This window comes from Nostoc sp. 'Peltigera membranacea cyanobiont' 213, assembly GCF_002245975.1.
In the GTDB taxonomy this organism is placed as follows: Bacteria; Cyanobacteriota; Cyanobacteriia; order Cyanobacteriales; family Nostocaceae; genus Nostoc.
The window spans coordinates 1-51148 of sequence record NZ_NOLI01000043.1; the positions used below are offsets into that span (position 1 = coordinate 1).

The 51148-nt window shown below is 41.5% G+C and carries 46 protein-coding genes and 2 pseudogenes; 29 read left to right on the forward strand and 19 right to left on the reverse strand.

Annotated features, from left to right (window positions below; all coding sequences use genetic code 11):
- Window positions 1-42: 42 nt before the first annotated feature.
- Window positions 43-1812 (reverse strand): pyruvate kinase, encoded by a 1770-nt coding sequence (pyk, locus tag CDG77_RS14130; RefSeq protein WP_094329992.1) that lies wholly within the window; start codon window positions 1810-1812, stop codon window positions 43-45.
- 370 nt (window positions 1813-2182) lie between these two features.
- Between pyk and crtR the strand changes: the two genes are divergently transcribed.
- Complete coding sequence (gene crtR / locus CDG77_RS14135; protein ID WP_094329993.1) at window positions 2183-3082, forward strand: beta-carotene hydroxylase; 900 nt, start codon at window positions 2183-2185, stop codon at window positions 3080-3082.
- A gap of 76 nt (window positions 3083-3158) precedes the next feature.
- Here the strand turns inward: crtR and CDG77_RS14140 are convergent, their stop codons facing one another.
- The gene (locus tag CDG77_RS14140; protein WP_094329994.1) at window positions 3159-4136 is read right to left on the reverse strand and encodes a carbohydrate kinase family protein; all 978 of its coding nucleotides are present in this window, start codon (window positions 4134-4136) and stop codon (window positions 3159-3161) included.
- A gap of 362 nt (window positions 4137-4498) precedes the next feature.
- On the opposite strand from CDG77_RS14140, the gene CDG77_RS14145 reads away from it, so the two are divergent.
- The 7 genes from CDG77_RS14145 (at window position 4499) to CDG77_RS14175 (ending at window position 10724) form a co-directional block, all read left to right on the forward strand.
- Window positions 4499-4762 carry a helix-turn-helix domain-containing protein gene (locus CDG77_RS14145; RefSeq protein ID WP_012410583.1) on the forward strand — a complete coding sequence of 88 codons (264 nt, stop codon included), beginning with the start codon at window positions 4499-4501 and terminating at the stop codon, window positions 4760-4762.
- 419 nt (window positions 4763-5181) lie between these two features.
- Entirely contained in the window at window positions 5182-5883 is a 702-nt protein-coding gene (locus CDG77_RS14150; protein ID WP_094329995.1) for a DUF6391 domain-containing protein, read from the forward strand.
- A gap of 77 nt (window positions 5884-5960) precedes the next feature.
- Entirely contained in the window at window positions 5961-6956 is a 996-nt protein-coding gene (locus CDG77_RS14155) for a glycosyltransferase (RefSeq protein ID WP_094329996.1), read from the forward strand.
- Between the two features lie 97 nt (window positions 6957-7053).
- Window positions 7054-8115: a dTDP-glucose 4,6-dehydratase gene (gene rfbB, locus CDG77_RS14160; RefSeq protein ID WP_094329997.1), complete on the forward strand. Its 1062-nt coding sequence runs from the start codon at window positions 7054-7056 to the stop codon at window positions 8113-8115.
- A gap of 171 nt (window positions 8116-8286) precedes the next feature.
- Window positions 8287-9480 carry a serine/threonine protein kinase gene (locus CDG77_RS14165; RefSeq protein ID WP_094329998.1) on the forward strand — a complete coding sequence of 398 codons (1194 nt, stop codon included), beginning with the start codon at window positions 8287-8289 and terminating at the stop codon, window positions 9478-9480.
- A gap of 64 nt (window positions 9481-9544) precedes the next feature.
- The gene (locus CDG77_RS14170; RefSeq protein ID WP_094329999.1) at window positions 9545-10171 is read left to right on the forward strand and encodes a type I restriction enzyme HsdR N-terminal domain-containing protein; all 627 of its coding nucleotides are present in this window, start codon (window positions 9545-9547) and stop codon (window positions 10169-10171) included.
- 205 nt (window positions 10172-10376) lie between these two features.
- Window positions 10377-10724: a hypothetical protein gene (locus tag CDG77_RS14175; protein WP_094330000.1), complete on the forward strand. Its 348-nt coding sequence runs from the start codon at window positions 10377-10379 to the stop codon at window positions 10722-10724.
- Between the two features lie 264 nt (window positions 10725-10988).
- On the opposite strand, the gene msrA is transcribed toward CDG77_RS14175, so the two are convergent.
- Window positions 10989-11657 carry a peptide-methionine (S)-S-oxide reductase MsrA gene (msrA, locus tag CDG77_RS14180; RefSeq protein ID WP_094330001.1) on the reverse strand — a complete coding sequence of 223 codons (669 nt, stop codon included), beginning with the start codon at window positions 11655-11657 and terminating at the stop codon, window positions 10989-10991.
- Between the two features lie 159 nt (window positions 11658-11816).
- Here msrA and CDG77_RS14185 point away from each other — a divergent pair.
- Window positions 11817-12251, forward strand: a pseudogene (locus CDG77_RS14185) (YidH family protein); the annotation flags it as partial.
- 105 nt (window positions 12252-12356) lie between these two features.
- On the opposite strand, the gene CDG77_RS14190 reads toward CDG77_RS14185, so the two are convergent.
- On the reverse strand, window positions 12357-14561 hold the full coding sequence (locus CDG77_RS14190; RefSeq protein ID WP_094330003.1) for a hypothetical protein: 2205 nt from the start codon (window positions 14559-14561) through the stop codon (window positions 12357-12359).
- A gap of 87 nt (window positions 14562-14648) precedes the next feature.
- Here CDG77_RS14190 and CDG77_RS14195 point away from each other — a divergent pair, with 87 nt between their 5' ends.
- From CDG77_RS14195 to mltA, 3 genes are all read left to right on the forward strand, one after another.
- Complete coding sequence (locus CDG77_RS14195) at window positions 14649-15992, forward strand: proton extrusion protein PcxA (protein ID WP_094330004.1); 1344 nt, start codon at window positions 14649-14651, stop codon at window positions 15990-15992.
- A gap of 288 nt (window positions 15993-16280) precedes the next feature.
- Window positions 16281-16946: a DUF4082 domain-containing protein gene (locus CDG77_RS14200; protein ID WP_190233978.1), complete on the forward strand. Its 666-nt coding sequence runs from the start codon at window positions 16281-16283 to the stop codon at window positions 16944-16946.
- Window positions 16947-17229: 283 nt separating this feature from the next.
- Window positions 17230-18498: a murein transglycosylase A gene (gene mltA, locus CDG77_RS14205; RefSeq protein WP_094330006.1), complete on the forward strand. Its 1269-nt coding sequence runs from the start codon at window positions 17230-17232 to the stop codon at window positions 18496-18498.
- A gap of 109 nt (window positions 18499-18607) precedes the next feature.
- Here mltA and CDG77_RS14210 read toward each other — a convergent pair whose 3' ends face one another.
- Together CDG77_RS14210 and CDG77_RS14215 are read right to left on the reverse strand one after the other, a co-directional pair.
- Window positions 18608-18841, reverse strand: a complete 234-nt coding sequence (locus CDG77_RS14210) for a DUF3134 domain-containing protein (RefSeq protein ID WP_094330007.1) — start codon at window positions 18839-18841, stop codon at window positions 18608-18610.
- Window positions 18842-19039: 198 nt separating this feature from the next.
- Window positions 19040-19468: a hypothetical protein gene (locus tag CDG77_RS14215; RefSeq protein WP_094330008.1), complete on the reverse strand. Its 429-nt coding sequence runs from the start codon at window positions 19466-19468 to the stop codon at window positions 19040-19042.
- Between the two features lie 515 nt (window positions 19469-19983).
- Here CDG77_RS14215 and CDG77_RS38525 point away from each other — a divergent pair.
- Entirely contained in the window at window positions 19984-20115 is a 132-nt protein-coding gene (locus CDG77_RS38525) for a hypothetical protein (protein ID WP_258169648.1), read from the forward strand.
- A 230-nt stretch (window positions 20116-20345) separates the two neighbouring features.
- Here the strand turns inward: CDG77_RS38525 and CDG77_RS14220 are convergent, their stop codons facing one another.
- Window positions 20346-21746, reverse strand: a complete 1401-nt coding sequence (locus CDG77_RS14220; protein ID WP_094330009.1) for a substrate-binding domain-containing protein — start codon at window positions 21744-21746, stop codon at window positions 20346-20348.
- Between the two features lie 1312 nt (window positions 21747-23058).
- Here CDG77_RS14220 and CDG77_RS14225 point away from each other — a divergent pair.
- The 11 genes from CDG77_RS14225 to CDG77_RS14275 all read left to right on the forward strand — a co-directional run bounded on the left by CDG77_RS14225 (window position 23059) and on the right by CDG77_RS14275 (window position 33742).
- Window positions 23059-23679: a hypothetical protein gene (locus CDG77_RS14225; RefSeq protein WP_094330010.1), complete on the forward strand. Its 621-nt coding sequence runs from the start codon at window positions 23059-23061 to the stop codon at window positions 23677-23679.
- A gap of 14 nt (window positions 23680-23693) precedes the next feature.
- Window positions 23694-24065, forward strand: coding sequence for a hypothetical protein (locus tag CDG77_RS14230; protein WP_094330011.1), 372 nt, complete (start codon window positions 23694-23696; stop codon window positions 24063-24065).
- Window positions 24019-26766, forward strand: coding sequence for a hypothetical protein (locus tag CDG77_RS14235; RefSeq protein WP_094330012.1), 2748 nt, complete (start codon window positions 24019-24021; stop codon window positions 26764-26766). The genes CDG77_RS14230 and CDG77_RS14235 overlap by 47 nt, the downstream gene beginning before the upstream one ends.
- Before the next feature lie 105 nt (window positions 26767-26871).
- The gene (locus CDG77_RS14240) at window positions 26872-27693 is read left to right on the forward strand and encodes a hypothetical protein (RefSeq protein WP_094330013.1); all 822 of its coding nucleotides are present in this window, start codon (window positions 26872-26874) and stop codon (window positions 27691-27693) included.
- 232 nt (window positions 27694-27925) lie between these two features.
- Window positions 27926-28975 (forward strand): hypothetical protein, encoded by a 1050-nt coding sequence (locus tag CDG77_RS14245; RefSeq protein WP_094330014.1) that lies wholly within the window; start codon window positions 27926-27928, stop codon window positions 28973-28975.
- Between the two features lie 113 nt (window positions 28976-29088).
- Complete coding sequence (locus CDG77_RS14250; protein WP_094330015.1) at window positions 29089-29907, forward strand: hypothetical protein; 819 nt, start codon at window positions 29089-29091, stop codon at window positions 29905-29907.
- Window positions 29908-29964: 57 nt separating this feature from the next.
- Window positions 29965-30669, forward strand: coding sequence for a hypothetical protein (locus tag CDG77_RS14255; protein ID WP_094330016.1), 705 nt, complete (start codon window positions 29965-29967; stop codon window positions 30667-30669).
- Window positions 30666-32303, forward strand: coding sequence for a TrbI/VirB10 family protein (locus CDG77_RS14260; RefSeq protein ID WP_094330017.1), 1638 nt, complete (start codon window positions 30666-30668; stop codon window positions 32301-32303). Before CDG77_RS14255 ends, CDG77_RS14260 begins: the two co-directional genes overlap by 4 nt.
- Before the next feature lie 118 nt (window positions 32304-32421).
- Window positions 32422-32994, forward strand: a complete 573-nt coding sequence (locus CDG77_RS14265; RefSeq protein ID WP_094330018.1) for a hypothetical protein — start codon at window positions 32422-32424, stop codon at window positions 32992-32994.
- Between the two features lie 191 nt (window positions 32995-33185).
- Window positions 33186-33425, forward strand: a complete 240-nt coding sequence (locus tag CDG77_RS14270) for a hypothetical protein (protein WP_094330019.1) — start codon at window positions 33186-33188, stop codon at window positions 33423-33425.
- A 59-nt stretch (window positions 33426-33484) separates the two neighbouring features.
- On the forward strand, window positions 33485-33742 hold the full coding sequence (locus CDG77_RS14275) for a hypothetical protein (protein ID WP_094330020.1): 258 nt from the start codon (window positions 33485-33487) through the stop codon (window positions 33740-33742).
- A gap of 43 nt (window positions 33743-33785) precedes the next feature.
- Here CDG77_RS14275 and plsY read toward each other — a convergent pair whose 3' ends face one another.
- From plsY to CDG77_RS14295, 4 genes are all read right to left on the reverse strand, one after another.
- Window positions 33786-34466 (reverse strand): glycerol-3-phosphate 1-O-acyltransferase PlsY, encoded by a 681-nt coding sequence (gene plsY, locus CDG77_RS14280; protein ID WP_094330021.1) that lies wholly within the window; start codon window positions 34464-34466, stop codon window positions 33786-33788.
- 141 nt (window positions 34467-34607) lie between these two features.
- On the reverse strand, window positions 34608-35873 hold the full coding sequence (locus CDG77_RS14285; protein WP_094330022.1) for a DUF3086 domain-containing protein: 1266 nt from the start codon (window positions 35871-35873) through the stop codon (window positions 34608-34610).
- A 232-nt stretch (window positions 35874-36105) separates the two neighbouring features.
- Window positions 36106-36492 carry a DUF3119 family protein gene (locus CDG77_RS14290; protein WP_181154312.1) on the reverse strand — a complete coding sequence of 129 codons (387 nt, stop codon included), beginning with the start codon at window positions 36490-36492 and terminating at the stop codon, window positions 36106-36108.
- Window positions 36493-36620: 128 nt separating this feature from the next.
- Window positions 36621-37418 carry an MlaE family lipid ABC transporter permease subunit gene (locus tag CDG77_RS14295; RefSeq protein WP_094330024.1) on the reverse strand — a complete coding sequence of 266 codons (798 nt, stop codon included), beginning with the start codon at window positions 37416-37418 and terminating at the stop codon, window positions 36621-36623.
- Between the two features lie 409 nt (window positions 37419-37827).
- Here CDG77_RS14295 and CDG77_RS14300 point away from each other — a divergent pair, with 409 nt between their 5' ends.
- The 4 genes from CDG77_RS14300 (at window position 37828) to CDG77_RS14315 (ending at window position 40736) form a co-directional block, all read left to right on the forward strand.
- Window positions 37828-38124 carry a hypothetical protein gene (locus CDG77_RS14300; RefSeq protein ID WP_094330025.1) on the forward strand — a complete coding sequence of 99 codons (297 nt, stop codon included), beginning with the start codon at window positions 37828-37830 and terminating at the stop codon, window positions 38122-38124.
- Window positions 38125-38667: 543 nt separating this feature from the next.
- Window positions 38668-39489 (forward strand): signal peptide peptidase SppA, encoded by an 822-nt coding sequence (gene sppA / locus CDG77_RS14305; RefSeq protein WP_094330026.1) that lies wholly within the window; start codon window positions 38668-38670, stop codon window positions 39487-39489.
- A gap of 102 nt (window positions 39490-39591) precedes the next feature.
- Window positions 39592-40005, forward strand: a complete 414-nt coding sequence (gene aroH, locus CDG77_RS14310) for a chorismate mutase (protein ID WP_094330027.1) — start codon at window positions 39592-39594, stop codon at window positions 40003-40005.
- Between the two features lie 188 nt (window positions 40006-40193).
- Window positions 40194-40736 carry an opioid growth factor receptor-related protein gene (locus CDG77_RS14315; protein ID WP_190233979.1) on the forward strand — a complete coding sequence of 181 codons (543 nt, stop codon included), beginning with the start codon at window positions 40194-40196 and terminating at the stop codon, window positions 40734-40736.
- A gap of 241 nt (window positions 40737-40977) precedes the next feature.
- On the opposite strand, the gene CDG77_RS14320 is transcribed toward CDG77_RS14315, so the two are convergent.
- Both CDG77_RS14320 and CDG77_RS14325 read right to left on the reverse strand, forming a co-directional pair.
- Complete coding sequence (locus CDG77_RS14320; protein WP_094330028.1) at window positions 40978-41655, reverse strand: polysaccharide deacetylase family protein; 678 nt, start codon at window positions 41653-41655, stop codon at window positions 40978-40980.
- A gap of 88 nt (window positions 41656-41743) precedes the next feature.
- The gene (locus CDG77_RS14325) at window positions 41744-42382 is read right to left on the reverse strand and encodes a Uma2 family endonuclease (RefSeq protein WP_094330029.1); all 639 of its coding nucleotides are present in this window, start codon (window positions 42380-42382) and stop codon (window positions 41744-41746) included.
- Window positions 42383-42486: 104 nt separating this feature from the next.
- Between CDG77_RS14325 and CDG77_RS36510 the strand changes: the two genes are divergently transcribed.
- Window positions 42487-42732, forward strand: a complete 246-nt coding sequence (locus CDG77_RS36510; RefSeq protein ID WP_181154310.1) for a hypothetical protein — start codon at window positions 42487-42489, stop codon at window positions 42730-42732.
- 86 nt (window positions 42733-42818) lie between these two features.
- Here the strand turns inward: CDG77_RS36510 and CDG77_RS14335 are convergent, their stop codons facing one another.
- The 6 genes and pseudogenes from CDG77_RS14335 to CDG77_RS14360 all read right to left on the reverse strand — a co-directional run bounded on the left by CDG77_RS14335 (window position 42819) and on the right by CDG77_RS14360 (window position 51065).
- Window positions 42819-43292: a hypothetical protein gene (locus tag CDG77_RS14335; RefSeq protein WP_094330036.1), complete on the reverse strand. Its 474-nt coding sequence runs from the start codon at window positions 43290-43292 to the stop codon at window positions 42819-42821.
- An 81-nt stretch (window positions 43293-43373) separates the two neighbouring features.
- A complete protein-coding gene (locus tag CDG77_RS14340; RefSeq protein ID WP_094330031.1) occupies window positions 43374-45659 on the reverse strand; it encodes a PhoD-like phosphatase in 2286 nt (761 codons plus the stop codon).
- Window positions 45660-46126: 467 nt separating this feature from the next.
- Window positions 46127-47518, reverse strand: a complete 1392-nt coding sequence (locus CDG77_RS14345; RefSeq protein WP_094330032.1) for a malic enzyme-like NAD(P)-binding protein — start codon at window positions 47516-47518, stop codon at window positions 46127-46129.
- Window positions 47519-47737: 219 nt separating this feature from the next.
- Window positions 47738-47941 (reverse strand): annotated as a pseudogene (locus tag CDG77_RS14350) (Uma2 family endonuclease); the annotation flags it as partial.
- 172 nt (window positions 47942-48113) lie between these two features.
- Entirely contained in the window at window positions 48114-49196 is a 1083-nt protein-coding gene (psbA, locus tag CDG77_RS14355; RefSeq protein ID WP_094330033.1) for a photosystem II q(b) protein, read from the reverse strand.
- A gap of 369 nt (window positions 49197-49565) precedes the next feature.
- Window positions 49566-51065 (reverse strand): MBOAT family O-acyltransferase, encoded by a 1500-nt coding sequence (locus tag CDG77_RS14360; RefSeq protein WP_094330034.1) that lies wholly within the window; start codon window positions 51063-51065, stop codon window positions 49566-49568.
- Between the last annotated feature and the right edge of the window lie 83 nt (window positions 51066-51148).

The window sequence follows — 51148 nt, forward strand, 5'->3', positions numbered from 1 at the left end:
GCCAATTCCCAATCGCCAATCGCCAATTCCCAGTCCCCATCCTCAAGGCGTTCTCACTGCCCCAGAATAAATTAAACCCCGTTGCAGATCCAGCGTTATAATCGCTCCATCTCGAATCACCTGCGTTGCCTGTTTCACGCCAACAATCACTGGCACACCAAGACGTAAGCCAATTACTGCCGCGTGACTTGTGAGACTTTCCTCTTCCGTAATAATCCCGGCAGCTTTCCGAATAGCCTCAACAAAATCAGCACTAGTGCGCGGTGCAACTAATATGTCTCCAGGATTAAAGTTACTAACATCCATGCCAGTATTAGCCACCCGTGCGCGACCACTCACTAAACCTTGTCCTAGTCCAATTCCGTGACCTAGTACCGCCGTCACCACCTCAACCTTAATCAAATCTGTGGAGCCGGAAATTCCCTGGAGTGTTCCAGCAGTCATCACTACTAAATCTCCCTCAGACAATAATTTCAACTCCTGAGCCACGTTGATTGCAGCTTGAAATGTCTGACCAGTGGAAGGCAATCCTAGCACCAATAGCGGTTTTACTCCCCAGACCATTTGTAGCTGCCGCGCTACGTTCACATGGGGAGTCACGGCCAAAATCGGTGTATTGGGACGGAATTTAGAGACATTGCGAGCAGTTGCCCCTGTTTGGGTTAGAGTCATGATTGCAGCTGCACCTAGTTGTTCAGCAATTTGACCTACCGCTTGACTAATCGCATTGGGAATGGAGCGCCGAGCATCTCTCACAGAACGCAAGTTTAAGTGCTGGGCTTCTTCCTGCTCCATCCGCTCGGCAATCCGCGCCATTGTCGCTACTGCTTCTACAGGGAAGCTACCCACAGCAGTTTCATTGGAGAGCATCACCGCATCTGTGCCATCCAAAATCGCATTTGCCACATCCGACACTTCGGCGCGAGTGGGGCGAGGATTGCTCACCATGCTGTCTAACATCTGGGTGGCGGTGATGATGGGAATCCCCAAACGATTTGCCGTAGCAATTAGCCGCTTTTGAAGTACCGGAACATCTTCTGCTGGCAGTTCCACACCTAAGTCGCCTCTGGCAACCATCACGCCATCACATAAAGCCAAAACTGCTTCCATTTGTTCAATGGCTTCATGTTTTTCAATTTTGGCAATCACCGGCACTTGCTTGCCTGTACTGGAAATTAGTTCTTTAATTTCGATCATGTCCTGCGGATTGCGGACAAAGGAAAGTGCCACCCAATCTACACCTTGATCTAGACCAAACATCAGATCCTCTCGGTCTTTGTCGGTCATTGCCTTAATTGACAAGTAAACGCCGGGAAAGTTTACACCTTTGTTGTTAGAAAGTTTACCAGGTACGGTGATGCGACAATGCAAATCACCTTTGTCTCGGTTAATCTCCTCTACAACCATTTCTACTCGTCCATCATCAAGGAGGATTTTTGCACCAACCGGGACTTCTTCGGCTAAATAATCATAAGTGACGCAGCTAATTTCCTGTGTCCCTACTACTGGGCGATTTGTCAAGGTAAAGCGATCGCCTTTTGCCAAAACTATTGACCCGTTGTCAAACTTCCCCAAGCGAATTTTTGGGCCCTGCAAGTCTTGGAGAATAGCCACTGGCTGATTTAGTTCAAAGGCGGTTTGCCGAATTAAGCGAATACTACGCTGATGGTCGGCATGAGTTCCGTGGGAGAAGTTTAGCCGCAGCGTCGTGGCTCCCGCTTCAATAATCGCCTTAAGCATTTCAGGACTGCTAGTAGCGGGGCCAATAGTAGCGACAATTTTTGTCCGGCGCAGAGAATCTCTTAATTGCATAGGGGCTGAAGTTAGGGAGCTATCTGGGAAGTCATCGTAACTTAAGTGGCATCTCCTTTTCCGTTACTGCTATATCAATAGATATAAGCAGTTAGAGAGGTTTTATGGGAGAGTGAGGGCTGTGGGATAGACTAGATATAGTACATCAATCTTGTATCTATCCTCCCAACGAAAGAGTTTATCCCATCAACTTTTTGCCAATTGTCATACCCCACTTATCAGTAAAGATTAGTTCTTGTCTGGAATCATAGCGTTATTCATCTACTGATATGCAAAGCTGTGGATAAATATTGCTATACAGAACTTTACAAAAATTTATTCTTCCCTAATATTTATCGTATATTCGTAATGTTTGATTAAGAAGAAGTCAATGTTAGAAACGATCGCATCGGAGGCACAAAAGCCACTGACAATCCCGCCCAAGGAATTTTTAGCGCCTCCTGGTGATTTTAATCCCACGCTACTGCTGTTTTTGGTTGCTGTAGCAATGCTGGTGTTATCTCACTTTGGTTACTGGCTTTGGGAATGGCCGCATTGGCTGTGCTTTAGCGTTAATACTCTTGCCTTGCATTGTGCTGGGACGGTAATTCACGACGCTTGTCACCAATCAGCCCATCGCAACCGGGTAGTGAATGCGATGTTAGGGCATGGCAGTGCATTGATGCTAGCTTTTGCTTTTCCAGTATTTACAAGGGTACATTTACAGCATCATGGCCATGTCAACCATCCCAAAGACGATCCAGATCATTATGTCTCCACGGGTGGCCCGCTATGGCTGATTGCAGTGCGATTTTTGTACCATGAGGTGTTTTTCTTTCAACGGCGACTGTGGCGAAAATATGAGCTACTAGAATGGTTCATTAGCCGCTTGATTGTTGGTGTAATTGTTTATATCTCAGTGCAGTACAACTTTTTAGGGTACATTCTGAATTTTTGGTTTATACCCGCTTTTGTGGTGGGGATAGCACTAGGGTTATTTTTTGACTATTTGCCCCATCGTCCTTTTGCGGAGCGCGATCGCTGGAAAAACGCTCGTGTCTACCCGAACCCAGTCCTCAATATCCTGATTATGGGACAAAATTACCACTTAATTCACCATTTGTGGCCTTCTATTCCTTGGTATAATTACCAACCTGCATACTATGTGATGAAGCCACTCTTAGATGAAAAAGGATGTTATCAAACTTCAGGATTGTTGCAGAAAAAGGACTTTTTTGAGTTTGTTTATGACATCTTTTTAGGAATTCGGTTGCATCATCAAAAAGAATAGATCGGCAATTATTCCATTTTCTAGCCAAAAATATCAGCTTTTGCTGGCTTATATTCTTGGCTTGTTGTGCTAGTTTTTAAAGTTGGTGTGTGGTTAAAAAAGCTTCAACTTCAGCATTTGTTGGTTGAGAAGCGATCGCACCTGGTTTAATGGTCGTTAGTGCCCCAACAGCACTGGCATAAGTGACGATGCGCTTTGCGGTTTCTGCATCCCGCAAGCTGTGGATGCCATTCTGACTCAGTTGATGGATGAATCCTGCCAAAAAGCTATCCCCTGCACCAGTGGTATCAACTACAGGGATTGAAAAGGAAGGTAATTTGCCTTCGTTCTCACCCAGACAGTAGGTGCAACCGTTTTCCCCATCTGTTACTAATACTCCTTCAATTGAAGCCAAGCGGTAAGTTATGGCTCCGGGATCTGCCGTTTCAAATAGCCATTCGGCTTCTTCTTTGGAGAGTTTGAGGAAATCGACTCGCTTAAATAATTCTGGAATTTTTTGATGAGCAATGTTTGGCTCGTCCCAAAATACAGGTCGCCAGTTGACATCTAGCACAATCTTCAAATCGTAATGTTCTGCTAACTCTAGGGCGCGGTAAATTGCCTGTTCGCTTTCAGGATAGGCTAATTCCAAAGTACCCAAAACCAGAAAATCTGCCTCTTTAAATAGCGAATCTGGCAATCGTTTGGCTTCGAGGCGAGTATCGGCAAATTCTGCGGTGTCATACTGACCAAATCCGGCGAAGGTGCGATCGCCAGTCAGATCCCGTGTAACATAAACTTGCCGTGTTGGTGCTGTGGGGTGGCGTTGTATCCCTGTTGTATCTACACCTACATCTTGTAATAGCTTGACTAGTGCATTTCCTGGTTCATCTTCACCAACAGCTCCGATAAATCCTGCCGATATCCCCAACTTAACTAAAGCACAGGCTACATTAGCTGGTGCCCCTCCTGGGTAGGGAGTCCAAGATTTAACTTCTTCTAGCTTTAACCCTAATTGATCGGCTAAACAATCAAACAAAATTTCACCGAGGCACAAAACACGGGAATTGCTCATTTCATTTTAAATTTTAGATTTCGATTTTGGATTAGGAATTTACAGTATAAAACCTACAACAATTTTTGCTAATCTGTCGCCAGTCCTTCATAGAATTAAATAGCAATTTTTACTACTCCATAACATCTATATGCTTTCAATATCGCCTAAAATATCTAAATGTTTATACTAATTTCTAGCCAAGAATAAGTGTTATATAATACTTGTATATTATTGTGATTTATATTCTTGCCAACTTGAAATCCAAAGAAAATATTGACAATAGTATTACTACTAACACTTGAAACCCCTACCAACAAAAGAATCTTCTAGAATTAGAAAGAGCGATTAAGTACATATACCAAAGGAGCATAGAAATAGTCATGGCTGGTGGCAAGTCTGAGACCCCCGTTAGTCTGTCAGACAGAGAACTGCAAATTATCGACCTAGTGGCCGCTGGCTTAACTAACCAAGAGATTGCAGGAAAACTGGAGATTAGCAAGCGTACAGTTGATAACCATATCAGTAATATTCTGACCAAGACCGAGACAGAAAACCGAGTAGCTCTTGTTCGCTGGGCCTTACAGTGGGGCAAAGTCTGTTTGAATGATGTCAATTGCTGTCTTCTGCCTAACCAGATCGAATAAGCAATTTATTTAGTAAGAACATAATTGCTTTGGTCTGGTGTAATTGCAAGCCAATTTTGAGGTTTACTGATTGTTTCCCTCCTCACGCCTAAGTTTTCAGTGTGAAAACTCTACCAAAAGTTCCGAGTCCTTCACTCAGCCGGAGTTTATGTTAGTGGAGCCAGCTGACCCTCGGACTCGGAAACTATAACAAAGAATTCCTTTTCAAATTCAGCAGAACAGATGTAGGACTGGGGATTGGGGAAGAAGCAAGGGAGGAGGGAGCAAGGGAGAAGAGTTTTCCCTCTGCACCCTGCCTTTTCAATGCCCAATGCCCAAACTCAACAATCATCCACAAAAATTAGCAACAATTCAGTGGTGCAAGCGTTACATTTGAAAGAAATCTATGTTGTCCCATCGGCTTTGGGAGCAGTGTTGCAATGAATACTTCCGCCTCTTCTCAGGGTAGCTCGTCTCCCTTTGAATTTTTCAACTTTGGTTTTACGATACCTGTATCTGAGAAAGTTCCGACTATTGAAGGCCAATTTTCAGACTTTCCGCAACCCACACAAGATGCCGACTTACTTAGGCAGCTATCATTTATTCCAGGGTTGAAAGAAATTCTAACGATCCGGCAGGTTCACGCCTTAGAACATGCGACTGTTTGGGTTCTTAGCGAATCAAACAGTGCCTATCCTACTAAGGGAGAACCTCCTAACGTTCAGCTAGATAACGAACAATTAAGCGGTTTGTCTACTGAGCATGGATTTTACCTTTATGGCGAGGTGAATATTAGTGATTTGCGGCGTGCGGTCACACTTGCTCGACATCGCCTTACTAGTGGGGAATGGGATTTAGCTGTACATCCCCGTTGCGGGACAAATTTATCAGTAGCAATGTTGTTAACAGCCGGACTAGCTATCGGCGTACATCTGTTACTACCATTTCGGCCAATTGAGCAACTTATCGGTTTGGGGTTAGCAGCGACGACAGCAGCCGAACTCGCACCTGATTTAGGTTCTATAGCCCAGCGTTACCTAACAACAGCCATTCCTTTTAACCTAGCAATTGAAAATATTACCCGTACACACGACGTTTGGGGTCGTGAGGCACATTTTGTTAAAGTAGGTTGGCAAGAATGAGGGAACAAGGGGACAAGGGGCAGAGGGGAAAGAGGTAATGTTTTCTCCCAATTCCCAATTCCCAAATAAATAAAATTATGAGAAAACTTTACTTCTTACTTCCCGGTACAGATGGCAAGTTTGCCTGTGGTGGTCTTTGGGCTGAGTTAAAAGCGTTTAAACTGGCTCAGAGTTTCTCTAGTGCTGATGTTGTAACTTACCGCCAACGAGAAAAAGATAAGCTGTTTCTTGATGATTTGCTGAAAGAGAAAGATTTAAATGATGTAATTTTTGTCATCAGTTGGGGATTCCATGTAACTGAACTCGTGGCTAAACTTAAGCAATACAATGTTGTTTACCATGCACATAGTCCAGGTTATCCATTTAGACTACCTCCGAGTATTCCGATTGTTACAGTTAGCCGTTATACAATGGGCTATTGGGGAGAAAAATCACCAAATTCCCTAATTTATTATTTGCCCAATCAAATTTCTAATGAGTTTAAAAATTTAGGTCGAGAACGAGATATTGATGTTTTAGTTCAGGCTCGAAAATCTTCTGAGTATTTAATTAAAGAATTGATCCCAGCGTTACAAAAACGTTGTAAAGTATTGGTTGTTGACTCTTATATAGAAGACTTACCTGGACTATTTAACCGAGCTAAGGTTTACCTCTATGATTCGGCTGAGTACTGGGCACAGCAGGGTGTTAGTGAAGGATTTGGTCTGCAACCAATGGAAGCTCTTGCATCTGGTTGTCAAGTATTTTCTAGTGTCAACGGGGGATTGGCTGATTACTTAGATCCTGGATTTAATTGCTATAAAATTGCTGGATATTCTCAAGAATATGATGTGCAACGGATTCTCAAGGTGATTGATTCTTCAGTAGCTTGGAGTTTGTCTGAAGAGTTTTTTGCTGAATATCGGGCTGAAAATATTATTAAGCGTTTCCAAGTAATTTTGGATGAGTTAAATGAGTTTTTTGATCGCAAAATCCAGCAGCCATCCAATATTAAGAGTTTGACGAGAGTACGTATGGCAAAATTACTTGCTCAGAAAATATATGGGAAGCTGAGGAAGAAATATTTTAACTAATATAAATGAACCGCAGAGGCGCTGAAAAGCCAGTGCGTTGGGCGGGTTCCCCGACTTGTAGCAACTGGCACAACACAGAGAGAAGAGAGGAAATTGAATGAGTCGGCGGTTATTGGTTACTGGGGGTGCGGGGTTTATTGGGGCAAATTTTGTCCATCACTGGTGTCAGCTTTATCCAAAGGATCGGGTGGTGGTGTTGGATGCGCTTACCTACGCGGGAAATCGTCTAAACTTGGCGATGGTTGAGGGAAAAGAGAATTTTCGGTTTGTGCAAGGGGATATTTGCGATCGCACCATCATAGACGAGCTATTATCAACCGAAAATATAGATACTATCGCCCATTTTGCTGCTGAATCTCATGTCGATCGTTCCATTCTTGGCCCGGCGGCTTTTGTGCAAACTAATGTCGTAGGAACTTTCACATTGCTGGAAGCTTTTCGGCAATATTGGGAGGCTAAAGCACAACCATCTGATTATCGTTTTCTGCACGTTTCGACTGATGAAGTCTACGGTAGTTTGGGCGCAGATGATGCTGCTTTTTCTGAAACTACACCCTACGCTCCTAATAGTCCCTATTCAGCCTCGAAAGCTGGTAGTGACCATTTAGTGCGTGCTTATTATCATACTTATAAACTTCCAACTATTATCACAAATTGCTCTAATAATTACGGGCCTTATCAATTTCCTGAAAAGCTAATTCCTCTAATGTGTATCAACACTTTAATAGGTAAACCACTACCTGTTTATGGCGATGGGAAAAATGTGCGGGATTGGCTTTATGTGGGCGATCATTGTCGTGCTTTAGATGTAGTAATCAATCATGGACAACCAGGGGAAATGTACAATATTGGTGGCAACAATGAGGTGGAAAATCTCAACCTGGTGCAGCTTTTGTGTCAGATGATGGATGAATTAGCACCTGATTTACCAGTACATCCAGCAAAGGAATTGATTACTTTTGTCAAGGATAGACAGGGACACGATCGCAGATATGCAATTAATGCAAACAAGATTAAAACTCAACTTGGTTGGACACCTTCAGTAACAATTGCTGAGGGTTTACGTTTAACTGTTGAATGGTATCTCAATCATCGTGATTGGTGGGAACCTCTGTTGTCTGCGGAATATCAAGCTTACTATCGCAAAAATTATTTTTAGACACATTCCGCAATCAATATTCTCACAGATTATGTGATTCACTCTGCGACTGGAGGGATGATTTTCTACGGCGTGAGACAATATCCTATCTGGCTCCCACAATTTCTCTAGATAATGACTATCCTTGAATATAAGGGAATCAGATCGGCGTAAACTGCCAGCAGGTGTAAGATGCTGCAACCAGAACAGATATTACAAGATCGTTATCAAATCCAACGCCAACTCGGTAACAATGGGATTCGTCAAACTTGGCAAGCATTGGATTTACAAGCCTCTGATGGCGAAAATTCAACCGTTGTGGTCAAACTTTTAGCCTTTGGCGGTACTGTACAGTGGGATGATTTAAAACTTTTTGAGAGAGAAGCACAAATTCTTAAACAGCTAAATCATCCCCGCATTCCTCGATATATAGATTATTTTTGTATCGACGATCGCACACTGTGGTTTGCTTTAATACAACAATATATTCCTGGGGAGTCGCTTAAGGAAAAACTTGCTCTTGGCAACAGGTTTACTGAAAAGCGAGCGAGAAAAATCGCTGGTGAGATTTTAAATATTCTCATGTATCTACATGAGTTAAATCCAGGGGTGTTACATAGAGATATTAAACCGAGTAATTTAATCTGGGGCGAAGATAATCGGATTTATTTGGTAGATTTTGGCGCAGTTCAAGATAAAGCGGCGAGGGAAGGCGTTACTTTCACCGTTGTAGGTACTTATGGTTATGCGCCGATGGAACAATTTGGTGGTCGAGCGGTTCCAGCTTCAGACCTCTATGCATTGGGTGCAACTCTGATTCATTTGCTCACTGGGACTTCCCCCTCTGATTTACCCCAGCAGGATTTGCGACTGCAATTTACCGACCGAGTTAATCTCAGTCCTAGTTTTGTCAGTTGGCTACAAAAGTTGGTAGAACCTGCTCCAGAACAACGATTTCCTGATGCCCGCCAAGCGCTGAATGCTCTCAAATCTGGTTTGGCTATCAAATCTACAAACAGGAGTCAGCTTTTACCGCAAAGAGAAATAATTAATAATTCTGGATGCGGGATAAATAATCAGAATGAAACAGTCCCAGAGGAAATTCTCGGTTGGAACTGGGGCGCATTTCTGATGCCTTGGTTGTGGATGTGGCCGAATCAAGTGTGGTGTGGAATATTCTGTTTTGTACCCCAAATTTCGGGGTTAATGTCGATCGCACTTGGTGCGAAAGGCAATGAATGGGCTTGGAAAAGTAGACGGTGGAGCAGTATTGAGCAATTCAAAGCCCATCAAAGAGGCTGGGCGATCGCGGGTATTCTAATTGGAGGGCCTATTAGTATTGTCTTGTGGGTTACTGCGATCGTTATGCTCAAAGCGGCACTATAAGGCAGTCTTTTGGGTAAATATCAAGCGAAGGTTTTTTAGCCAGACAAGTATAAGGGTTCAAGAAATGGTTCAAATTCTTCAAGGAAAAGATATCACCCTAGCCGAACTGATTGATGAATTTGGACTACAACTTGCAGACGACGAAGATTTTTTTTCAGAATGGCGGCATGATTTACCTGAGTTGAGTGATTTAGAAAAGCAATCTCTCAACGAAGTCAAGGCAGAATATTTGCATCTCTCGAAATATCCTATTTTGGAACCTGTAGTCAAAATGGTGGTGCTATCTCCACTATTGCGTCTAGCAGGTTTTTATCAACCGCCTTTTTACATTGCCTCAGAACAAGAGGTAAAAATCTCTTCTGAAGACGAAGGCACGATTATCAGAGGACGTATTGACATCTTGGTTTTGCATCCTCCATTTTGGGTTCTCGTTATTGAGGCAAAACGAGCAGAATATTCATTAGTGCCAGCAATTCCCCAAGCATTAGCTTATATGTTGGCAGATGCAACTCCGGCTAAACCTGTTTTTGGCTTTATCACCAATGGTAATGAATTTAGATTTATTAAGTTGACGAAACAGGGTACACCGAGATATGCATTATCTTACACACTGTCACTAAATCGTGGGGATGACCTACATACTGTTGTCAAAGTGTTAAAACGCCTAGCTCATTTAATTCGTAATTCGTAATTTTGTAGGGTGCGTTATGCCCTTGGCTAACGCACCATCCCAATACTTTCTGTACTTTATGCGTAGGCGTAGCCCGTCGTAGACATCGCTAACACACCCTAAGAAACTGTTATAACCAAGCAACTTATTATTGAATTGTTTAGCTGGAGATAATCAATAATATTTTTAACTGGAAAAATATTATCGTTAGGAATAATTTAATAGTATGTGGCAGCCAGACAATAAAACGCTATTAATGCTTTTCATAATAATAATAGCACCATCTCTTATCGGAGGAGCATTTGCTGGAATAGCTACTCTAATTATCACAAGAAAAACCAATTTTTCTATTGAAGTATTTAGACTATTAATTGGGGCTATAGGAGGGTATGAAGGTCGAGTAATCTGGGAAATTTTTAATCTTAAAAACAAGAATCTAAATGAAATACTTAAAGCAATTATTATTTATCATCATCAAAATTTCAGTGTATTCTTCATTCTGGGTATATTAGGGGTAATAGGTGCAAGTATAGCTATATTTATAATGAGAAAGGTATTTCGCTGGCGTTCATAAATTACTGAATTATAATCCAATACGATTCGGTTAAGCCCAAAAAATAAAAATGTGTAGTTAAGGAACGAAACCCGACTTTTCAGGGGGTTTGTTGAGTTTCGGGTTTGTTGGGTTTTGCAAAGCCTCAACCCAACCTACAAATATTCTTAACTAAACAAAACATATCCCTCTCCGAGTCGGAGAGGGACAGACTTGAACTTTAGTTCAAGGCAGGGAGAGGTTCGTCAAACTAACGTTAAGTTGACTACCCTACCAACTCCATTTCTAAGTACTAACTTGCGATTCAACTACACCCACAGGACAAGAAACATTTGTCCCTCCTAAACCACAATACCCATTAGGATTTTTAGCCAGGTATTGCTGATGGTAAGCTTCTGCATAGTAGAATTCCGGTGCATCCAAGATTTCTGTAGTAATCTTGCCATAACCTGCATCGTTGAGAGGTTGCTGATAAGCTTCCCGCGATGCTTCTGCTAGCTGCTTTTGGCTTTCAGAATATACATAAATTCCCGAACGGTATTGAGTACCAGCATCATTACCCTGGCGCATCCCTTGGGTAGGATTGTGGCTTTCCCAAAAGACTTTGAGCAGTTCGGAATAACTAATCACTTTGGGATCAAACACAACCAACACCACTTCATTGTGACCTGTTCGCCCACTACATACCTCTTCATAAGTAGGGTTGGGTGTGAACCCAGCAGCGTAACCGACTGCGGTAGTGTAAACTCCTTTAAGTTGCCAGAATTTGCGTTCTGCACCCCAAAAACAGCCCAAGCCAAAGATTACTTTCTCTAATCCATCGGGAAAAGGAGCTTTTAAAGGGTTCTTGTTGACATAATGAGCAGCAGGTACTGACATAGACTGTGCCCTTCCTGACAAAGCTTCTTCAGGTGTGGGTATAACTGACTTTTTGCCAAATCCGAATAGTGCCATTGATTTTGACTCTGATATATATCTTTACCTTATTTCCTATTGTAAAGATTCTGGCGATCGCTTGGGGTTTTCTCAGATTCCTGGCTGCACTATCTTAGCCTTGTGGCGCTAGTTCATGCTATTCATCAATTCAAGAGTAAATCCTCGTCAAAAGTGTTCATGGATAAAATACCAAAAATCGATCGTCAAAGGGAGCATCAAGCGAACGAACGTACTTTTCTAGCTTGGCTACGCACTTCTATTGCATTGATTAGCTTTGGCTTTGCGATCGCGCGATTTGGTATATTTCTGCGTCAGTTGAATCTTGCCATTACCCAACAAGAACCTCCGGTAAATCCATTATCCAACTCGGAAAATTTGGGTCTTGCTTTGGTAATTTGTGGAATTTTGACTGTTGCGCTAGCTGCGTGGCGATACAACAAAGTTTTCTGGCAAATTGAACAGGGAGATTATAGACCAAATAGGTTAATGGTTTGGATAATGACTGGAGTAGTAATTATTTTGGGACTTCTCAGTATTCCTTTGCTTTTAAGGCGCGATAAAGTCTTTTTTCGCTCTCCTTCTCCAATTCAACCACAGTCACGAAATTTACAAAGATTAAGCCCAAACTTCAATTTAAAAAAAGGGACGATTACTACTAAATACAAACAAATATATTATAATTTCCCCGACTTCTTAAAGAAGTCGGGGATCTGAGCCTCACTTGGCAGTAGCCTCAGAAATAACTGTTACACAAGCATTTACTAAAGGTAATAACGGCCCTAATTGCTCTTGTCCATTCACTGCTAAATCGCTGTGACACAAATAAACTCTCTCTGATACACGAGAAAGTAAATCTGTCAATATTCTTTGCAGTCGCTGTTCTTCTGCTAATTTCTCATCTTCTGCTGTCCAAGGTTCACCTAATCTGTCTTGCAAGAAAAACGGCGCACCGAATAACGTCGCCGCACCACCTTTGGCCCATAGTGGTGAACCAGCATCCAGCCAAAAATGCCAACGGTGCGATCGCCTACTAGACCGATATTGAAATATAGTTGCTAAGGTGACAGCCTTTCTCGCTCCACCGATGGGACGCACGGGGTAAGGGTTGGCGGTAATCGTACCGCGTCGCAGTAATTGAATAAATTCGATGATAGTTGTGTGTGGCGTTGTCTCAGATGGGGCGATTTGTCGTAATCTGGTGTCAATTTCCCAGTAGTGTTGGGCGGTTTCTAATAATTCGCGCAGTGCTGCTAGTTGTTCGTAGGGGAGATTGCTCCCATTCCACAAAAAACGCTGAATTGCTCTATCTAATAGAGAAATGGGACTGGGAATTAACCGCAGTTCTTGTTGCGATCGCTGCTGTTCTAACCATTCCAATATCTCATTATAGGCTGTAGTAGCCGCATAGCCGATTCTATCCCAGCGCTCGAAGGCGGATACTGGTAGCAAGTTGGGGCGATCGGGATGGGGTACAAAGCAGTAATCTGCAATCAAACCAGCACGTACCGGATCAATATTTGTAGAGACGCGATTCATCGCGTCTGTTGTAGATACCCGATTAATCGCGTCTGTAGAGTTTTCTGGTAATTGTTGTTTCCTACTCAAGACAACCAGCATTTCTGCCACAGCATCCCGGTCTACGAGGCGACCCAAGCCGGGATAAACTAGCGCCAGCATGGTGAGCAATGCGCGAATGACGGGTGAACTAATTAAGGGACGTTGGTCATTGAGCGATTCTACTGGGATGTTTTGCTTAACGAGGATTTCTACTAGAGTATAACGAGCGATCGCATCTAAACCTGGTGCAATAATCGCCACTTCTTCTGCTGCAACTTCTTGCGATTGGATGGCATTAGCAATTACCTCGGCTGTTTGGCGCAATAATTGAGCGCGGGAGGTGGTTTGAATGGAATACACAATCTCAGGTAAACTCACCAATACCATCGGTTCTGTGACTAATTCCACCATCTGTTTAGCTTGCTCTCCCAGCGACTCTGGAGGCGGCCCGGTCAAAAATTCTACCCGACAACGCTTTGCTAACCCTTCTAAATAATTAGGATCTGCTCCCAATCCCAATCGCACTGCACCGTCGGGATTGTAGCTAAACGCGCCAACTGCGCCTCGATCTAATAGCAATTCAAACAAAAGACGCGCTACGCTAGGATAATCGTCAACATCATCCGCCAATACCGCCTGATAGCGTTTAGTTAGGTGCTGTTGGTAGTTGCGATCGCTCAACAAATATTGACTATAGAGTTCGGTAATAATGCCATAAGTAAGTAACCCCCTCTCTAAACACCAGTTACGCCAATCAATGAGTAAAGATGCCAAAAATTCCGGCTCTAAAGTTGTAGTGTTTTCCCCCAGACCCTTTGCCAAAATCTGGGCAATATCTTCACAATGTACACCACTGTAAGCAGCTAATTGCAACAAGTCTAAAATGCGACGCACCAAGCGAGACTCATTCACTCCCGCAACCCGTAAAATTTCTTCGTCTAATTGGGAACGCCAAAGTTTGGTTGCTAATTCTTGTTCGGTTTCTGGACGCAATCTTACTGGAAACTGGGCTTTCAGGTTCAAGGAGTTAATTAGCAACGGCCAAAATAAAATAACTTCATCCTGGAAAAAACCTAGCGGTGTCTTAGCACGCACCGGATATTTTCCCAAGGTAGATGTAACAATTATATCTCCCAATTCTCGGCGATTATCATCGTTGGCAGCTAAGACTAAAACTCCTGGCTCTATTTGTTTAAGATATAAAAATTCGGGTATGCGATCGCCTTTTTTACGTCCCGGCTTTTTAGTATAAAATGATTCATTATGCTGCTTTTCTGGCTGTATCCAACTACAAAATTGCTCTACCAATCGAGCCGTTTTACCACTGCAACTAGTGCCAACAATCCAAACCGAATGAGAAACCACAAACTTTCTCCTTGTAGATTTGCTAGTATACCTCGTGCGTTAACTTAAGGTTAAGAATCACCAAATAATGCTGGATGATTATCTGCAATGAAAAATTCTGTTTTTAGCCAAAAAATCTATTCTTTCTTGCTTGCTGCTTATCGATGGTACTTACAGACTCCTGAACGTTCTTTACATGAAGCTTACGATGCAGCATTAAAGATTAAGGAAATAGAAGATAAGCATTTCAATGGTAATAAAATAGACATTGACTCAGCCACGTACAGTAAGAGCGTGATGGATTATTTTGAGTCAGACCTCAACAAGCTATTAAAAATTGCCAAAATGCGGCTGACAGAGTTTAGAGGAAGCCGTTGGTTTCTAAATGAAGAGAATCAAAAAGCTGCTGAGAAAGCAGGTATAGAGCATCCCAGTCCTTCTTTAGTTTTGGAAAAGCTAAACTTTATCGATCTAGTTATATCTAAATACACAATAAATTCTGAGCAAATAACTTATAACGCTTTAGTAGTTAAACCTCCAAATCTTCCAGTTAATGTGGTATCTGACGAAAAATCGCTGCTTGTAAATGCTCCAGCTTTACCACCAAAAATACCAACTCAAGACTCGGATAAAAAACCAAAACCAAAGAGCAAAGTCGATACAACAGGCGTTTTACCTCGTTCGATTTTAAGTACTATCACTCGTCTGCAAGTTGAATTAGACCCTAATGCTGAAAAAGAAGTAATTCAGAATTTTCGTCAGACTCAAAGAAGAACAATAATATCTATCAGGTTTATTTTACTATTGATTATCGTACCACTTTTGACGCATCAGATAGCAAAAGCTTTCGTAGTAGGGCCATCTGTTGAGCATTTTAGAAGTAGCGAACAAATGCAGATATTCCTCAATTCCGAAATGGAAGAGGAAGCCCTTGAAGAATTAGAAAGATTTGAAGAAAAGCTCAAGTTTGAAAATCTCATTAAAAATGCTCCTCCACTGTCGTCTGAACAGATGGAAACTGAAATGGCAAATAAGGCTGGAGAGCTTGCTGAAGAATTTCGTCACCAAAGCTCGAATGCTATCAAAAATGTTTTTGCAGATATGTTCTCGGTAGGCGCTTTTATCTGGCTTTTGCTTATCAGCAAGTCTTCTATTGCTGTAGTCAAAGATTTCTTTGATAATATCGTCTATGGACTTAGTGATAGTGCTAAGGCATTTATCATTATTTTGTTTACTGATATCTTTGTAGGATTCCACTCTCCTCATGGTTGGGAAGTACTGCTAGAAGGTGTATCGCGCCATTGGGGATTACCAGCAAATCGAGATTTTATTTTCTTATTTATTGCCACCTTCCCGGTGATTTTAGATACCATTTTCAAATATTGGATATTCCGATATTTGAACCGGATATCGCCTTCAGCAGTCGCCACTTACCGGAATATGAATGAATGATGAATAAATGGCGTTTTTGCACCCCCACCAAATTCTCAATTTGGTGGGGGTGCAATTCAGTGGGGGATTGACCCCCACTGATAGCGAAGCGTTAGCGAGTCATCGAGCGTCTTGCATTCTGACCGGAGGCGGAGCGTCTCCAGCTATTTGCTCCTGAATTCTGGCTTCTGAATTCTTCAATTAAAGTTTATGTGAATTTCCTGAAAAAGCTTTGCTTTACAGGTATAAAAATTCTACACTACTTGTGCAGAGTGTCGAATGTTAAATGTTTATCGGAGAAATAAGATCGTGACTATTGCAAATGTCCTCAAAAAGTTATCAATGGCTTCTCCTTTGATATTGGCAACAGTTTTAGTTTCTGCACCATCTGTATACGCGTCTGAAGCGATACAGAGTTTGACGGGTGGAACTAACTTCACATCTGTTAATAATACAAATCAAACAATCGGTTGGTCATTTACTGCTAATGACAACCTCTCAGTTACTGCATTAGGTTTTTACGATCAAACTCCTGGGAATCCTCTATCACAATCCCACTTGGTTGGTTTGTGGACATCGGACGGGAATTTACTAGCCTCAACAACTGTCCAAACTACCAGTCCACTAACTGGAAGCTTTCGTTACGAGGATATTACATCAGTCAATCTTCTTGCTGGAATATCATACGTTATTGGTGCAGCAATAACTAGTCCATTTACTGATATTTATAATATTCCCGGAGTTGTAAATACGGCTCCAGAAATTACTCTCACCGGTAGCGCCAGAAATGGTACATCCCAAGGGTTTAGTTTTCCTTCAACTCTAACAGCCGGTAACGGTAGAATTGGCCCTAATTTCAAATTTGACGTAGTTACCCAAGCTGTTCCCGAACCGACTTCTCTCATCGGTATCTTAGGCTTAGGTGCTTTCGGTATCACCTCTCTTCGCAAACGTAAGCAACTAGTTACAGAATAAACGAACGGACAGTAAATAGAACTTTATGTGTTTCTTTGCCTCTCCCTTGCGCCTGCGCTGGGGGAGGCGCTTAGAACTCTTGGGTGTAGGTAGTTCGATGGAGTCAGGGCTTACTACCAAATTGAGACAACTTAGTTCAAATGTACTCACGCTTGAAAAAAGTGATGGGTTTTTTTAGTCTTTTTTTATAAAGTATATAAAAACATATTAGGTCTACTGTATTTTTGGTTTTTGATTTTTGAATTTGAGTGAAGTGGGATAATCTCAAAAATTTTGAATTTTGATGAAAAAGACACTTGCTGGGTTAGGAAAGCTAAACAAATTTATCGCCATCAGCCTATCGGTGCTTCTGTCGATTTTCTTAGTGCGTATGGAATCTTTGGCGCATCGGGAACTCAGTCCGCCAGAATGTCGCGTGAAAAAGTGGGATATACCAGTATCCTTTACACAAAAGCAAAAAGCACCATTAATCGAGAGACTACCAGTTACTTGTTGTCAGAACGATCGCTCTTGTTTAGATGAAGTAATCTATGGAGAAATATCAGAGAAAAAGGCACTGATGAGTGCGATCGCTCGCAGTCTCCAATACCTGCAAACTGCTAATGCTGCGACTGCTTATCAAAACTATCCTGTGGCTGGGATTACCCGCGATCGCGTCTTCAAAAGCTTGAAAAGATTCCGCGAACTCCTACTCACAACCAATTCTGCAACAGAATTACATCAAGCCATTGAGCGGGAATTTGTTCTTTACCAGTCAATTGGTAAAGACACTAAAGGTTCTGTTTTATTCACCGCCTATTATGAACCACTTTACGCAGCTAGTCGCGTCCCCACACCAGAATATCGTTATCCTGTTTATCGATTACCTCCTGATTTAAACTCCTGGTCTAAACCACATCCTACCCGCTTAGAGTTAGAAGGAGCAGATGGTTTACAAGCTGTAAAAGGTAAATTGCGAGGATTAGAATTGTTTTGGTTGCGCGATCGCCTTGAACCATATTTAGCTCAAATTGAAGGTTCAGCGCGACTTCAGCTTGCCGATGGGACTCAGACAGCGATCGGCTATGCTGGCAATAACGCTTATAATTACAAAAGTCTAGGTCGAGAATTAGCGAATGATGGCAAATTACCGCTTGAAGGGATGACGATGCCAATTATTCTCGATTATTTTCAAAAGCATCCCCAAGAATTAAATATTTATATTCCGCGCGATCGCAGCTTTGTTTTTTTTCAAGAAAATCACGGCGAGCCAGCCCAAGGTTCGATCGACGTACCCCTAACAGCAGAGCGTTCTATCGCTACAGATAAATCTCTCATGCCTCCTGGTGCTTTAGCGTTGATTCGTGCTTCTCTTCCCTTTCCTAATCCTACCGGAAAAATGGAGGAGCGCATCGTTAGCCGCTATGTTCTTGACCAAGATACTGGAGGTGCAATTAAAGGTGCAGGTAGGGTAGATTATTTTTTAGGGACTGGGAAATTAGCAGGCGATCGGGCTGGTGTCACAGTCAGCAATGGACAATTATTTTATTTATTACTCAAGTCCAAGAATTAAGCCCACTCGCATTTTAATACTAAGATTCCCGAATTCTCTAAAAAAATCGGGAATCTTAGCATTTCAGCGAAAATTAAACGCCTGCTGTACAGTAATTACGAATTACGAATTACGCTTCTATTTCCATATCAGAATCGTCATCATCATGATCGTAAGGAATATCGTCAAGGTCGATCATTTCTGAAATTTCTTCTACTTCATTTAGATACTCAGATTCTTGATGTTCGCGCTCGATTAGACGACCAGTTGACTTTAGCCATTCTAAAAGAATAAATTCATTACTTGTACGAATTACAGGCGCTCGTTGGTTACGAGGTTCTTCACGCAAAGGGCTGATAGGCATAAAAAAGGCTCACTTTGAATTATCGGTAACAGTACAAAAACACAAAAATTGTACATTAAGCTTAAAAAGCTTGTTATACAAAACTTTTCGTAACAGACGAAATATGAACTATTGAGTTTTTTATTCTCTTGTCCGTCTACTTACCATTAAAATGTCTTTGCGTCAGTCTTAATCATAAATCTTCAAGCGAACACAATCTTACAAAGCATTTGGTAGCTTGGCAAGAGTTTCGTACATATCAGAGGGCAATGCAGACAATCTGTTCGCTACAGCGACTGCATCAGCTAAGTTGCTAAATTGACACCGGACAATTTCTTGTCCATTTCCTGAAGGGAATCGTTTCCTAGCTTTATTAGATACAGCACAAATAATCGCTAAAGCTTTAGCGAACCCGTCTTTTGTCAATATTGTTTCTTTTGCGAACCCTTCAACAGGAATAAGGCAAACCTCAAACCGATAGCCCGGTCTGGGAGAAACAGCTATGTCGATATAGGGTTTATCTTCTTTTCTGATTCTGCGTAAATATTGGGCTGTCGATTGAGTATCGTGCAAATCAGTCCCAAGGGCATAAGTAAAGAAACAATCTTCTGTGAGGGACTCAGGACGGGTAATTATATCCGTTGGCATAAGTTCAAGTACTATCTGTATGTTGTCTGGATTTGTGACACACTAAACTTGTCTGTTCTTTTTAGCACATTTTTTGAAAGTGAGAGGTATTAGTTTCACGCAAGGTACTACACTACACTTCTGTTCGCTAAAAATTTAAATTTTCGCAATATTTAAAGACTCTCATCTTTAAAAGATAAATTTTGCAATATAAACTGACACAAAACACCTCCAGAACCCAAGTTTGTAGAGATTTAGATTCGGAGAAGCCTCTAGATAGTCAGTTACATGACCGAAAATATTTCTCAACTATCTCATTATAACATAGTTGACGATTGAACTTTTTCAACTATGTATGACCCTATGGATGTTAAGCTACCACAGCAGTAAGGTTGTATTCCATTCTGACTTTTAGATAATTAAAGATACAGAAGATGAATAGTTAGTGCGATCGCAGCATCTTATAAAGTAAGGTGGGGACTGCTTTTGGTTCGCTTAAATCTTTATTTTAGCTTGTAGTCAGTGCCCAACCCCAGATGCTACCACGCAAAAATGCTAAAGACGAACAAGCCGATGGTAGTTGTGAGATTCATCCATTGGCGATGCCAATACTCCTTTGTTCACCTTTTTTGATGGTTAAAAATATTCAACAGACTATCTGGATTTGAATTAGAAAAATTGATAGAATACTTAACTTTATCTTTTAAATATGATGTTTATCCGCATATTTTCTCAGTAATATTTTTTAAAAATTTAGGGTATTATTACAAGCTATTGATATAGATTGCCTAAATAAAACCCCAAGATCCTAAACATAATCTTGGGGCATAACTTTCATGCCCTTGTCAACATTTTTGAGAGACAAGGAAGATGAATACCAAAAACGGTATTCACGCAATTATGGAGCTGGGTTAAAAGTAGTATCTACGTAAGTGTTTACAAGGGTTCGAGCCTGATTTTTAATGGTATCAGGCAGAGGCGCATATCCACGAGCTATAGCTATAGAGTTTGGGTTGGTTGTCACATCTGCTGGTGCTGGAACAGGTGGTACTCCTAAAGCCCAGTTGATGAATCCTTTAATACCAGTTGCTATGCTAGCATTTGCGTATTTATCATAAAATAGCAAGTAGCTTGCGGTAACAATCGGATAAGCAGTTGCGCTGGTTGGATCGGTGACTACGAGTTTAATCCGCCGAGCATTTGTATCTTGGTCAGTCGCACCTACAAAAGCATTGGAAATTGTAGTTGTTGAGATGGCAGTATAAGCAAGTGACTTGTTCTGTAAGACAGCAGCTTGCAGACTATTAGCTAACCGCGTAGCACTATCCACATAACCAATTGCACCAGCAGTAGCTTTAATCTTGGTAGCTACACCTCCACCACCTGAAGCAGATTGGAAAGTAGTTGGCCAAACAACTGTATTAGCTGGTAGTGGATTGGGTATAGTGGCGGAACTAATACTTTTTTCACCAACCCCTCTGTTCCATGCAGCACCAAATGCTGCCTTCAGATGACTGCTTAAAGCAAAAGTTGTACCACTACTATCACTACGATAGATTACAACGATGGGCTTATTTACTGAAATGATTGCGCCACCGTTATCCGCCTTAATTTTGGGATCGTTCCAATTTGTGATTGTGCCGTTAAGAATACCCAGATAAGTAGCTCGTGAAAGCTTAATTCCAGCTGCTGGTACATTTAGACCACTGGGGTTGTAAGATAACGCGATTCCGACACTTATCACAGGTATTTGAATGTATGGAACTGGGTTTTGGGGCGTACCTGCGGGGGTGGGAACATCGTTGGGACTGCCAGTAACTCTTTCTGCGCCTGTTAGGGGAGCGTCAGTAGCTGCAAAAGAAACTGGGGCGTTGATTGTAGCACCAGTCGCAGGTGGTGGGGTTTGAGTCAGAAAAGATGTTACTCCTGTACCACTACCAACCGAAGCATATCTAAATGTGACGCTCGTATTGACTGGGCCATAGGTTCCGTTGGGAAATCCGGCTATGGCTGGGGGTACATTATTGTTTAGGGTTGGAGGATTTCCAACGCCGTAAGCGTTAAACCATGAGCCTTTTGGGGCAAGAGGATAGGTAGTTCCTGTACCAACAAACAAAGTATTTACACTGCTTGCACCTGCACCATTTATGGAGGTTACTCCAGTTGGAGGAGGAGTAGTGGAGGTCTGAGCTAGAGATTTCTCACTAACAGATTGACCTGCTACTAAACCAATTGTTATAGCAAGTACAGAAATTGAACTTGCCAAAGAGGTCAATTGACGATCGCGATAGAAAACCATGTCAAGCTCCTTCAAGTTAATTTTAGGATGTTAAACCCTAATAAATCTAAGTCAATTGTCAAACTGGTAATTATAAATAACCTTCTCTAATCGCAAAGAATTACATTAAAAAGGTTATTTATCAATCAAAAGCTTGCATAAACAATTGAAGAGTGTAGAGAAAGCAAAATATTAGATATCTTGAGTGTATTTAACTATTGGTAATACACCCCATCACATAATTTTTGCTATTGAAATACTCTCCGCTTATAAAGTAAGTTTGTATAAGTAAATATTCAATGCCTTTAGTATAAGGGAGTAGTTAATAGAGATTATGAATTATGCCTCAAGTTCAATTATTAATCTCTTATTTACTCTTAATAAAGTCATGTTTTATTTTACAAATTTACTTCATTCAAGATGGCATTTTGATCCGAATTACGAAAATTATTTTCTTTAATGTATATGCACAGCAGTTTGCGACAAACTACCGCTATGGTACGAAATAAAGAAAATTAGTATTTCATAAATCTTTCAGCATTGCTATAGCTAATAGCTGTTAAATTTTGCCAACAAAATCAACAGTATAGCTTTAAGGTAAAGCTCAAATCATGATTACATTATGGATTGATTAAGAAAAACAATTAGAATAATTTATTGAATCTATAGCTGTTTTGAAAGTAGTTTTCGTATAGTTTTTATTAATTTAACCAGAGGAAAATATGAAAGTTTCACTTATATACTAAGTAGTGTGATTTGATGTCTCTTCGCCCAGTATGTCGTACCCATAATTATTTGCGTAAATAAGCAAGAGGCAAGAGCCAACAGAAAAGAAGGTTCTTTGAATTGTAATAAGTTTTTGAAAAATGAAATATGAGTCTTATCGGATTACTATTTGATTTTTGAACAAAATTAGATATTGTAGGGTGTGTTAGAACGGAGTTCATAACGCACCATGTGTATTACTGAAGGCAAAGCCAATGGGAGCATCCCAATTTGGCAAAAATATACGTAACTGACACAAAAACCCTTTTAAATCCTCTTCCTTTGTGTCCTACCCTGCGGGAAGCCACTCCGCGTCTATGTGTCCTTCTCTAAGGAGACGCTGCGCGTAGCTTGCTTCCCCGCAGGTGTATGCGGTTCGTTTTTTATCCTCCGCATTAAATAAGTATTAATGTTTTGTTAACTTAAATTAATACGAATTTATGTATAGTATAGAACTTTGCTGAACTTTATAATTTAAGGATAAATTAAGTGTTAAATCATGTAAAATCATGATAGCTGTAAAATTTTAGACAACCAACACTCAAGTACACCATAGGAAAATTAGCAAATGTCTAGACAAAGTTCTCACAAGAGAAACTTTTTCAAAGCTTTAACTGGTAGCGCTGTCAAAGGATCTCATAAGTTAAGGCTGGGATTGGAATCCAGCTTGATTATTTTGGTTGAATCTGTACCTTTTTTGATTGCTTGTGCTGTACTTGTAAGCGTTATTAGCCTAAAAAGTCCTATCCTGCTTTTTTGTTTACTGGTTGGTAGTTTAATTGCAGTCATCACCCAGCAAGTTGGGCAGCAGTTGAATTTACCCAGGCGATCGCTAATACTATTACAAATTTTAGCAGCAGCGATCGTTCTGAGTTTATATTGGTTAGACTGTTTTGCAGCCCCTGCACAAGCACAGTTTTTTGGAGAAGCTGAAAAGTTTTTCAAAAAAACCTTAAGTGATGGTTCTACAACAAATAGTGGTGGTAGCAACACAGCAGTAAGTTTGATATTTAATGTGTTGCGGGCAATTTACTTACTCTATATTGCAATCTCCCTGGTTGGCGTGATTAACGCAGTGCGGAAAGATGAAGATTGGCAAAGCATCGCCAGGACTCCCCTATTAGTGGTTGTTGCTGTTACTATTGCTGATGTACTCACACGCTTTGTAATTGGCGACAGCAGTAAATAATTCAGATATTTCAAATGTCTCAAGAGCGGGAACAAGAATTTCGTCCAGTTAATCAGGTTCTGGGAAGCCAACCTTCGTTAGGGCCAATTCCTGCCGACCAAATTCTTCCTTGGACGGTAATTGCCCTAGCCTCCTATTTTATTATTAATGGAATTTTTGGAGGTCTTTTCCAAGAAGAATTTCAAAAATGGTTGTGGACAGTACTAATTACTGGTTGGGGAATAGGAACTTGGTGGATTTTAACTGGTGGTAGGAGTTGGAGTTTTTTAAGTAAATTTATTGGCGTTCCCGCTTGGACAAGAGGCTTTGCTCGTTATCAAAGCTTACTGGAAGTTAACCATGAAGCAAAAAATCGGAAAACAAAGCGTCGGCATCGCCGGAAGTGAAAGTAGATTAACACCATTTGAAGATGCCTTACACCTGGCAACAATGCTACGTGTCGCCATGAATGGCCGCGATATTGGCGCGTATTTATTGACAAAAGGTACTCAAAAAGACCGATTTTGCTTTGTTTTTGGTTTTGACTGTAAGGGAATTCATACTACCTTAAGACCCGAACAAATCGATACACTTTTTAATAACATTGAAGCTGGATTGAAAGATATCCCTAGCGGTGAAAGAATGACACTGCATTTGGGATCTTTTAGTTCCGATAAAGAGCGCCAAAAAGAATTAGCATTACTAATCAGAAATGCGCCGTCACGAGATATTAAATATTTGTTGATGGCTGAAAGAGCCAGAGTCAAAGAACTGACTATTTCTGGTGTTCGGAAGCCGAAATTTTTGCGAATTTATGTCACTTACACTATTGAATCTAACTCGCAACATGCGGATGATTGGATAGAGAAGCTCTTAGTCAAAGCTGAATCATGGTGGTTGAAATTCAAAGGTGAACTCTCAGAAGTAGAAAACCAGCGGATCGAAACCCTAATCACAAATGCTTACAAACAGGGTTTTCTGCGCTGGGAACAAATTTTATCTAACCAAATGGGGTTGGATGTCAAACCTTTGACAGCGAATGAACTCTGGAAAGAGGTGTGGAAAAGGTTTAATGATACAGAGCCAATAGATATTCCCCAGTTGATGACTTTAGATGAACAAGGACTGCACGAGCAAGTTAATTCAGATTTAGCTAGTACTAAATTGCTGATAGACAATATCCACGGCACAACTCTGCTGATGGAGTCTAGCGTACCTTGTGCCGACCGTCGCTGGGTTAATGTTAACAATCGTTATATTGGCGCACTATCATTTCTCGAAAAACCGGGAGGTTGGCCAAATAAATCTTCCCAACTGCGTTATTTATGGGAACTGTTGGCCAGAGAAAGAGTAGTAGATACAGAAATTTTTTGTGAGTTGACTGCCGCAAATCCGGCAATGGTGAAAACTACTCTGCAACGAGTGCTGAAGCAGTCAAACATGACGACAATCATGGCTCAAGAAAAAAGTAAAACTATTGATGTCAACGCTCAATTGAAGTTGAAAAAATCGGTAGCAGCACAAGAACAATTATTTGAAGGTGCAGTCCCGATTTATACGAGTATTGCTATTTTGGTACATCGTCCCACTGTCGAAAAATTAGATGAGGCAACAAGGTATATTGAAAACTGTTTTCAACGTCCAGCAAGGGTAATTAGAGAAACTGAGTATGCTTGGAAAATTTGGCTACAAACTCTACCAATAGTTTGGGAAGGTTTGTTAGCTACACCCTTTAACCGTCGCCAGCTATATTTAACAAGTGAAGTTCCCGGATTAATGCCTTTAGTTTTAACTAAACGGGGTGATAAAGAAGGTTTTGAATTGATTGCAGAAGAAGGTGGAACACCCGTACATTTAGATTTGTTTAATCAACACAAAAATTTAGCTTTATTTGCTACAACTCGTGCTGGTAAATCGGTGTTGGTATCAGGGATTTTAACTCAGGCTTTGGCGCATGGCATTCCGGTAGTGGCGTTAGATTTCCCTAAACCTGATGGCACATCAACTTTCACAGACTATACAGAGTTTATGGAGGGGAATGGAGCCTATTTTGATATTTCCAAACAGTCGAATAACTTATTTGAACAGCCAGATTTACGATCGCTAGATCCAGAACAACAACGCGATCGCTTCAACGATTATACCGCCTTCCTAGAATCAGCGTTAATGACAATGGTTTTAGGATCGTCCACTGAAAGTCAAATTTTATCGCAAACCGTGCGATCGCTGCTCAACTTGGCCCTAGAAGCCTTCTTTACAGATGAGGGCATCAAAGAGCGATATCGGCAAGCGATGGCGGGAGGATTTGGCACTCTTGCTTGGCAAAAAACCCCTACCTTAAAAGATTTTCTCTATTTCTGTTCGCCAGAACACTTGCAGCTAGAGTCTTTAAGTGGCAGAGTAGAAGACGCTCTCAGTCAAATTCAACTACGCTTGCGGTTTTGGCTTTCTAGCCGTGTGGGACAAGCTATTTCCGCACCATCTAGCTTTCCTACCGATGCACAACTTTTAGTTTTTGCTCTCAGGAACTTATCAGATAGTGAAGATGCAGCCGTACTATCTCTGAGTGCCTATTCAGCAGCATTACGACGCGCATTAAGTAGTCCAGCTTCTATATTCTTCATTGACGAAGCACCAATTTTATTTGAATTTGAGCAAATTTCCGACTTAGTTGGTAGAATTTGTGCTAACGGCGCTAAAGCCGGTATCAGAGTTATCTTATCAGGACAAGATCCTGACACCATTGCCAAATCTAAAGCTGCATCTAAAATTTTGCAAAACTTGACAACACGATTGATTGGACGCATTCAGCCAGTTGCAGTGGATAGTTTTGCAGACATCTTAAAATATCCCCGTAATATTATTTCTCGTAATGCCTCAGAAAGCTTTTTCCCACGCAAAGAAGGCGTTTATAGCCAATGGCTGTTAGATGATAACGGTATTTATACATTCTGCCGTTATTATCCAGGTTACGAACAATTGGCAGCAGTTGCGAATAACCCATCTGAACAAACTGCGCGGAGCAAAATGATGCAAGTTCACACAGATAAATATGAAGCTATTTCTGCATTTGCCCGTCAGTTAGTGGCTAACTTACGCAGTAGTTAATCGGGTTATATCAAGTGAGTGATTTAAAAAGTTATAAATCATACTTTAAAAGCTAAATTTCTGATTCACTACTTAATGTCGTCTACCTTTTTCAGGTACAGATGTATGCGAAAAACTACTATTTTTACTCTTACATTACTATCCCTGGCAATCATCCCAGCAATGGCACAAGTTCAAACGAACGGATTAGGTGAGATTTGGACTGATTTTCAATCATATTCCACAGATTTGCAAAATTACCTTCAATATAATCTGAGCGATAACTTAAAGCCTGTAGAAATACAAAGTCAAAATGCTCTGAATAATTCTAGGGGAGAATTGAACATACCTAACCCTGTAGCGGCTGGACAAAAGGTTCGTGATGATTTAATCCTCTACTCGAAATCAGGCCGTTTTGATAATAATTCCGCAGTGTGGGGAAACTTAGTTAGTAATGAATTAAATCGTGTAATAACCCGCGGAATAGCGGCGGGTGTTCTTGGTGAAAAGGGACAAATTCGGTCAAAAACGAAGTTAGAAAATATTCAAAAATCTCTTGAGATTGTTACAAATACAAATGGTAATTTAGATAACGATATTACTAACTATACTAATAAAGCTACAACACTTATTGGCGGCAGTGGTACCGGTAACACTGCTATAAGCATCGCAGAAGCATTACTAACTCAGGGTTTAGCAACATTGCTAACTACTAACCAAGAAACACTTAAAATCCAAAAAGAGCAGATAAAAATTGTTGGAGAATCATACGCCAAGTCTACGCAATTAGAACAGGCTTTCCAATATTCCAACTTAAACTTGGCAAATATTTCTCAACAAGTAGAAGAGGCAAATCGCGCTCAGAGAGTAGAAACATCTACGGAAGCGGCGCGACTTTTACGAGCTACTTCTCAGTTAGATTTATTTGGAAGAAAAATTAATAAGTAAGATTTTAAGAGATAAATTTATAATCTTTAATCTGCTTTCCAAAATTTTGATACTTGTGACAAACCCAAAACAAATCTAAAAAACAGTTTGATAGTAGCGTGATAAGGCTTAAATGGTGTAATGACTCAAGGTTAGTAAGAGATATTTAGCTCTAATAAACCATAAATGTAAGGCGTGATTTTAGTTCTTCCACGCCACTAATAAATCTCAAAAAACAGCTAATAAACTAAAAATGCAACTTGCTATTCAACTAATTTTTGCCCAAGTAGGCATTGATGAGGTTCTCGATAATGGTGCCGCAACCTCCCAAAGTATTGCCGAAGGTTGGGATAAACAATGGCTGGATTTATTACAAAATAATACTAGTAATAACTTGTATGGAGCGCTAACGAATCTGGGTATTTTTTTTGCAGTAGGAACCCTGTTATTTTTTATGCTACAATTCCTTAAAGATTTAATATCCTACGAATATAGCCGTCCAATATCAGCTTTAATTTGGCCTTTTCTAGTAGTGATTCTATTAAGTAATTCAGGCAATGGAAGTATACTTTCTAGTCTGACATTGGGAGTGCGGAATTTTTTAAACACTGTGAATCAGCAAGTAGTAGTATCGGCAGATGCAGATAAAATATACCAGCAAGCACTGAATATGAGTATTGCCGAAGAAGTAGCTGGTTCTTTGCTGCGTCCTTGTCAATCACTGACAGGAGAACAACAAACTCAATGCTTTGTCAAAGCTGCTGAAAAAGTCAATGTTCTCTGGCAGAAATATAGAGATACTTATGGAAATAAAAGCTGGATAATTAGACTACAAAATAAGGTAGATAATATTAGATATGGCACTGGTCAGGTATCAGAAACGTCATTTAATTCCTTGTTAGGTTCTACAGTTCAAACGAGTATCCAAAACTTTTTGGTTTCCTTACAATATGCCTTTCAGAATTTGATAGAAGCAACTATGTTGCTAATAGCAGCTTTAGGGCCAATAGCTGTAGGCGGGTCTTTACTACCTGTAGCGGGGAAACCAATCTTTGCATGGCTAACCGGATTTTTATCTATTGGAATCGCCAAGATTTCATTCAATATTATTGCTGTGTTGACTGCCGCAGTTATTGTCAATGGGCCGGGTCAAGATGCTAATGTTGATCCAGACTTAATGTGGTTCATTATTTTTCTGGGAATTTTAGCACCAATTTTATCGTTACTTGTGGCTGCTGCTGGAGGTTTTGCAGTCTTCAGTGCTATCAATAATACGGCTTCTATAGTCAAGGAAAGGATATAAGGAATGGAAAATCCCAAAAGAATAATCTAGTATTGGCTAGTCTCCTGACTGCTAAATATATGCAAATTATTATATATAATAGCTGAAGTTTTTTTGGAGGAGGAGATGAGTAAATGGTGCGTTTACTAGAAAAAAAGCAAAGAATAGGAAGTGTTTTGACAGTTTTTGCCATCGCTACCTTCAGTTTACATATATTAGTTTTACTTTTCTTCATATTTCAAGGCATAAATATTCGCCAACTCAGTCTGAGAAAACCTCCCAACTTTGTGCAATTAATAGATGGTAAACCAGTAGCTAATATTGATGATTTAGAAAGAGAACCAGAAGCAATTCGCCGATTCATCAGCAAAACGATGATATCAATGTTTAGCTGGTCTGGAATTTTACCAGCACAAACTATCGAAGAAGTTGCCAACCCAAAAGCAGATTTAGGAATTCCGATTAGAACACCCCAAGGTAGTAGCCAAAAAATTAGTACCAGCAGTTGGATAGCTAGTTTTGCCTTATCAGAAGACTTTCGCAAAGGTTTCTTAAGCACAGTTGCAGAAATGACACCGCCAGAAGTTTTCTCTGAAAATCCCAGCCTGGTTATGACATCACAATTAGTTATTAAGCGAGTTTATCCACCAAAACAAATTGCCCCAGGTAAGTGGCGAGTAGGTATGGTAGCTGACTTAATTCAAAAAAAACGAGTTGGTGATGTAAAACTCATAACTCCTTTTAATAAAGATTTACTTGTTCGGGCAACAGATTATTTTGCCAACCCACAAGTCGGCAATAGTACTATTTTGCAAAAAGCTATTTATAGTACCCGATCTGATAAATTAGAAATTTATGAAATTCGTAATTTATGCTTGCTAGATGACTACAATAATCTGAATGAAGAGAGCTTGAAAGAATGCGGCAGTAGAAGTGGTGGCTTTATAAGATAATCAATTTCTAATTTTATTGATAATAGTTAAATCTTAATATAAAATAATAAATTCTTAATGCAGTTACTTAAACCAGAAAATAAGAAAAATAACCCTTTACCAGTCTTAGCAGTAGGAACATTTGGTTTACATCTGTTTACCTTGCTATTACTAATATTTAACGGGTCTATGTTACAACAGTTAGGTCGGCAACTTACACCTCAAAGTTTAGTACAACTTGTTGATGGTCGCGTTATAACAGTAGACCCACAACAAAATTTAGAGCGACAACCAGAAACGATTCGGCGCTTTGTGGGTGAAACTATGAGCTTAATGCTTACTTGGTCGCAGCAGCAGCCGCCAACAGAGGTCTGGGAAGTTAGTTCCCAACTGGTAGCTGATGATTTTAAACAAAAGCTTAAGTCAGAAATTACTAATTTAAATCCAGATAGCCAATTTGAAAACGTTACTAGAGGAAACGAGAATGTATTAGTAATACAAAAAGTTTCACAACCTACCAAAATAGGCGATGGAAAGTGGAAAGTGGAGATCCTCGCCAATCAATTAGTTTTTAACGGTTATGATAAGTTGGGAAAATCAGTTTCCTTTAATAAACAAATTTTAGTTAGAGCTATAGATGAACCAGCAACTTCACTACCAAATGCAGCACTACCATTGCACTTCGCAGCTTACCGCCTCGGTGAAGCTAGGTTAGAAATTTATAATGTCTGTGAAATTCAAGATAAAAATTGTTCTGGGAATCCCAACCAAGCTCTACCATGACTAGATATTCAATTCCCGCAGAAACTCCTCCACAAAATCTATTTACTCTAACTACCGACGATCGCCAACTACAATCTGTAGAATCTTTTGATTGGGAATCGCGGATGGCAAGGTTGGTGGGCTTTGAAGAAGAATCTTCTTCTGGCTATAGCGAAGTTTCAGAAGACTCTGCAACGCCGCCAGAATCGCTTTCTCAACCACAAGAAGTTCAGACTAAGGAACCTCTTTCATCTAACCCCTTTGCAAAATTAGGTTTGGTGGGGGCTGGTACCTTAGCTGTAGTTTTGGTGGCTGGTTTGTTTTTGTCTCAGTTGATGAACACTAGCAGTCAAAAACCAAAAAATATTGTTTCTCCCCAAGCGCGATCGCAGCCAATTAATGAATCTAGCTCTCAACAGCTAGCAAACGAAGTAGATACTCTCAAAACTAAATTGGCCCTAACTGAACAAGCAGAGTTAGTGAAAGCCGCCCAACAAAATCTCAGAATGGCAAAACCAACGCCTACAGTAGCCGTACAACCAGAACCGTTAGTTTCTTCCAGAGGTAGACAGAGAGTGATCCCAACATCCCCACCAATAGCTTACGTGCCTCGGACAGTCACAGTTGAGCGCATTGTTAAAGTGCCTGTTTCTCAACCTTTGCCAATAGCCCAGCTACCAGTTGTGAAGCCAGACACTCAACCCGCAGTCATTACAACTCCACCACCGCCACCAAGCGCACTTGAAGAATGGGCAAGGTTAGCAAAATTAGGTAGCTACGGTCAAGTAAATGTCACCGAGCAACCTAATAATGTTGCAGCTACTTATGCACCTCCAAATGATAGCCAGGTGCAACGACAGCCGCCAAACCCCAATCCCGAACAAACGCCAAACCCCAATCCCGAACAAACTCCACAACCAGAAACTCCTGCTCCTGTGGTTAGTCAAGCGCAACAGCAGGGACAAAAATCTGTAGCAGTAGGAACCAGCGCCAAAGCTGTTTTGGCAACCGCGATATTTGGAGAAACTACTAAGTCAACCAATGGGAATGATGCAGGTGAAGGGAAAAACGTCTTTGTGATCCGATTGAAAGAACCGCTAAAATCTACCGATGGTGCGATCGCTCTACCTGCAAACACCGAATTCTTAACTGAAGTTCGTTCTCTTTCCGAACAAGGTTTTTTACAGATGAATGTAGTCAAAGTTGTCTCGCAAAATAATGGCAACCTTACAGAAAGAAGCTTACCCACCAATGCAATTATTATTCGCGGTACTCAAGGTAAACCTTTAATCGCAAATAAATTTCCCAGTCAAGGTTCGTCTATAGCATCAATGGATGCAGGATTATTCGTTTTGGGAGGTATTAGCAAAGCCGCAGAGTTAATAAATCGCAGTGACACCGAACTCCAACCACTTATTTCAACAGTTACCAACGCCGACGGCACTACCAGCAGTAGCAGCCAACTTACAACTGTGACTACCAACAGACGCAACCTTGCAGCTGGTGTTGTAGAAGGTGGTTTGAACTCTGTAGTACCCCAAATTGCCCAACGCAATCAACAGGCGATCGCTCAAATGTCACAACAAACAAATGTTTGGTTTTTGCCAGCTGGTACAAATATTGAAATATATGTTAATCAAGTGACTCAGTTTTAGGAGGTAGGATTTATACCAATTTTAGATTGTTGATTGGGTAATGGTAATTGGTAATAGTTTTCTTTCTCTCTCCATCGTCTCCACTTGTTTTATCTACCAATGTCCCCCATTTGCAACGATGAAAAAGAATACTAACTTGTCAGGAAATACGCTAAATAATTCTTATTTCCTACCTATAGCTTCCTTAATTTTCTCGGTTGCTATATTGTTATTGGCAGGTCGGGCTGTAGCTAATAACGCCGTTCTCCGTTCCATCTTTTCCTGCCAAGCGCAAGGCTTAGGCGGACTAATACCTACAATTGATGTTTCGTATCAACAAGGAACAAACTTAAGCTTTATTCCGGCTGGAGAAGTAATTAAAAAAGTTTGGTTAAACGATCCATCACAGGTAACTATGGATTTTGATGGCCCAGTATGTATGCAGTTTGGTTCAAAACCTGATAATAGTGCAGGAGATTGTAAAAACTCAGCAGCGAATGTTATTCAACTCAGACGAATTAAAAAACTGGATATTCCTGGGCTTCCAACCACTAGCAATACACTTTTAACAGTTGTTACTGAAGCGCAAGGGAAAAATAAGTTGTATACTTTTCGAGTGATGTATGGAACAGATAACCCTGAATATCACACTTTAGCTGTTTTTCCCGATCCTTCTGGTAAAGAAGCCTCTTGTGTCAGAGTTTCACAATAAACTTCTAGTAAAAGTACCCCACAGGGCGACGGAAGTCACTCCATAACAAGCGCAGGGTAAACGCTAGAATCTAACTGTATTGGCTTAATCAGCCGTTCCCAACTGCCATCTTTATAAATCTTCAGACAAAAGATAACCACAGATTCCAAATCTGTGTAAATATAAAGAAAAGCTTAAGAGGTTACAGACTCATGGTGACTGCCAAAATGATGCAACAGCTTTGGACTGTAATCGAGTCTACCCAGGTCAACACCCTGCTCCATTTTGACGATGCAGCTTTAGTACAATTGCTTCTCCAGCAGTTAAAAGCAAAGCAGGTAATTGATGCCCAGGCAGATAGCAGCCTCAATACTTATATAAAATCTAAACTGCCTCTTATTCGTGATACGGCTGAAGGCCGGTTATCCTTCGGGCAAGGCGGCAATCATTAGCACGAGAAATCGATTGCTCACTGCCAAGCATACGCTCAGAGTTCAAACAGTTGAATATTATGAATCACTGGCTAGTAATTGCCCTAGTAGCTTATCTCATTGGAGCAGCAATTGAAGGGGTAACTACAGCCAGTCAGCTATCTCGTTCAGTACCAGAACTAGCTAAAAGTACACAAGAACGCCCTTCCGAATCTCCCACTGATCCTAGTTCGAGTTGGCGAGTTGTGGCTGCCGTCGCCTCAGTAAGTATTTGTGGAGCTTTTTTCTGGCCTTGCCGCCTTGTCCACCGTTTAATTAAAGGGAACGTTCATTCCTAAGCTTAAACCTGGCTGAACAAAAAATATATTTGCAAGTAGTAAATTAAGCTGGTTGTTCTGGTTCCGTCGCTACATTTTGCCCAATTTTTGGCTCAGTACCAGCAAACAGTCGTTCAATATTAGTGCGATGGCGCAAAATCACATACAATCCACCGGCAATCCCAAACAGAATATAGGGTAACGGCTGATGCAAAAATACCATGAAAATGGAAACTGCGATCGCACCTGCAATTGAACTCAAAGAGACAATCCGCGATATCGCCACAACAACGGCAAACACCCCGGCTGTTGCTAAACCTACCTGCCAACTCATAGCCAACAAAATCCCCAAGCTGATAGCAACAGATTTACCACCCGTAAAGCCCAAAAAAATCGATTTACTATGTCCCAAGATGGCAGCTAACCCAGCTAAGGTTACAACACACGGTTGCCACAGTTGTACATCTACCGTTGGAGGGATAAAATTTTGACTAGAAGCAAGATTGAATAACCAGTAAACTAGAGCGATCGCTAATACTCCCTTTAAGGAATCAAGTACTAAAACGAATGCTCCTGGCCCTTTCCCCAAGGTTCTTAGCACATTAGTTGCGCCAGTGGAACCCGAACCAATTTGCCGAATATCAATACCCTTTAACTGCTTCACAGCAATGTACCCAGTGGGAAAAGAACCCAAAAGGTAAGCTATAAGTACAATTACGCCGCACAGAGTTAACCAGATAGCCATAATAAAATTTAAAAATCTAGAGAAATACCTCTTAATACCATTTCTTTTTGAAGATGCGCCTATAGAGGCAATTCATGAATTGCCCCTACGTAAATACAGTCCAGTCTCACATCAAATTGCTATGACTAATGAATGACTCGTTTAAAAATCATCATCATAGTTTCTCACGGTTTTGGGATCGGGAGCAAAAGCCAACCACAAAGGAAATTGCAGTAGGGACAAACTGATTTGCTCCTCTGAGTCGTCAATGATAATTAAAGGCAGTTGATTGGCTTTCGTCAATCGGTCTGCTTTCTGAGCCAGAGCATCAGATGCCTCAAATAATACCACGCCTCGGTCTGGGCCGAAATCTGGGCGACCGATTCCCAGACAGTCTTGCAAGCCGCGCCGCCATTCACCTAATCGCTCCGGTGTATTAGCTAAGACTAAAGTACGAATGCGATCGCCATACAGCTTGTGTAATATCGAAATTGCAGATGAGGCAATCAGAATATTTTGTAAGCGGCTGCCCATTGTCCGCAAACCACCCCGTCCCCCTTGGGTAAAAAACCAGTTAGAAACTCGTTCTGCGTGGATTGGTTCAAAGGTACGGCGTAGTTGCCATGCTGGGCCGTAGTAATCGGGTTTATTGCGGTATTGGTCAATTAGGCGGCGAATTTGCTTTGTAGTATCTTGAAACTGCTGTTGGGCAAATTGCGGTATTCCAGGTTGGGGTTCAACTGGTTTAGCCTCTTTGGCAGATGGTTTTTCTCGTTCCACCACAGTTGGTGTTAATTGCAACTGTTCAGCTGCAACGGCCAAATCCTGTAAGCTACCCGTGAGATAGTCTTTAAAACCCTGTACCCGAATTGCTAAGTCTTGGGATGTACCAGCAAAAGTGGTTCGCATCTCGTTGCGGATACGTTCTTGACGACGTTCTAGTTGTTCTACAGAAATTTGTAGGGTTTGTTTGCGTTGTTCTAACTGCACCAGCGACTCTTGCACGAGTCGTCCCAGTGAAGTTTGAGTTTCACTCACTTGTACCTGAAGGTTTTTGTAAGAAGCTTGCAGCATGGCTATTTCTGACTTGAGGGCTACTTCAGCGCTCTGCAACTCTGCCACTCGCTGCTCTGCTTCTGCATATAATAAAGATCCTATTTCTGACCCCAGTGCGGTATTTTCCGGTTCCGACTGCGCCACAAACTCGCCATTTGAATTTTCTGTTAGCTCTACTGTAGTATCTACCACTTCTGCATTGGAGATGAGTGGCTCAAAAGTTGCGTAGTCTTCTGATGAGCTAACGCCTCCTGTTTCTCCCACTGACTCAACAGATGGATTGACTGGATGTTCAACTGCATTGTTCTGTTCTTGTGTTTCTGCCAACCGCTCATCAATTGGTTCTGGGGTTTGAGATGCCTCTGGGTTCATAAACAATAGTGTAATTCCTATGATGCGAATAAATAGCTTTCAGAAATATTACAATTGACCGGCTATAAAAGTCGTGAGTAATGAGTGCTGAGTTATGAGTTTAGATCGAAACGACTCAGCACAGATGGTACTCATACCAGTTCTTTATGAAGCTGCATAAAATCAACTTTGGTAATATTTGGGGATTTTGCCCCAAGTTCTGGATAAACCTCAGATTTAATCAGTATCCGCACTAAATACGCGGACAACGTTGTTCTAAGCAAGTTTTCAAGGTGTTAGGGTCAAACAAAATCGGCAAAAAGTGAATACTTTTAATTTCTTTAAAGTAAAACAGGATAGGGACTCCATTCCAGAAAATCCGCCAGTTTTGCCATTCCCGGTAAGGAAAGCGCCGAATTAATTTTTCGCCTCTGTAAATATCTAAGTCGGTGACGGTAAATTGCAAACGCAGCGTTAACGCCTGAAACATGAGAAACAAACCAAATAGTGTGAAAATGGAGCCTACCCACGGTTGTACCAACAGTAGTGGAATAGCGGTAATTACCAACACTATAGGTATGTTGTAACTAGGCTTTAGTTCCACAGTTGATGTGGAGTTAGGAGCAAATGAACTGGTCACAGTCTTAAATCCTGCTTTATTTAGTAGGCATATCTCCTATTTTAGGAGTCAGGAACTAAGAGTGAGGAATTCGGAGTTTTAACTCATAACTCTTAACTCCTGCACAGACGCGATTGATCGCGTCTCTTTTATAAGCCTTTCAAGAATGCACTGCCAAGCCCTTGAAACATTAACCAAGAAAGAAAGAAGTTGCTAACAAATATAATCAGTAAGGCAGTCACAACAGCAGTTGTGGTTGACTGTCCTACACCTTTGGCTCCTCCTGTTGTCGTCAACCCCCAACTGCAACCAATTACGGCGATTAAAATTCCAAAGCAACACGCCTTAATCATCGCACTCAAGATATCCCAGATGCCAAGAAAGTTACGGGCTGAGTCTATAAATACCGTATCAGATAGGTTGTAGACACTTGTCGCAATTATGAATCCTCCGAACATCCCTGTTACCAAAGATAGGAGGGTTAAAATTGGTAGCATTAAACAGCAAGCAAGAACGCGGGGAATAACTAGGTAATCGATTGGATCTGTTTTTAACATCAACATGGCATCGATTTGTTCTGTGACTCGCATGGTACCGATTTCGGCTGCAAAGGCAGAACCGACTCGTCCCGCCAAAACCACTGCTGTTAACACGGGAGAGAGTTCTCGTGTCAACGCTACAGAAAGCACTCCGCCGATAATGTTTCCTGCGCCAAAGTTGATAAATTCCCGCGCCACCTGAATGGTAAACACCGCGCCGACGAAAATAGCCGTCAATAGGGCAATAAATAGGGAATCGGGCCCAACTGCTGCCATTTGTTCCAAGGTGTTGCGCCGATGGATTTTGCCTCTCAATAGGTGAACTAGGACTTGCCCACCCAGAAAAATCGCCGCCAGCAATCGCTGACTCCATTCTCCTAAACTGGATTTGGATGTAGTCTGGTTCAATGTTCTGTAGCTAACTCGGTAACTGCCTTAAGAATAGCGGAAGTCATTGGGATAGGGAATGGGGGATTGGGGATTGGGATTGATTATTTCTCCCTCCTCCCTCTTGCTCACAATGAGGGTGATTATTAACTTAGATTAAAGATGCTCTCAGAAAATGAAGCTGTTATTAAACGTACCGCAAGCCAATAATATAGATGCTAACTTAGTTTTAACCTTGATTTTGCAAGGCTTTTAGAGATTTAATTCATTTTATTATATCCCCAGCACGGGCTGTAACGAATAGCCGTTTCTTTTAATGAAAACTTAAGATTTTTGACAAATTGTCTGCTTAGGAGCGATCGCACGTATTGTAGAAAATGACAAACCGCTATCTAGCTATTGTCATCTCTACTCACGGAGTTTGTCGTAAATGACTATTTTCATTAACTTTCTCCGCTCTTTACTACTTACAATCATTTTTAGTTTTGTCGCTCCCATCTTCCTAGTTGGCGGCGGACTGCTGTTTCTATCCCTCATCGGTTCCTTTCCAGGTTTACAAGAGTTAACAGAGGCGATCGCTACTCAGATTATGCACTTTCTTGCCATCTTTGGCAGCGGAACTCCCCTACATGGATTATTTGTCATTAGCTTAACCTGTAGTTTTGTCGGGGCACTGTTTGATACGTATGTTTGCTATCGGTATCAAATTTTACGAATAAACTCCTGAATAGTGTAAATAGCTTCGTCAGGTATTCATGGGCTGTACAACACAGGAAAAATTGATATTTTCCAAAGTGAAAGTACTACTGGTCTTAACCTAAATAGGGATTAGTGTTGCTAAATGAATTTTTATTAATTAAATTGAATACCGAAATTATTAATTAAATACTTATTGTTAATTAGTTATTAGTTATTAATTACTGAGGATTTTTGCATGGGCGCGATCGCAGTCAAGCAATCCTAAAACAGTCAAAAAGCTAGTATACTAAGGGCTTTGAAACTTTGAATTATGCAAAACAGCTAAAATAGTCTGTGCTAAACCACCATGTTGGACGCTAAACTAGAGTTTGGCATTTTGTATTGACTGCAATTTTTCAGGAATTTATTAGTATTCATCGAGAATATCAAATAAAACTCACTGCAAAAGATAAAAACTTCCTTAAAATCCTGATGAGCAAAATGCCTGCTCATGTTTCTTAACAGAGCAAAGGAGGTCGTCTGACCTGTAGGGATCTTATATTGAGTTTATTACGAGGTATGTTTACAGCTCATGGTTTGGCCGTTTAAGCCCAAGTTTAGAAAACAAATTGCGCGGATTGAAATTACTGGTGCGATCGCCAGTGCTACTCGCAAACGCGTCCTAGAAGCCCTGAAAACTGTAGAAGAAAAAAAGTTTCCGGCATTATTGCTACGTATTGACAGCCCTGGCGGTACAGTCGGAGATTCTCAAGAAATCTACAGCGCCCTGAAGCGTCTGCGCGAAAAAATTAAAATCGTCGCAAGCTTTGGCAATATTTCGGCTTCTGGAGGTGTCTACATCGGCGTGGGAGCCGAATACATCGTTGCTAACCCAGGTACAATTACGGGTAGTATTGGTGTGATTTTGCGCGGAAATAACTTGGAACGCTTGCTAGAAAAAATTGGTGTTTCCTTCCAGGTAATTAAGTCTGGCCCTTATAAAGATATTTTGGCTTTTGACCGGCAGCTGACTAAACCAGAAGAAAACATCCTGCAAGAGTTGATTGACACAAGTTATCAGCAGTTTGTCCAAACGGTAGCTGATGGCCGTTCTTTAACAGTAGAAGCTGTGAAAAGTTTTGCCGATGGTCGGATTTTTACTGGACAGCAAGCCCTAGAGTTGGGCGTTGTAGACCGCCTGGGCACAGAAGAAGATGCCCGTCGGTGGACAGCAGAATTGGTTGGACTCGATCCAGAAAAAACTCTCTGCTATACCCTAGAAGAACGTAAACCTTTATTGAGTCGTCTTCTACCAGGGAGTCGTCAGGTTTCATCAGGAATTCGATCTGGAATTGGTTGGCTCGAATTTGAAGTGTCTACAAGTGGTTTACCGTTGTGGTTATATCGTCCCTAGCTTGAGTTAGGAGTTAGGAGTGAGAAGTTGAGAGTTTTAACTCCTAACTCCTAACTCCTAACTTCTAACTCCTAACTTTATTGTTTTTAGGAGGATTTTGGCGTGGAGTGGCAAATGCGTGCTATTCGTGGAGCAACAACTGCTTCAGAAAATACTGTTGAGGCAATCCGAGAGGTGGTGACAGAACTACTAGATGAATTGGAAAACCGGAATCAATTCCAGCCGACGGACATGATTAGTGTGACTTTTTCTGTGACACGCGATTTGGATACTATTTTTCCGGCAGCGATCGCCAGAGCGCGTCCAGGTTGGGATAATGTTGCTATGTTAGATGTGCAACAAATGCACGTTGAAGGTAGCTTACAGCGCTGTATTCGGTTCTTAATTCACGCTTATCTGCCAGCCTCCGCCTCAATTCATCATATTTATTTACGCAACGCCGCTAGCTTGCGTCCCGACTGGAGTTTGCCTCAGCCTTTACAAGCATCAAAGCCAGCAGTTAAGTCAAAAGTGTAAATTATTTAAGAAAATTCATACTGAAGGGAACAGGGAAAACTAAGTCGCCTGCAAGGAGCGGAGTTTCAACCTACCCTGCAATATAAGGGTTTTTTCGCCTATAACGGGCGAGGCTTTAAACCTTTAACTTATTGCGTAAAAAAACTATAAAATTAGCTACTAATATTGCTTTGTGAAGGTAGTTTGCAATGAATCATGAAAAACAACTCACTGCAATGCTTGTTCCGTTCTATTTAGGGGAACAAAAAGATTCAGAAGGTCGCATGATTCAAGAGATGTGGGCTTGGAATTTTGAAGAATTAGAGTGTGCCCACGATTACATTCAGTGGTTGTTTCCTTTGCCTGAGCGAAGTGCATTCAATCATGATGCACCCATTGTTGATGAGGAAGTAATTCAAGTATTTCAAAACAACCCCCACCTCCATAAAAATTTGCTGCACTCATTGACAGTTATGCTTCAATTTTATGGGTTGCAACGCCACGAAAGTAATGACGGAAAAATAGTTGTCAGCCAGTCAGAAGACTATCCTAATCGGAAACGCGAATGGGTCTGTATATTTAACCACAATTATCTTCGCATCACCCGGATCTTAAAGTGCTTAATGACATTTGGGTTGGAGAATGAAGCCGAAGCATTTTATGAATGTTTGCGGCAAATCTACCGTGAAGATAGCGATCGCATTGGGGGTGAAACATTCCAGTATTGGACAAGTGCAGTTAAACGCAATTGACAATGTAACAATCTTGTTGAATGCGGATGTGATTGAAACTGTTGGCTGAGACTAAGAGGATGTTTGAAAAGTCCTCTTTTCGGTATCAAAAGTTTTAGATCCCCCCTAACCCCCCTTAAAAAAGGGGGGAACCAGAATCAAAGTCCCCCTTAAAAGGGGGATTTAGGGGGATCTAAAAGTGCCTAAGATCGCAGCAAAATACTTGTTCATTCAACCTCTAAGAGCCTACAGTTTCAACACTTTAATTAGTCTTAGCTTGATGCCACAGAGTATCAACAGTCACAAACTCATAGCCTTGTTGTAGCAGTTGCGGAATGAGAATTTGAATTATGGCAGCAACATCTTCTCCACCGCAAACACCATCATGCAAGACAATCAACGAACCATTTTTGACCTGTTGCATAACTCGCTCCACCACAGTGTTGACACCTGGGCGCACCCAATCTTCTGGTACAACGCTCCACATGACTGGGCGGTAATTCCACTGCAAAAACAATTTTAAAGTAGCAGGTGTAAAAAAACCATTTGGGGGACGGACATCTCGCACTTGTTCGGGTTGCAGATTGCAAGCATTGTAGATGGCGGCTTGGGTTTTTTCTAAACTGTCCTTCAAGTGATTTGGGGAAAGTAGGGGAAAAGAGCGGTGATCGTAGCCATGTAATCCGATCCAGTGGCCGCGATCGCTAACAGCCTTGGCGATCGCTGGTGAACGGTTGACGCAAACACCCAACCAAAAAAAACTGGCTGTAATCTGGTAATGGTCTAACACTGCCAAAACTTTGGGTGTGAATTGAGGATGTGGCCCATCATCAAAGGTTAGTGCGATCGCTTTACTATGAGGATTTCCACGCCAAAGGCAATTGGGAAAACTTGGTTGGAGAATACGATAGACAATTGGAAACAGGGGAGCTAGCTGCATTTGCGTTTATTGGCTGCTGGCAAATTTTTGTCGGTGTTGTTTGCGAATTCGTTTTGAGATTGTTAGTTATGCTAATGCTCCAAACTTTTTACTGAAACTGGCTCAATAACCAAGCTCCAACTTCAGATTGATTGATTTCACGGCTACGGTGTAAGGCTTCTTCTAAAATAGACATTGCCAATCCAGGCAATACCTGTGATTCTTGAATACGTTTACTACCTTGTTCTGCGATCGCATAAGCAATAATTTGGGCGTTTTGAACATCTACTACCCAATATTCAGCAACGCCTAACTCTTCATAGAGCGATCGCTTTGTACCCAAGTCGTCCAGCAGAGATGTTTTTGCAATTTCAATCACTAAATCTGGTGCAGGATAGCGATCGAGGTTGACAATTCCTGTACCTGCTGGGATAGTTTGGGCGCGTTCTCTGAGATAATAAGCCACATCAGGCTGACAATCCTGAACACCAGTTTTACGAAAGGTGGTTGTGTCTAAACCTGTCGCTATTATTCCTTTAAGCGCCGCAAATAGAGTCACCGCAAAAATAATTACAACATGGTCTTTACCATGAGCAAAACTAACTGGTGCCATCTCCAGCCTCATGTGCCCCTTATAGTAGTAACTCTTTGCCTTCTCATTGAGCAAGTTAGCGATCGCTTCCTCATACTCTTGCCAAGAAGCACAAATCCATGTATCTGTCGGTAACTGGGTCTGAGTTTCACTCATTGTCTAACCCTTATGCCAGTAAGCTATATCTCTTGTAACTCAAATTCTAAACTTCTCGCTCAACTCTTTAACCTCTGAAGTCAAATGTTCGAGTTCTGAAGGAGATGCTTGAACCTCTGAACTCGGAAGTTGCACCTTTTTGCTCGAACGTTGAGCCTCTGAACTCGGAAGTCCGACCTTTTTGCTCGAACGTTGAACCTCTGAACTCGGAAGTTGCACCTTTTTGCTCGAACGTTGAGCCTCTGAACTCGGAAGTTGCACCTTTTTGCTTGAACGTTGAGCCTCTGAACTCGGAAGTTGCACCTTTTTGCTTGAACGTTGAGCCTCTGAACTCGGAAGTTGAGCTTTAGAACTTGAAATGTCGTGCTTTTGACTCTAACATTCAAGCTCTGAAGCTCTAAGTTTTACTTTTGACGTGGAATTACCAACTTCTTTTTTACAATATTGGTTCTTTAAGCTCGGACTTTACGGGTTTACGAGTAAATCGTTTTCCCATTTCGGCAACCACCCCATCTAAACCCGCCCCTTGTCCACTGGCTTTTGCGTAGTTATATACCTGCAACGCGGCTGCATAAGCTTCACTACCCACTGCCAAAGAAGTATCATCCACAAGTTCTTGTAATTGCGTCAAGGATAACAACACTGGATACAATGCTTCAAACAACTGTACATCCTTCCGCATCTCTTCCAAGTCAAACGATCGCGGTAAAAACTCTGGGTTCTGCGTCGCCACCTCTAATGCTTTACTCACGAATGCCCGACTCTTATCTCCCATCTTGGGTAAAGCCTTGCGATCGTCGGAACTCAAATCAACTAAAAATGGTAGCTTTTCTTTAATGGTAGCGATCGCTTGCAAAACAGCATCTCTGTCTGTTTGTGCCAATGTTGCACTAATTGGGGTCGTAGACATAGAAATCACTCTCCAGTAAGTTTCTTTCATCTAGAGTGCCCAGATATACAACTAAAATTTTCATTGGCAGAGCAAAGTTGGTCATCTTAACAATGACTGATTCGGCGTTAACTGGGTCTTAAAACGGCTGTAAACAACTTGAGTTGGATACCAAGAAGAAAACCAGTACAAATCTTGAATAACGTTGCCAGAACTATTCCCATCTGCAAACTCAAAGTGAACCAGAGCTAAATTATTTAATCCAACTACTTCTCGCCCCTCCTGAAACCAACGATATTTCCAAAACATCAGGGGTTGTAACCATTTCCATTTCGCATTTTCGGCTCGTTTCCAGGGAGCTATCAACGATAATATATCTGCTGTGCAATCAGAACTCTGAACACTGTTTCGAGGTATCCATTCCAGCACACAATGCCAGTCAGAGTTGGTCAACATCTGGCGATTATGGTGTAATTGTTTCTCGGAAATTTCTACCATATTGGGTGGGTTGCTCTGCCCTATCCAATGTCGCATCTTTTCTGGTAGCAGCCAATCTTTCAATCGTGTATGAATCAGCCGCGTCAAAGTTTCTTCATTCTTCAACGCACTAGCGGTTAACTGCACTAAGACAGACTGCAAGTTGGAATGGGTGCGTGTATAAGACAAGTGAGCAACAGAACTGTAGTGAATATCTCCAGAGAGAATAACTATTTGTTGACGTTCTTCAAACAAGGTGGTTAGAAATTTCGCCAGTGCCTCCATATTAATGTTCCAAGCATCTCCAACATCAGTTGAAAAAACTTTCTCTTGTTTTAAGTTCCAATGGTGAATCCAATCAACGACTTGCATTCCAAATACATTCGTGGGTGCAATCACAAATGTATTTTGAATCTGAGTTTCTTCAGCTACTTGTTGTAAAGGTAAAACTAGTTGTTGCTCAAAGGCTTGCGGACACAACAGCATTGGCGGTGCGATTGGTTTTTGATCGGCTGGATAACCCCGCCAAGTACGTGTATCCAGCACAATTACTTCATGGCAATCGCTCCTGACTATATAGTGCCAAGTCAGTGCTTCAGGATCTCGATCCAGAATGAATACCGAACCGTCTCGGACTAAAATAGGTAAGCCTGTAGCGGGATCGTTGGCTGGCATCCCGACATAACGAGCGATCGCTTCATTAGCCTTTGCATCCATCCCAAGGGATGCTGACCAAGCTTGTGCTGCCTTCAACAACTTTTCACCGGCTTTACCCTTTGCAAATTGCCCTGGTGTATTGCCCCATCCTTGAAACACCGTGTAAGCTAACAAAGCATTTTGGACTATTCTTCGCCCCAGGGGACGACCTAACACCCGCAAACACCAAGCTTGGTTTAAGTTCCAGTCATCACTAACATCATGGTCATCAAAGATAGTGTACATCGGGATATTGGCAAGGGCGCGACGCACTTTCCAAAGGGTGTAGATAAATTGGCGTAAATGCCAGACTGCTTTATTCCAATCTTTGATAGCATGGCGATCGCGCGTTACTTGGTGTCCTTTAGGAAATGTAGTCGGCCAGCACACTGGCGACCAAGCTAGTAAATAAGTAGCGTAATATTCACCCAAGCTGAAAAGATGACTGTTAACTTTCTCCGATTTATTATGTAATCCTGCGGTCAAACCAGCTTGATTTGTCGCCACATCAGTCCGTTCTCCAGGGGGGAGTTGCTGGGGAGTACAGTAAACTCCATTCACCGGAAGTTGTTCTTCCCAACCCAAGAGGGCATCACCAAGAGTAGTTGCAACCCACAACGAAGGATCTGCTACATCATCGCCATAAATTTGATCTCCAGTCATGAATAGCTGGTGAGGGCGATGTTGGGGTTGATTGGCTGAAGCCTCAATTAAACTGTCAAGAATCGGCAGTGCATCAAACCCATGACCATGAGGTTTACGGCAGGAAGCATGGACAATTTGCAAATCTTGCAGACGGTTTGGCGGCAAAACAAAGGTTGGTTTTTGATGAGCGAAGTAGCTGATGCTGACTGTAGGTAAAGAGTTTGAGCATAATGCTTGTTGCATTTGCCGGGTTTGGTCTGCAATAGTAAACTGGAGATCGTAAGCATAGAGGCGATCGCTAGTTAGGCGACATCCAACCTGAGATCGAGCCGTTATTGCAACTACATGAAGATTTTTACCCAGAGCAAAGGTAGAGCGTTCTCCCTCTAATAAACAATTTCCTAGCGCTTCACCATCATTTGTTGTTTCATAAACCTTGAGTTCTACTTTACAAGACTGTTTCAGAGCCACCCATACTGTCACTGACTCTGGTTCAGTATGTTTTAGGATTGGCCCCGCCAAAATTAGTGGCAGTTGTTGTAAAAACTCGTCCCCAGCTTGATACTTCATTGCAAACAGCTGACAAAATGGTGGGTTTTAGATGATATTGCTTTATTTATATAATCCAATCACCAAATGGGGACGAGTTTTTCGCCATTCCTTAATCTGACATATTCATGATGAGCGATGCCTTCTGTGCGAGACGCTACGAAGAAGGCAAGTTAGAAACAATGTTAGGATTTAGTGTTGAATAGATAGCCTGCAATACGGTTCAGTTAATGTTTTTTGATGGAAATTCTAGATCGTAAAGACGCGATGAATCGCCGTCTCTACAATAATCAGTCTTTTGTAGAGACGGCGATTTATCGCGTCTCCTGCCTTAACCGAATAGTATTGAGATAGCCAACAGCTGTACAACCGAAATCATAAAACGATCGAGACTACCCAAAATGGTTTGCTAGTTTTAGCAATTTCCTTATGGAAGAATGTGCTTTGGGACGAGCGAGACACCCATCCCACAAGAGTAATGAATTTACTTAATTCCGAGCGATACCTTCTTGACGCGCTGCTTGTTGCACAGCAGCAGCAACAGCTTTGGCTACTCGCTCATCAAAGACTGAAGGAATAATATGCTCCCGATCCAAATCTGAAGGCTTGACTAAAGAAGCGATCGCATTTGCCGCTTCTAAGTACATTGTGGTAGTAATCGTCTTTGCCCGACAATCTAAAGCACCACGGAATACCCCAGGAAAAGCTAGGACGTTATTGATTTGATTCGGATAATCACTGCGACCGGTAGCGATAACAGCAACATCTTTGCTGATTAATTCTGGTTGAATCTCTGGAATGGGATTTGCCATTGCAAACACAATCGGGTCTTTCGCCATCGATTGTACCATTTCTGGTGTCAAAACTCCCGGTGCGCTAACACCAATAAACACATCTGCACCTTGCATTGCACCCGCTAACGTACCTTGAGCTTTCACGGCAAATTCGAGTTTTTCTTCTGTCAAATCGGTGCGACTATTAGAGATAATCCCTTTAGAGTCGCACATCCAGATTTTTTCTGCCCCAGCTTTACGGAGTAAGCGAGCGATCGCTATTCCCGCCGCCCCAGCACCGTTAATCACGATGCGGATTTCTGCCATTGTCTTATGTACCAGTTTTAGAGAGTTAAACAATGCTGCTAAGGTGACAATGGCTGTACCGTGCTGATCGTCATGAAAAACGGGGATATCTAACTCATCGCGCAATCTCTTTTCAATTTCAAAGCAGCGAGGTGCAGCGATATCCTCTAAATTCACACCCCCAAAAACTGGCGCGATATTCTTAACTGTCTGGATAATCTCTTCTGTATCTTGGGTGGCCAGACAGATGGGAAAAGCATCTAACCCAGCAAATTCCTTGAATAGCATTGCTTTGCCTTCCATGACTGGGAGAGCAGCAGCTGGGCCGAGATTTCCTAATCCCAAAACGGCACTACCATCGGTAACAATAGCAACAGTGTTTTGTTTGATGGTTAACTTGTAAACTTCCTCTGGATCTTGAGCGATCGCCGTACAAATTCGACCGACTCCGGGCGTATAAGCCATTGCTAGATCGGATACACTCTTCAGAGGAATTCTGCTAGTAATGCTGATTTTGCCACCGCGATGCAAATTAAAGGTGCGATCGTAAACACTGAGTAACTTGATGTCTGGCAATGCTTTCACTGCTTGCACAATGGTTTCAGCATGTTCGGTACTAGCAGCATCTACAGTCAAATCGCGGGTGGATTCTTTGCGGGTTTGCTCGATTAGATCGATTTGACCGAGATTACCGCCAGTAGCTGCGATCGCCTGGGTTATCGACGCTAACATTCCCACACGATTGGGAATCTGCAAGCGCAGCGTCAAACTAAAACTAGAATTAGGAGTTAGGTCTGTCATGTTGATTTTGGATTTTAAGTTTTAGATTTTATATTGAATTGAGACGAAAACTAAAGTCTGATATTCGTGGTCAGTGGAAACACAATTAAAGTTAGTTTACTTACTGCTAGCAGTTTTGATAATTATTTTTATTTATATCAGTGTATTTACCAATCTAAATGAGTCACAATTTAGTAATTGTACCCAAAGACAGCAGATATTTTTTTAAAATTTTATTACTCAGCAACCTTGCCTAGCTAAATGTTCAACAAATTCTGTGTGTTCTTGTGAATTTAACCCTTGTTGCAACACTGCTAAAACTTGCGTCATATCTCCTGTAATTAGTGAGGTGACGGCTAACCACAAACCTGGAAATACTCTACTTTTAATCACACCATCTGCATCCGCCACCAGTGGTAAATATTCACCATTTTGCAAACAGAACCTTAGAAATCGCGGCTACACAAACTCTCGTCCACCTGCGCGGACTAACGCCAAAAGAGGGTTTTAAATTTAATCTGACGAGAGTAATAAAAGAGCGCTAATGTCTTAGTTAGCTAAATAAAAAGCACCCCCCAGCAATGGAGGGCGCTTTTTATTTAGCTAATCTTCAGAATTAACCGTTGATAGCAGGAGCAGTCATTGCTACAGGAGTAACTTCACCAGCAGCTAAGTCTAGGGGGAAGTTGTGAGCGTTACGCTCGTGCATTACTTCCATACCCAAGTTAGCGCGGTTGATTACGTCTGCCCAGGTGCTGATAACGCGACCTTGGGAGTCAATGATTGATTGGTTGAAGTTGAATCCGTTCAGGTTGAACGCCATCGTGCTGATACCCAAAGCGGTGAACCAGATACCGACGACAGGCCAAGCTGCGAGGAAGAAGTGCAGCGAACGGCTGTTGTTGAAGGAAGCGTATTGGAAGATCAAACGACCGAAGTAACCGTGGGCTGCAACGATGTTGTAGGTTTCTTCTTCTTGACCGAACTTGTAACCGTAGTTAAGAGATTCGGTTTCGGTGGTTTCACGCACCAATGAAGAAGTTACTAGAGAACCGTGCATTGCAGAGAACAAGGAACCGCCGAATACACCAGCCACACCTAACATGTGGAAGGGGTGCATCAAGATGTTGTGTTCTGCTTGGAACACAATCATGAAGTTGAAGGTTCCAGAGATACCCAAAGGCATACCATCAGAGAAAGAACCTTGACCGATGGGGTAGATCAAGAATACTGCGGTAGCGGAAGCCAAAGGTGCGCTGTAAGCTACACATATCCAAGGACGCATACCCAAGCGGTAAGAAAGTTCCCACTGACGACCGAGGTAGCAAGCGCAACCGATCAAGAAGTGGAAAACTACCAACTGGTAAGGACCACCGTTGTACAACCACTCATCTAAGGAAGCAGCTTCCCAAATTGGGTAGAAGTGCAAACCGATAGCGTTGGAGGAAGGTACTACTGCACCAGAGATGATATTGTTCCCGTAGATCAAGGAACCTGCGACTGGTTCGCGGATACCATCAATGTCTACTGGAGGTGCTGCGATGAAGGCAATTACGAAGCAGGCAGTAGCAGCTAGTAGGGTTGGGATCATTAGAACACCAAACCAACCGATATATATACGGTTGTCGGTGCTGGTGATCCACTCGCAAAAGCGATCCCATACGTTAGCGCCAGAGCGCCGTTGTAAGGTTGTGGTCATGGTTTTATAAGTGCTGTTTTTTGTTAGAAATGGAACAAGCAGATATTATTTTCGCCTGTTAAATTACAGTCTACATGAATTTACTTGGATGCGGACTGTGGCTTAATATTCTGTAATTAAATTCCTTAAAAAGCTCATCAAAATGTAAAGTTTTACTACTTAAACAAGACTGATAAGAGTGATATATTAACTCTCTGTAAGGCATTTCAACACCAGACTAGCTATAACTTTCAATGATGCGATCGCCTATTTAATTCTCTTTACATTCCTTTACAAATCGCCTGTTTAGAAAATTTTAATTTTTGTTGATTTGTAACAAAATAATAAGTTGTAAATTGCCTTATGTTGCTGTCGATCGTTTGTAGAAACTTAAAAATCAAAGTATATGTAGGGCAAACTACCTTCAGGAGCTAATAACCAAACAGCGTAGAAACATAGAGGGACAAAGACAAGCTTAATAGGCCAGCTAAACTCTAACTTCAGCATTCTATTGAAGGTATAGACTATAGCCATCATGGCCGCTAAGGCTAGAAATACCCAAGTAAGTTGGTATTGACTGATGTTTAAGGCTTCTACATAGACTTTTTCGGCAAACTGAGCGTCAGCAGGATAACCCAAAAGGTGTCGAATTACTAAAGAAGAGTCTTGGAGATTAGGTAGACGGAACCAAATCCAAGAGGTAAAAACCATCAGTTGAGTCAATAACCAAGCGACAAAGATACCTAGAGGATTTTGCCAGAAATGTTCTAGATTTTCAAAGCGATCGCTCATCGCATCTGTAAGGCGATGAACCACCAAAGCTAACCCGTGGAATATGCCCCAAATGACATAACCCAAAGAAGCCCCGTGCCAGATACCAGCGATTAGCATCACAATAAATAAATTCCAGCAGGTACGGATTAAACCCCGACGGGAACCACCCAAAGGAAAGTAGACATAGTTACGCAGCCAATCTCCTAGAGTCATGTGCCAGCGCCGCCAAAATTCTCCAATACTGGTGCTGAAGTAGGGAAAGTCAAAATTCTCAGGTAGAACCAAGCCAAAAAGCAAGGCACTCCCACGGGCAATATCTACGTAACCATTGAAATCTAGATATAACTGCAAGCCGTAGGCGAATATAGCTAACCAGAGATCGGTACTACCGGCCCGTTGTAAGTTACCAAAACATAAATCGACAAAAATTCCCAGGTGGTCTGCAAAAATACCTTTTTTGACTGCGCCTCTGGCAATTAACCATAGCGCCTCTGCTACTCTATCGGCACTGGGAAAATCTAGCGTATTGAATTGATTTGCTAAGTTGTGATAGCGCGTAATCGGGCCGGAAATCAGTTTGGCGAAGAATAATTTGTAGGTGGCAAATTTGAGAAACTGCTCAGTAGCAGGGGCACCGCGATAGACATCGATTAAATAGGCAATGCATTCAAAGGTGAAAAATGAAATTCCCAAAGGTGCAATCAATTTAAAGGAATTATCCGGTGAGTTGGTTTGGATATTGAAAACAAACTTGAATAAAGGGGTTAGATACTTAAAAGTTAATAATAGTAAAACATTTAGAGTTATACCCAACCACAAAAGTTTTAGACGACGACGATTCCAGTCACCTTGAGCAAATTGCCACTCTTCATTAGAAATTTGCCAGTCAAGAGAATGTTTTCCTGGTGATGTATTTTTTCCAATCTCCAGTCCCACACGGAAATTAATAAACGTTAATGCTAATAGTAATGGTATGTATTGGATGTGCAAAGATGCGTAAAACACCAAACTAGCAATTAACAACGTCCATAGTCGCAATTTCTGTTGTGCTAAAGACCAGTAAATTCCTAAAACACTCAACAAGAACAGCCCATAGAAAATTGATATAAAGTTCATTTTTTAGTCATTTGTCATTTGTCATTTGTCATTTGTCATTTGTCATTTGTCATTTGTCATTTGTCATTTGTCATTTGTCATTT

Coding starts and splice junctions, on each gene's coding strand:
- pyk (WP_094329992.1), bottom strand. CDS start 1,812: ATGCAATTAAGAGATTCTCTGCGCCGGACAAAAATTGTCGCTACTATT.
- crtR (WP_094329993.1), top strand. CDS start 2,183: ATGTTAGAAACGATCGCATCGGAGGCACAAAAGCCACTGACAATCCCG.
- CDG77_RS14140 (WP_094329994.1), bottom strand. CDS start 4,136: ATGAGCAATTCCCGTGTTTTGTGCCTCGGTGAAATTTTGTTTGATTGT.
- CDG77_RS14145 (WP_012410583.1), top strand. CDS start 4,499: ATGGCTGGTGGCAAGTCTGAGACCCCCGTTAGTCTGTCAGACAGAGAA.
- CDG77_RS14150 (WP_094329995.1), top strand. CDS start 5,182: ATGAATACTTCCGCCTCTTCTCAGGGTAGCTCGTCTCCCTTTGAATTT.
- CDG77_RS14155 (WP_094329996.1), top strand. CDS start 5,961: ATGAGAAAACTTTACTTCTTACTTCCCGGTACAGATGGCAAGTTTGCC.
- rfbB (WP_094329997.1), top strand. CDS start 7,054: ATGAGTCGGCGGTTATTGGTTACTGGGGGTGCGGGGTTTATTGGGGCA.
- CDG77_RS14165 (WP_094329998.1), top strand. CDS start 8,287: ATGCTGCAACCAGAACAGATATTACAAGATCGTTATCAAATCCAACGC.
- CDG77_RS14170 (WP_094329999.1), top strand. CDS start 9,545: ATGGTTCAAATTCTTCAAGGAAAAGATATCACCCTAGCCGAACTGATT.
- CDG77_RS14175 (WP_094330000.1), top strand. CDS start 10,377: ATGTGGCAGCCAGACAATAAAACGCTATTAATGCTTTTCATAATAATA.
- msrA (WP_094330001.1), bottom strand. CDS start 11,657: ATGGCACTATTCGGATTTGGCAAAAAGTCAGTTATACCCACACCTGAA.
- CDG77_RS14195 (WP_094330004.1), top strand. CDS start 14,649: ATGAAAAATTCTGTTTTTAGCCAAAAAATCTATTCTTTCTTGCTTGCT.
- mltA (WP_094330006.1), top strand. CDS start 17,230: ATGAAAAAGACACTTGCTGGGTTAGGAAAGCTAAACAAATTTATCGCC.
- CDG77_RS14210 (WP_094330007.1), bottom strand. CDS start 18,841: ATGCCTATCAGCCCTTTGCGTGAAGAACCTCGTAACCAACGAGCGCCT.
- CDG77_RS14215 (WP_094330008.1), bottom strand. CDS start 19,468: ATGCCAACGGATATAATTACCCGTCCTGAGTCCCTCACAGAAGATTGT.
- CDG77_RS38525 (WP_258169648.1), top strand. CDS start 19,984: ATGCTACCACGCAAAAATGCTAAAGACGAACAAGCCGATGGTAGTTGT.
- CDG77_RS14220 (WP_094330009.1), bottom strand. CDS start 21,746: ATGGTTTTCTATCGCGATCGTCAATTGACCTCTTTGGCAAGTTCAATT.
- CDG77_RS14225 (WP_094330010.1), top strand. CDS start 23,059: ATGTCTAGACAAAGTTCTCACAAGAGAAACTTTTTCAAAGCTTTAACT.
- CDG77_RS14230 (WP_094330011.1), top strand. CDS start 23,694: ATGTCTCAAGAGCGGGAACAAGAATTTCGTCCAGTTAATCAGGTTCTG.
- CDG77_RS14235 (WP_094330012.1), top strand. CDS start 24,019: ATGAAGCAAAAAATCGGAAAACAAAGCGTCGGCATCGCCGGAAGTGAA.
- CDG77_RS14240 (WP_094330013.1), top strand. CDS start 26,872: ATGCGAAAAACTACTATTTTTACTCTTACATTACTATCCCTGGCAATC.
- CDG77_RS14245 (WP_094330014.1), top strand. CDS start 27,926: ATGCAACTTGCTATTCAACTAATTTTTGCCCAAGTAGGCATTGATGAG.
- CDG77_RS14250 (WP_094330015.1), top strand. CDS start 29,089: ATGGTGCGTTTACTAGAAAAAAAGCAAAGAATAGGAAGTGTTTTGACA.
- CDG77_RS14255 (WP_094330016.1), top strand. CDS start 29,965: ATGCAGTTACTTAAACCAGAAAATAAGAAAAATAACCCTTTACCAGTC.
- CDG77_RS14260 (WP_094330017.1), top strand. CDS start 30,666: ATGACTAGATATTCAATTCCCGCAGAAACTCCTCCACAAAATCTATTT.
- CDG77_RS14265 (WP_094330018.1), top strand. CDS start 32,422: ATGAAAAAGAATACTAACTTGTCAGGAAATACGCTAAATAATTCTTAT.
- CDG77_RS14270 (WP_094330019.1), top strand. CDS start 33,186: ATGGTGACTGCCAAAATGATGCAACAGCTTTGGACTGTAATCGAGTCT.
- CDG77_RS14275 (WP_094330020.1), top strand. CDS start 33,485: ATGAATCACTGGCTAGTAATTGCCCTAGTAGCTTATCTCATTGGAGCA.
- plsY (WP_094330021.1), bottom strand. CDS start 34,466: ATGGCTATCTGGTTAACTCTGTGCGGCGTAATTGTACTTATAGCTTAC.
- CDG77_RS14285 (WP_094330022.1), bottom strand. CDS start 35,873: ATGAACCCAGAGGCATCTCAAACCCCAGAACCAATTGATGAGCGGTTG.
- CDG77_RS14300 (WP_094330025.1), top strand. CDS start 37,828: ATGACTATTTTCATTAACTTTCTCCGCTCTTTACTACTTACAATCATT.
- sppA (WP_094330026.1), top strand. CDS start 38,668: ATGGTTTGGCCGTTTAAGCCCAAGTTTAGAAAACAAATTGCGCGGATT.
- CDG77_RS14315 (WP_190233979.1), top strand. CDS start 40,194: ATGAATCATGAAAAACAACTCACTGCAATGCTTGTTCCGTTCTATTTA.
- CDG77_RS14320 (WP_094330028.1), bottom strand. CDS start 41,655: ATGCAGCTAGCTCCCCTGTTTCCAATTGTCTATCGTATTCTCCAACCA.
- CDG77_RS14325 (WP_094330029.1), bottom strand. CDS start 42,382: ATGAGTGAAACTCAGACCCAGTTACCGACAGATACATGGATTTGTGCT.
- CDG77_RS36510 (WP_181154310.1), top strand. CDS start 42,487: ATGCTTGAACCTCTGAACTCGGAAGTTGCACCTTTTTGCTCGAACGTT.
- CDG77_RS14335 (WP_094330036.1), bottom strand. CDS start 43,292: ATGTCTACGACCCCAATTAGTGCAACATTGGCACAAACAGACAGAGAT.
- CDG77_RS14340 (WP_094330031.1), bottom strand. CDS start 45,659: ATGAAGTATCAAGCTGGGGACGAGTTTTTACAACAACTGCCACTAATT.
- CDG77_RS14345 (WP_094330032.1), bottom strand. CDS start 47,518: ATGACAGACCTAACTCCTAATTCTAGTTTTAGTTTGACGCTGCGCTTG.
- psbA (WP_094330033.1), bottom strand. CDS start 49,196: ATGACCACAACCTTACAACGGCGCTCTGGCGCTAACGTATGGGATCGC.
- CDG77_RS14360 (WP_094330034.1), bottom strand. CDS start 51,065: ATGAACTTTATATCAATTTTCTATGGGCTGTTCTTGTTGAGTGTTTTA.